General features: G+C 45.7%; 56 protein-coding genes (2 of these 56 only partly in view). 23 read left to right on the top strand and 33 right to left on the bottom strand.

Annotated elements, in window-relative coordinates; genetic code table 11:
* The 3 genes in view from fusA to rpsL are tightly spaced (at most 26 nt apart) and all read right to left on the bottom strand, a layout consistent with a single transcriptional unit that may run on beyond the window.
* Positions 1-946, bottom strand: partial view of an elongation factor G gene (fusA, locus tag ACLI09_RS03750; RefSeq protein WP_411418248.1) — the beginning only. Its footprint begins 1,178 nt before the window's first position; the window shows 946 of its 2,124 coding nt (coding positions 1-946); it begins with the start codon at positions 944-946; its stop codon lies beyond the left edge, outside the window.
* 23 nt (positions 947-969) lie between these two features.
* On the bottom strand, positions 970-1,446 hold the full coding sequence (gene rpsG / locus ACLI09_RS03745; protein WP_116787120.1) for a 30S ribosomal protein S7: 477 nt from the start codon (positions 1,444-1,446) through the stop codon (positions 970-972).
* Between the two features lie 26 nt (positions 1,447-1,472).
* Positions 1,473-1,886 (bottom strand): 30S ribosomal protein S12, encoded by a 414-nt coding sequence (rpsL, locus tag ACLI09_RS03740; protein WP_411418396.1) that lies wholly within the window; start codon positions 1,884-1,886, stop codon positions 1,473-1,475.
* 188 nt (positions 1,887-2,074) lie between these two features.
* On the opposite strand from rpsL, the gene ACLI09_RS03735 reads away from it, so the two are divergent.
* The 6 genes from ACLI09_RS03735 to rlmB all read left to right on the top strand — a co-directional run bounded on the left by ACLI09_RS03735 (position 2,075) and on the right by rlmB (position 10,680).
* Positions 2,075-3,739, top strand: coding sequence for a hypothetical protein (locus ACLI09_RS03735; RefSeq protein WP_411418247.1), 1,665 nt, complete (start codon positions 2,075-2,077; stop codon positions 3,737-3,739).
* A 288-nt stretch (positions 3,740-4,027) separates the two neighbouring features.
* The gene (locus ACLI09_RS03730; protein ID WP_411418246.1) at positions 4,028-7,153 is read left to right on the top strand and encodes a SusC/RagA family TonB-linked outer membrane protein; all 3,126 of its coding nucleotides are present in this window, start codon (positions 4,028-4,030) and stop codon (positions 7,151-7,153) included.
* Positions 7,154-7,165: 12 nt separating this feature from the next.
* Positions 7,166-8,611, top strand: coding sequence for a SusD/RagB family nutrient-binding outer membrane lipoprotein (locus ACLI09_RS03725; protein WP_411418245.1), 1,446 nt, complete (start codon positions 7,166-7,168; stop codon positions 8,609-8,611).
* A 13-nt stretch (positions 8,612-8,624) separates the two neighbouring features.
* Entirely contained in the window at positions 8,625-9,359 is a 735-nt protein-coding gene (locus tag ACLI09_RS03720; protein ID WP_411418244.1) for an immunoglobulin-like domain-containing protein, read from the top strand.
* 15 nt (positions 9,360-9,374) lie between these two features.
* Positions 9,375-9,881: a lipid-binding protein gene (locus tag ACLI09_RS03715; protein WP_411418243.1), complete on the top strand. Its 507-nt coding sequence runs from the start codon at positions 9,375-9,377 to the stop codon at positions 9,879-9,881.
* Between the two features lie 61 nt (positions 9,882-9,942).
* Positions 9,943-10,680, top strand: a complete 738-nt coding sequence (gene rlmB / locus ACLI09_RS03710; RefSeq protein ID WP_411418242.1) for a 23S rRNA (guanosine(2251)-2'-O)-methyltransferase RlmB — start codon at positions 9,943-9,945, stop codon at positions 10,678-10,680.
* A 228-nt stretch (positions 10,681-10,908) separates the two neighbouring features.
* On the opposite strand, the gene ACLI09_RS03705 is transcribed toward rlmB, so the two are convergent.
* Complete coding sequence (locus tag ACLI09_RS03705; protein ID WP_411418241.1) at positions 10,909-11,700, bottom strand: rhomboid family intramembrane serine protease; 792 nt, start codon at positions 11,698-11,700, stop codon at positions 10,909-10,911.
* Between the two features lie 118 nt (positions 11,701-11,818).
* On the opposite strand from ACLI09_RS03705, the gene ACLI09_RS03700 reads away from it, so the two are divergent.
* Together ACLI09_RS03700 and ACLI09_RS03695 are read left to right on the top strand one after the other, a co-directional pair.
* Positions 11,819-13,096: a replication-associated recombination protein A gene (locus ACLI09_RS03700; protein ID WP_411418240.1), complete on the top strand. Its 1,278-nt coding sequence runs from the start codon at positions 11,819-11,821 to the stop codon at positions 13,094-13,096.
* 116 nt (positions 13,097-13,212) lie between these two features.
* Complete coding sequence (locus tag ACLI09_RS03695) at positions 13,213-14,511, top strand: leucine-rich repeat domain-containing protein (RefSeq protein ID WP_411418239.1); 1,299 nt, start codon at positions 13,213-13,215, stop codon at positions 14,509-14,511.
* A gap of 151 nt (positions 14,512-14,662) precedes the next feature.
* On the opposite strand, the gene ACLI09_RS03690 is transcribed toward ACLI09_RS03695, so the two are convergent.
* The 6 genes from ACLI09_RS03690 to ACLI09_RS03665 are packed head-to-tail and all read right to left on the bottom strand — an operon-like array spanning position 14,663 to position 18,966.
* Positions 14,663-15,442 carry a hypothetical protein gene (locus ACLI09_RS03690; RefSeq protein ID WP_411418238.1) on the bottom strand — a complete coding sequence of 260 codons (780 nt, stop codon included), beginning with the start codon at positions 15,440-15,442 and terminating at the stop codon, positions 14,663-14,665.
* 2 nt (positions 15,443-15,444) lie between these two features.
* Positions 15,445-16,134, bottom strand: a complete 690-nt coding sequence (locus ACLI09_RS03685; RefSeq protein WP_411418237.1) for a YjjG family noncanonical pyrimidine nucleotidase — start codon at positions 16,132-16,134, stop codon at positions 15,445-15,447.
* Positions 16,135-16,136: 2 nt separating this feature from the next.
* Entirely contained in the window at positions 16,137-16,625 is a 489-nt protein-coding gene (locus ACLI09_RS03680; protein WP_411418236.1) for a hypothetical protein, read from the bottom strand.
* Positions 16,618-17,883, bottom strand: coding sequence for an ABC transporter permease (locus ACLI09_RS03675; RefSeq protein WP_411418235.1), 1,266 nt, complete (start codon positions 17,881-17,883; stop codon positions 16,618-16,620). Before ACLI09_RS03675 ends, ACLI09_RS03680 begins: the two co-directional genes overlap by 8 nt.
* A 3-nt stretch (positions 17,884-17,886) precedes the next feature.
* The gene (locus ACLI09_RS03670; protein ID WP_411418234.1) at positions 17,887-18,513 is read right to left on the bottom strand and encodes an ABC transporter ATP-binding protein; all 627 of its coding nucleotides are present in this window, start codon (positions 18,511-18,513) and stop codon (positions 17,887-17,889) included.
* Positions 18,514-18,567: 54 nt separating this feature from the next.
* Positions 18,568-18,966 (bottom strand): hypothetical protein, encoded by a 399-nt coding sequence (locus ACLI09_RS03665; RefSeq protein ID WP_411418233.1) that lies wholly within the window; start codon positions 18,964-18,966, stop codon positions 18,568-18,570.
* 203 nt (positions 18,967-19,169) lie between these two features.
* Here ACLI09_RS03665 and ACLI09_RS03660 point away from each other — a divergent pair, with 203 nt between their 5' ends.
* From ACLI09_RS03660 to ACLI09_RS03650, 3 genes are all read left to right on the top strand, one after another.
* Positions 19,170-19,814 carry an NAD(P)-dependent oxidoreductase gene (locus ACLI09_RS03660; RefSeq protein ID WP_411418232.1) on the top strand — a complete coding sequence of 215 codons (645 nt, stop codon included), beginning with the start codon at positions 19,170-19,172 and terminating at the stop codon, positions 19,812-19,814.
* 232 nt (positions 19,815-20,046) lie between these two features.
* On the top strand, positions 20,047-21,084 hold the full coding sequence (locus ACLI09_RS03655) for an NAD(P)-dependent alcohol dehydrogenase (protein ID WP_411418231.1): 1,038 nt from the start codon (positions 20,047-20,049) through the stop codon (positions 21,082-21,084).
* A gap of 63 nt (positions 21,085-21,147) precedes the next feature.
* A complete protein-coding gene (locus ACLI09_RS03650; RefSeq protein WP_411418230.1) occupies positions 21,148-22,059 on the top strand; it encodes a helix-turn-helix domain-containing protein in 912 nt (303 codons plus the stop codon).
* Positions 22,060-22,121: 62 nt separating this feature from the next.
* On the opposite strand, the gene radC is transcribed toward ACLI09_RS03650, so the two are convergent.
* The 6 genes from radC to ACLI09_RS03620 all read right to left on the bottom strand — a co-directional run bounded on the left by radC (position 22,122) and on the right by ACLI09_RS03620 (position 27,326).
* Positions 22,122-22,820, bottom strand: a complete 699-nt coding sequence (gene radC, locus ACLI09_RS03645) for a RadC family protein (RefSeq protein ID WP_411418229.1) — start codon at positions 22,818-22,820, stop codon at positions 22,122-22,124.
* A 351-nt stretch (positions 22,821-23,171) separates the two neighbouring features.
* The gene (locus ACLI09_RS03640) at positions 23,172-23,804 is read right to left on the bottom strand and encodes a hypothetical protein (RefSeq protein ID WP_411418228.1); all 633 of its coding nucleotides are present in this window, start codon (positions 23,802-23,804) and stop codon (positions 23,172-23,174) included.
* 148 nt (positions 23,805-23,952) lie between these two features.
* A complete protein-coding gene (locus tag ACLI09_RS03635) occupies positions 23,953-24,162 on the bottom strand; it encodes a hypothetical protein (RefSeq protein WP_411418227.1) in 210 nt (69 codons plus the stop codon).
* A gap of 17 nt (positions 24,163-24,179) precedes the next feature.
* Entirely contained in the window at positions 24,180-24,893 is a 714-nt protein-coding gene (locus tag ACLI09_RS03630) for a siderophore-interacting protein (protein WP_411418226.1), read from the bottom strand.
* A gap of 75 nt (positions 24,894-24,968) precedes the next feature.
* Entirely contained in the window at positions 24,969-25,826 is an 858-nt protein-coding gene (locus tag ACLI09_RS03625; protein WP_411418225.1) for a helix-turn-helix domain-containing protein, read from the bottom strand.
* A gap of 141 nt (positions 25,827-25,967) precedes the next feature.
* A complete protein-coding gene (locus ACLI09_RS03620) occupies positions 25,968-27,326 on the bottom strand; it encodes a UDP-N-acetylmuramate--L-alanine ligase (protein WP_411418224.1) in 1,359 nt (452 codons plus the stop codon).
* A gap of 93 nt (positions 27,327-27,419) precedes the next feature.
* Between ACLI09_RS03620 and ACLI09_RS03615 the strand changes: the two genes are divergently transcribed.
* Both ACLI09_RS03615 and ACLI09_RS03610 read left to right on the top strand, forming a co-directional pair.
* Entirely contained in the window at positions 27,420-28,169 is a 750-nt protein-coding gene (locus tag ACLI09_RS03615; RefSeq protein ID WP_411418223.1) for a DNA polymerase beta superfamily protein, read from the top strand.
* Positions 28,169-29,227 (top strand): DNA polymerase beta superfamily protein, encoded by a 1,059-nt coding sequence (locus ACLI09_RS03610; RefSeq protein ID WP_411418222.1) that lies wholly within the window; start codon positions 28,169-28,171, stop codon positions 29,225-29,227. The genes ACLI09_RS03615 and ACLI09_RS03610 overlap by 1 nt, the downstream gene beginning before the upstream one ends.
* An 82-nt stretch (positions 29,228-29,309) precedes the next feature.
* On the opposite strand, the gene ACLI09_RS03605 is transcribed toward ACLI09_RS03610, so the two are convergent.
* Positions 29,310-29,924, bottom strand: coding sequence for a hypothetical protein (locus ACLI09_RS03605; RefSeq protein WP_411418221.1), 615 nt, complete (start codon positions 29,922-29,924; stop codon positions 29,310-29,312).
* 108 nt (positions 29,925-30,032) lie between these two features.
* Between ACLI09_RS03605 and lysM the strand changes: the two genes are divergently transcribed.
* Positions 30,033-30,491, top strand: coding sequence for a peptidoglycan-binding protein LysM (lysM, locus tag ACLI09_RS03600; protein ID WP_411418220.1), 459 nt, complete (start codon positions 30,033-30,035; stop codon positions 30,489-30,491).
* A gap of 96 nt (positions 30,492-30,587) precedes the next feature.
* Here the strand turns inward: lysM and obgE are convergent, their stop codons facing one another.
* The 10 genes from obgE to ACLI09_RS03550 all read right to left on the bottom strand — a co-directional run bounded on the left by obgE (position 30,588) and on the right by ACLI09_RS03550 (position 40,842).
* Positions 30,588-31,598 (bottom strand): GTPase ObgE, encoded by a 1,011-nt coding sequence (obgE, locus tag ACLI09_RS03595; RefSeq protein ID WP_411418219.1) that lies wholly within the window; start codon positions 31,596-31,598, stop codon positions 30,588-30,590.
* A 169-nt stretch (positions 31,599-31,767) separates the two neighbouring features.
* Positions 31,768-33,045: a PQQ-dependent sugar dehydrogenase gene (locus ACLI09_RS03590; protein WP_411418218.1), complete on the bottom strand. Its 1,278-nt coding sequence runs from the start codon at positions 33,043-33,045 to the stop codon at positions 31,768-31,770.
* A 175-nt stretch (positions 33,046-33,220) separates the two neighbouring features.
* Positions 33,221-34,849: a hypothetical protein gene (locus tag ACLI09_RS03585; RefSeq protein ID WP_411418217.1), complete on the bottom strand. Its 1,629-nt coding sequence runs from the start codon at positions 34,847-34,849 to the stop codon at positions 33,221-33,223.
* Positions 34,850-35,113: 264 nt separating this feature from the next.
* The gene (gene purT / locus ACLI09_RS03580) at positions 35,114-36,280 is read right to left on the bottom strand and encodes a formate-dependent phosphoribosylglycinamide formyltransferase (RefSeq protein WP_411418216.1); all 1,167 of its coding nucleotides are present in this window, start codon (positions 36,278-36,280) and stop codon (positions 35,114-35,116) included.
* A gap of 133 nt (positions 36,281-36,413) precedes the next feature.
* On the bottom strand, positions 36,414-36,896 hold the full coding sequence (locus ACLI09_RS03575) for a hypothetical protein (protein WP_411418215.1): 483 nt from the start codon (positions 36,894-36,896) through the stop codon (positions 36,414-36,416).
* Between the two features lie 238 nt (positions 36,897-37,134).
* On the bottom strand, positions 37,135-38,322 hold the full coding sequence (locus tag ACLI09_RS03570) for a pyridoxal phosphate-dependent aminotransferase (protein WP_411418214.1): 1,188 nt from the start codon (positions 38,320-38,322) through the stop codon (positions 37,135-37,137).
* A gap of 37 nt (positions 38,323-38,359) precedes the next feature.
* Positions 38,360-38,641 carry a hypothetical protein gene (locus tag ACLI09_RS03565; protein WP_411418213.1) on the bottom strand — a complete coding sequence of 94 codons (282 nt, stop codon included), beginning with the start codon at positions 38,639-38,641 and terminating at the stop codon, positions 38,360-38,362.
* A 178-nt stretch (positions 38,642-38,819) separates the two neighbouring features.
* A complete protein-coding gene (locus ACLI09_RS03560) occupies positions 38,820-39,200 on the bottom strand; it encodes a hypothetical protein (protein WP_411418212.1) in 381 nt (126 codons plus the stop codon).
* Positions 39,201-39,212: 12 nt separating this feature from the next.
* A complete protein-coding gene (locus ACLI09_RS03555) occupies positions 39,213-39,740 on the bottom strand; it encodes a hypothetical protein (protein ID WP_411418211.1) in 528 nt (175 codons plus the stop codon).
* Positions 39,741-39,747: 7 nt separating this feature from the next.
* Positions 39,748-40,842 (bottom strand): fatty acid desaturase family protein, encoded by a 1,095-nt coding sequence (locus ACLI09_RS03550; RefSeq protein ID WP_411418210.1) that lies wholly within the window; start codon positions 40,840-40,842, stop codon positions 39,748-39,750.
* 108 nt (positions 40,843-40,950) lie between these two features.
* On the opposite strand from ACLI09_RS03550, the gene rsmG reads away from it, so the two are divergent.
* Positions 40,951-41,580, top strand: a complete 630-nt coding sequence (rsmG, locus tag ACLI09_RS03545) for a 16S rRNA (guanine(527)-N(7))-methyltransferase RsmG (RefSeq protein WP_411418209.1) — start codon at positions 40,951-40,953, stop codon at positions 41,578-41,580.
* A 138-nt stretch (positions 41,581-41,718) separates the two neighbouring features.
* On the opposite strand, the gene ACLI09_RS03540 is transcribed toward rsmG, so the two are convergent.
* Both ACLI09_RS03540 and ACLI09_RS03535 read right to left on the bottom strand, forming a co-directional pair.
* Entirely contained in the window at positions 41,719-42,414 is a 696-nt protein-coding gene (locus tag ACLI09_RS03540; RefSeq protein WP_411418208.1) for an SDR family NAD(P)-dependent oxidoreductase, read from the bottom strand.
* Positions 42,414-42,716 (bottom strand): TIGR03643 family protein, encoded by a 303-nt coding sequence (locus ACLI09_RS03535; protein ID WP_411418207.1) that lies wholly within the window; start codon positions 42,714-42,716, stop codon positions 42,414-42,416. The genes ACLI09_RS03540 and ACLI09_RS03535 overlap by 1 nt, the downstream gene beginning before the upstream one ends.
* 234 nt (positions 42,717-42,950) lie before the next feature.
* On the opposite strand from ACLI09_RS03535, the gene hpt reads away from it, so the two are divergent.
* The 6 genes from hpt (at position 42,951) to ACLI09_RS03505 (ending at position 50,678) form a co-directional block, all read left to right on the top strand.
* Positions 42,951-43,478, top strand: a complete 528-nt coding sequence (gene hpt / locus ACLI09_RS03530) for a hypoxanthine phosphoribosyltransferase (RefSeq protein ID WP_411418395.1) — start codon at positions 42,951-42,953, stop codon at positions 43,476-43,478.
* Positions 43,479-43,507: 29 nt separating this feature from the next.
* Positions 43,508-44,083: an adenylate kinase gene (locus ACLI09_RS03525; protein WP_411418206.1), complete on the top strand. Its 576-nt coding sequence runs from the start codon at positions 43,508-43,510 to the stop codon at positions 44,081-44,083.
* An 11-nt stretch (positions 44,084-44,094) separates the two neighbouring features.
* Positions 44,095-45,372: a hemolysin family protein gene (locus tag ACLI09_RS03520; RefSeq protein ID WP_411418205.1), complete on the top strand. Its 1,278-nt coding sequence runs from the start codon at positions 44,095-44,097 to the stop codon at positions 45,370-45,372.
* Positions 45,373-45,643: 271 nt separating this feature from the next.
* Positions 45,644-47,500, top strand: a complete 1,857-nt coding sequence (locus tag ACLI09_RS03515) for a T9SS type A sorting domain-containing protein (protein ID WP_411418204.1) — start codon at positions 45,644-45,646, stop codon at positions 47,498-47,500.
* 76 nt (positions 47,501-47,576) lie between these two features.
* The gene (locus ACLI09_RS03510) at positions 47,577-48,500 is read left to right on the top strand and encodes an alpha/beta hydrolase (RefSeq protein ID WP_411418203.1); all 924 of its coding nucleotides are present in this window, start codon (positions 47,577-47,579) and stop codon (positions 48,498-48,500) included.
* A gap of 66 nt (positions 48,501-48,566) precedes the next feature.
* Complete coding sequence (locus ACLI09_RS03505; RefSeq protein ID WP_411418202.1) at positions 48,567-50,678, top strand: TonB-dependent receptor; 2,112 nt, start codon at positions 48,567-48,569, stop codon at positions 50,676-50,678.
* A 594-nt stretch (positions 50,679-51,272) separates the two neighbouring features.
* Here the strand turns inward: ACLI09_RS03505 and ACLI09_RS03500 are convergent.
* Both ACLI09_RS03500 and ACLI09_RS03495 read right to left on the bottom strand, forming a co-directional pair.
* Entirely contained in the window at positions 51,273-52,574 is a 1,302-nt protein-coding gene (locus tag ACLI09_RS03500) for an MFS transporter (RefSeq protein ID WP_411418201.1), read from the bottom strand.
* Positions 52,575-52,694: 120 nt separating this feature from the next.
* A complete protein-coding gene (locus ACLI09_RS03495) occupies positions 52,695-53,585 on the bottom strand; it encodes a winged helix-turn-helix domain-containing protein (RefSeq protein WP_411418200.1) in 891 nt (296 codons plus the stop codon).
* 218 nt (positions 53,586-53,803) lie between these two features.
* Here ACLI09_RS03495 and ACLI09_RS03490 point away from each other — a divergent pair, with 218 nt between their 5' ends.
* On the top strand, positions 53,804-54,355 hold the full coding sequence (locus tag ACLI09_RS03490; protein ID WP_411418199.1) for a YceI family protein: 552 nt from the start codon (positions 53,804-53,806) through the stop codon (positions 54,353-54,355).
* A gap of 150 nt (positions 54,356-54,505) precedes the next feature.
* Here ACLI09_RS03490 and ACLI09_RS03485 read toward each other — a convergent pair whose 3' ends face one another.
* Positions 54,506-55,969, bottom strand: coding sequence for a glycoside hydrolase family 130 protein (locus tag ACLI09_RS03485; protein WP_411418198.1), 1,464 nt, complete (start codon positions 55,967-55,969; stop codon positions 54,506-54,508).
* 255 nt (positions 55,970-56,224) lie between these two features.
* On the opposite strand from ACLI09_RS03485, the gene purK reads away from it, so the two are divergent.
* On the top strand, positions 56,225-57,379 hold the full coding sequence (purK, locus tag ACLI09_RS03480; protein ID WP_411418197.1) for a 5-(carboxyamino)imidazole ribonucleotide synthase: 1,155 nt from the start codon (positions 56,225-56,227) through the stop codon (positions 57,377-57,379).
* Positions 57,380-57,469: 90 nt separating this feature from the next.
* Here the strand turns inward: purK and ACLI09_RS03475 are convergent, their stop codons facing one another.
* Positions 57,470-57,671, bottom strand: partial view of a hypothetical protein gene (locus ACLI09_RS03475; protein ID WP_411418196.1) — the 3' portion only. The gene runs 569 nt beyond the window's last position; only the last 202 of its 771 coding nucleotides appear in the window; its start codon lies beyond the right edge, outside the window — the gene reads right to left on this strand; it ends in the stop codon at positions 57,470-57,472.

Genomic DNA, 57,671 nt, shown 5'->3' with positions numbered 1-57,671 from the left:
CTGGCTTGCGAAGTATCTCCTCATCAGTATCAGGGTTAGTACCCGTGATACCTTCTTTATCCATTGGAGAAGGAAGATATTTACAAACCGCGTCAAGCATAAACTGAACACCTTTGTTTTTGAAAGAAGAACCACATATCATCGGGATGATAGACATATCGATTGTTGCTTTCCTTAGCGCGTTGTTGATTTCGTCTTCTGTGATAGAATTTTCATCTTCAAAGAATTTCTCCATCAACGTTTCGTCATACTCAGCAACAGCCTCTATAAGGGCAGCCCGGTACTCACGTACTTCATCTACCATATCCGCAGGTATGTCGATAATATCAAAAGTAGCACCCTGGGTAGCATCATGCCACACGATAGCCTGGTTTTTAACAAGGTCTACAACACCTTTAAAATCTTCCTCTTCACCTATAGGCAGTGTAATAGCTACAGCGTTAGACTTTAGCATATCCCTTACCTGCTGGCACACGTTAAGGAAGTTAGAACCCTGGCGGTCCATTTTGTTAACAAAGCCCATACGCGGCACTTTGTAATTATCGGCCAGCCTCCAGTTAGTTTCAGATTGTGGCTCTACACCATCAACCGCGCTGAAAAGAAACACAAGGCCATCCAGTACCCTAAGTGAACGGTTTACCTCTACAGTAAAGTCAACGTGGCCCGGGGTATCGATAATGTTAAAGTGGTAAGGAAGCGTTTCAGGAATTGGCTTACCCTGGTTTGTAGGGAAATTCCAGCTACATGTAGTAGCAGCAGAAGTAATGGTTATACCCCTTTCCTGCTCCTGGGCCATCCAGTCCATAGTGGCAGCACCATCGTGCACCTCACCTATTTTGTGAGATTTACCGGTGTAAAACAAAATACGCTCTGTAGTTGTTGTTTTACCGGCATCAATGTGTGCAGCAATACCTATGTTTCTTGTGTATTTTAAATCTCTTGCCATTTTATTTTTTCTTTATGCTTTAATTAAAATTTAAAGTGAGAGAACGCTTTGTTAGCCTCAGCCATTTTGTGCGTATCCATCCTCTTTTTAACAGCAGCACCCTCTTCTTTGGCAGCAGCCAAAATTTCGTTAGCCAGCCTTTGAGCCATAGATTTTTCGTTTCTCCTCCTTGCATAAAGTATCATCCATTTCATAGCCATGGATATTTTCCTGTCCGGACGAATTTGCATTGGTATCTGGAAGGTTGCACCACCTACCCTGCGGCTGCGTACTTCTACGTGCGGCATTACATTGGTAAGGGCATCTTTCCATGTTTCAAGAGCAGACTTTTCTGCATCTTGTTTTTTGTTCTCTACAATTTCAATAGCATCATAAAATACTTTAAAAGCTGTAGATTTTTTACCGTCCCACATTAGGTTGTTCACAAAACGTGTTACCAGTTGGTCATTAAATTGGGGATCCGGTAAAAGTGGTCTTTTTTTGGCCTGTCTTTTTCTCATGTCTTTCTTTTAAAAGCTTTTAATAATTACTTTTTCTTACCTTTTGTAGGTGCCGCTGCCGGTTGTCCTGGTTTAGGGCGCTTAGCACCGTACTTAGACCTGCGCTGAGTCCTGCCTGCAACACCTGCCGTATCTAACGCACCACGAACAATGTGGTACCTTACACCCGGTAAGTCTTTTACCCTTCCGCCTCTAACTAATACTATCGAGTGCTCTTGAAGATTGTGCCCCTCTCCCGGTATGTAGGCATTCACCTCATTACCGTTAGTTAAACGTACCCTTGCAACTTTACGCATTGCAGAGTTAGGTTTTTTAGGAGTAGTAGTATACACACGTGTGCAAACACCCCTCCTTTGAGGACAAGAATCCAAAGCAGCCGATTTACTCTTCTTAGTTATCTGGGCTCTCCCTGTTCTTACTAATTGTTGAATTGTTGGCATAATTAATACTAAAAATTTCTTTTGTTTAAATATCCCGCTTTTTACGGGGTTGCAAATGTAAAAATTATAATTTACAAAACAAACCATAATACATTAATTTTCAATCACCTTAAACACAAACAGGTAACCGCATATTATTTACAGCATATTTACGTTATTTTTACAGCGGTACAAAGCCACGCCGTTTCTTGAAAAAACTACTACTTATATATACACTGGTATTATGCACCGTTTCGGCAGGCGCCCAAAACCTGTACCTGAAAGCGGAAGGAAGCACAAAAGCCGAAACATCGGTGCTCGATTCGCTGGCCTACGCCAAAGTACACCCCAATGCAAAGGCTGTGCAGGACGAAGCCCAAAGCCTTTCTGCCCGGCTGTACCGTTCAGGCTATCTGGAAAACCGCATTACCGGCAACCTTAAGGCAAATGATTCTACCTTTATATTCAGTTATGCGCTGGGAAGTAAAACCACATCACTCCTTATATACACAACATCGCTTAGCGCGGCAGAAAAAATGCTGCTCACCATCACTACCGATACGCTCACTTTGCCGTTTAACGATGTAGAAGCCTTTATGAACCGTAATCTCGCCCTGCTGGAGCAAAGCGGCTATGCCATAACCACATTGCAGCTTATAGATTATAAAAAAGAAGGCAGCAGGCTAACGGCACAACTGAAACTCTCCGTCGAAAAAAAACGTACACTGGATGATATAGTATTAGAGGGCTACCCGAAATTTCCTGAAGGGATACGCCGCAACATAGCCCGGCAGTATAAGGGCAAGGCATTTAATAAGGAAAACCTGCAGCGCATTCACAACGATTTCACTAACCTGCAGTTTGTAACCCTGCCCCGCTACCCCGAAATACTCTTTAAACAAGACACCACCAAGGTATATGTGTACCTGGAAAAAACCCACCCCAATACCTTCGACGGTTTTATAGGCTTTAGCAACGACGACCAGAGCAAGCTACGCTTTAACGGCTATCTGGACCTGCTGCTGAATAACGTGCTTAACAGTGGTGAAAAATTTAACCTGTACTGGAAAAACAACGGCGAACAGCAAAGCACCTTTAACCTGGCGCTCGAATTGCCCTACCTGTTTAAAAGCCCCATAGGCGCCAAGGCCGGGCTTAAGATATTTAAGCAGGACAGTACCTTCCAGAACACGGTGACCGACCTTAACCTGGGGTATTACTTTAGCTACAACTCGCGCCTGTTTGCAGGCTATCAGAGAACACAAAGTACCGACATACAAAATACCGATAACAGCACCCTGAGCGACTACAACAGCAAATTCTGGACGGCAAGCTACGAGCTGGACATTTTTAACCCGGTCGATTTACTCTTCAGGAGAAAGACCGTACTTAACGCAAAAGCCGGTACCGGCAGCCGCGACAGCAAGGTCGGAAACACGGGCCAGTATTTTGCACAGTTAAATATTTCGCATAACCTGTACCTCAGCCCGAAGAACAGCGTAAATATTAAAAACCAGAGCTTTTACCTTAACAGCAGCAACTACATTACTAACGAGCTGCAGCGCTTTGGCGGCATCAACTCCATACGGGGGTTTAATGAAAACACATTGCAGGGCAACCTTTACAGCCTTATTATGGCCGAATACCGCTACATGGCCGCGCCTAACCTCTACATACACTCTATTACCGACTATGGTTATGCCCAGGACGAGGTTACCAATACTAAAAACCGCATGCTGGGGCTGGGCTTTGGGTTCGGCCTGTTAAGCGGCAATGGGCTGTTTAACCTTATCTACGCAAACGGCACCGCAAATAACCAGACTATTAAGCTTTCCAACTCAATTGTTCACATAAGTTTTAAAACTTCTTTTTAAATACACTGACCCTTAACCGATTAGCAAACAACGCCTGACCACTTCCTACACGATAGCGTTAGCATAACCTAATTCCTTAAAAATCAGTATGCAAGCATAGTTTATTTTTTAATTTTAACATTTATGTTATATTTTTAACAAGTAAAAAGACCATTTTATCTAAAAATTATCACAAAAAATTAGTTTCAGTTAAATTAAAGTTAGATATTTGGGATTGACTAACTCAATTTTAATTCACTAATGAAAAGTAGACTAACGTTTTTGTTGACGCTCCTCGGCGTGTTAACGATGCAAATTTCATTTGCACAGGAAAGGACAGTTTCCGGTACTGTTTCAGACGAAACCGGATTCCCCATCCCGGGGGTGAGTGTATTGGTAAAAGGCACTACTACAAGTACAACTACAGATTTTGACGGGAAATTCTCCATCAGCGCCACACCACAGCAAACACTCGTGTTTAGCTACATAGGTATGGGCGCAAAAGAAGTATCTGCGGCACAAACCACGGTAACGGTAAGCCTTGCCAGTACGGCTACAGAACTTGAGGGCGTGGTGGTAACGTCGCTGGGTATTAAGCGGGAAAAACGTGCGCTGGGTTATGCAACCACCACGGTAAGCAACCAGCAACTTACGCAGGTTGTAAACACTAACCCGCTGGAGTCGTTATCGGGCAAAATTGCAGGTGTGGATATTTCTGCGCCCGCCACACCGGGAGCCTCCCCTAAGGTTGTAGTGCGCGGGTTTAGTTCGATTACCCAATCTAACGGGCCACTGTATGTGGTAGACGGTACACCTTTAAACAATTCGTTTACAGGCTCTACAAGTTCTACACGGTCGTATGACGGGGGGTCGGGTATTAACGACATAGACCCTAACAACATTGAAAGCATGACGTTTCTTAAGGGAGCCGCAGCATCTGCCCTTTATGGGTCAAGAGCCTCAAACGGTGTTGTTATTATTACTACTAAAAGAGGTAAACAGGGGCAAAAAATCAATATCGACTTTACCTCTACGATGGAGTTTAACCAGGTAGCGCGTATTGCACACACCCAAAACGAGTTTGGCCAGGGCTGGAACGGGCAGGGTTACTCATCGCTCTCAAGCGGCCTCGGGCCGAGTAATGAAAACGGGTCGTGGGGTCCGGCTTTTAACGGCGAAGTAAGGCCGTGGGGCACCATATACAACAACAGCCAGCAGATAAAACCTTATGTTGCGCTTGAAGACAACGTAAGAGACTTTTATGACACAGGCTACCTGCGCACAAACAGTATTAACCTGAATGGCGGCACCGATATGGCCGATTTTTCGTTAAGCTTTAGCGACCTTAACAGTGATGGTGTTGTACCTACCGACGCAGACAAATACCTAAAAAGGACACTTTCATTTAACGGTGGGATACACGGCAAGAAATTTGGCGTACGAACATCAATTACCTACACTAATAAAGACCAGAATGTTGTAAATACCGGTCAGGGCGATGACGCAGGGCAGGGCAGCACGCTACAGCAGGATTTGATGCAGATACCCCGGGATATAAGTATAGTAGACCTTTCGGATTATAAAAACAACCCGTTTAACACACCGAGCTACTACTTTACCCCTTATGCTACAAACCCATATTTTGCTATTAATGAAAACTCTACAAACGTTAAGGGCAATAACCTGCTGGGTAATGTAAACTTAAATTATAAAATTACCGATGAATTAACAGCGGCATGGCAACTGGGCGGTAATTACCGTAACGAAAGTATAAAAAGCTATGGTGCCATTGTTAACTACCTCAGTGGTTCACCGCAGGACCTTGCCGCCGCAAACCCTGTTGTGGGCGGGGTTACAGAAAGCCGGGTAGAGCGCAGCGAGTTTGACACGTTTTTTAACCTTAACTACCTTAAAGACCTCAGCGAGAAATGGAAACTTGATGCTACTGTGGGTTTAGAGTATAATAAAAGGGAAAGCAATTCTTTTGCGGCATCGATTACAGCGCTGGACGTAGCTAATTTTTATGAAATAACTAATAGTGCAAACCGGCCTACTGTCACGCAGTCTAATACATTCAGAAGGACCATGGGTTACTTCGGCCAGGCAGAAATTTCATATGAAAACAAATATTTCCTTACGATAAGCGGCCGGAACGATACCTCATCAACCCTTGCGGTAGGCAATAACTCCTATTTTTATCCGGCAGCATCGGTTAGTGCGGTAGTTATCGATTCTAATACCAGCTTCTTAAAATTAAGAGCGGGCTACTCTCAGGTAGCATCAGATACTGACCCATATGCTACCCAGTCTGCGCTTATACCGGGCGCTGCAGGGGCAAACTTTGGCCAGGTGTTGTCGCCCCTTGGTGGTGTAAACTATTATGAACTGGGCACATTAGGCAATGCCGGCCTTAAGCCCGAAATGACTAATGAGGCAGAGGTGGGTGTTGAAGCTAACTTTTTTTCCGGCAGGATAACCGTAGATGCTTCTGTTTACAACAGTAAAACTAAAGACCTTATAACCGGCGTTCCGTTAGACCCGTCTACAGGATACCAGATACGGTATGATAATATAGGTACTGTTGAAAACAAAGGTATAGAACTTGCACTGGGCCTTACCCCAATAAAAACGCCTGATTTTAGCTGGACGCTTAACTATACGTTTACTAAAAACAAGAATGAGCTGACCGAGCTTAACAGCGAAACCCGCATAACAATAAACAGCGCTTATGGCATTACCTATGCCGCAGAAGAAGGCAGGCCACTGGGAGCGTTTTTTGCAAGGGTGCCACAAAAAAATGATGCAGGGCAGTATATTGTGAACCCAGATACCGGCTATTATGTACCTACAGATGATGTAGAATACATAGGCAACAGCCAAAGGGATTTTGTAATGGGCCTGCAAAACACATTTAAATACAAAAATTTTGCCCTTGCATTTGCATTTGACTGGAAACAGGGCGGCGAAATGTACTCATATACAAAAAGGCTTAACCACTTTGTGGGTAATGGTATAGAAACAACTTATAATGACCGTGCACCGTTTATAATACCTAATTCGGTAATAGAAAACAGCGACGGAACCTATTCTGAAAACACTACACCAATAAGTTTTGAAAATATTACTAACTACTGGGGCAACACCTCTAACAACCCGGGTATAGAGCAGGGGCATATAATAGATAAAACATTTGTAAGGCTTCGGGATATGAGTTTTTACTACACCTTCCCTACCGCACTTACAGACCGCATGGGCATTACTAGGCTACAACTGGGCTTATATGGTAAAAACCTGTTTTTATGGACACCGGGCGATAACCCTTACGTAGACCCGGAAACCGGCACCTACGGCAACGACCTTTTCAGCGAGTTTGGCGAATTTGGTTCTAACCCTTCCCAAAGGGCTTACGGTGCAACCCTTAAATTATCATTCTAAAAAAATTGTAACATGAAAAAACTAATATTAACATTTAGCGCGGCAGCCTTACTACTTTCTTGTAGTGATGCCGACTTTGATATTAACCGCGACCCCGATGCCCTTACTCCTGAGAGTGTAACCTTAAAAGCCGAGCTTCCCGCAGGTATTGTAGGCCTTGCTGCAGGAGAAAACGCATTTTATGGACTTATAGGCGGCTTCTGGGCACAGTACTTTACCCAAGGAAACTCGAGTAATCAATATAAAAATATAGATGAATATTCTATAGGTACCGCAGATTATAATGGCGGCTGGACTGCCGTATACGACGGCCTTGGCGATATAAGGAACGTTAAGAGGATTGCCGAAGAACAACAAAACTGGAATTATTATCTTATCGCTACTATACTTGAAGTTCAGGCTTCTCAAATAATGGTAGATTTTTATGATGACATTCCATATACCGAAGCAAATAAAGCTCCAGAAATTCTTCAGCCACATTTTGAAACCGGCGAACAAGCCTATGACATTATGGTTTCAGACCTTAAAGAAGCGCTGGCTATAGACCTGTCTACATCATTAGCAGACGGCCCTGCAACAGATGATTTTGTTTTTGGCGGCGATATGGACAAGTGGAGGGCGTTTGGCAACAGCCTTTTACTTAAACTTTACCTGCGCCAAACCGAAGCACGGCCGGATGTAGCCCAGGCAGGTATTACCGAGCTTCTAGCTTCAGGCGCTGTATTTCTTGCTGAGGATGCAGCGGTTACGCAGTTTGAAGATGCACCGGACAGGAGTAACCCACTGTATGAAACAGACAGGAGGCAGCTTAATACCACAATTAATATAAGGGCAAGCCGCACACTTTTTTCTTACCTTGATGAGAACAGCGACCCCAGGATGACTGACTTTTATAATGCAGGCAATCCGCAGAACCAGGGCGATTTTAACAGCACCGTTGCACAAACATCTATTTCGGTGGTTAAGCTTAACGCGATAGACCCTGTGTATTTTATGAGCGAGGAAGAGAGCCTTTTCTTACAGGCCGAAGCACTTGAACGGTATGCCGGTGGCGCCGGTGCTAAAGCAGCTTATGATGCCGCTGTTACAGCTATGTTTGATAAATATGGTTATGACGCTTCGGAATTTATCGCGGCCGGTGGCGCTTATGAATATTCTGATACAGGAACATTTGATGAAAAACTGGAAGCCATAATTACCCAGAAATGGACAAGCTTCTTCCCCGGCAATGGCTATGAAGGCTTTTTTGAGCAAAACAGGACAGGATACCCTGAAATATCTGATGTACCGCAAACCGATGAGGCCTATGTTCCCGGAGAATTTGCTTACGGTATAAATGGTGTTACCGGCGGTGAGTTCCCTAAAAGGCTGGTTTATCCTACCATAGTTGTAACCAGAAATTCAAATGCCCCATCGTTAGTACCTATTACTACACCGGTTTGGTGGGATGTTAACTAATAAAAATTGAATCATGAAAAAAATAATAATACTGGCATTTTTTGCCTCCCTGCTCTGGTCTTGCGATGACGACAGCACAGCCGGCGTTAGTAAAGTAACTAACTACCCGGTACTTACATTACTGGGCGACGATTTTTTAATTATACCGGTAGGTACCGCTTATACTGACCCCGGAATTACAGCTACCGAAGATGGCGTAGATATTGAATATATTACAACCGTTAACGGTGCGCTGCTTGGCACCACAGGTACAACAATAAATACCGCGGTAGCCGATGATTATACCATTACTTATACCGCTACAAACCAGGATGGTTTTGATGCTTCGGTATCAAGAAGGGTCATAGTGGTGCAAACCGGTGACCTGGTTACCGATATTTCAGGGCTATATACCGCTACTGTGGTACGAAATGGTGTTTCAGGTGCCCAGTATACAGATATGGAATATGTACTGATAGCTCCCTCAGGGCCTAACCAGTACAGGCTGTCTGACGGTATAGGCGGATATTATGACATTGGCAGGGCTTATGGCGCGGGCTATCGTGCCCCTGCTACCATTAACGCTGTTAATATTCCCGCTGATGAGTTTACTATCCCTGACTTTGAAGTAGGCACATTTGGCGGAGGTGTTGAAATGACATCATTTATAGTAAATGAAAATGACGGATCTATAGACTTTTCTGCTGACTGGGACTCCGGTACCACAGTCTATACCTTTGAGGTACATTTAGAGCAGGTACAATTATAACTATACACATATATTATGAAAAACATAAAACAGAACATAAAGTTACTTTTTGCGGGGATTTTTACCCTGGCATTACTTACCGCGTGTGATGAAACCGGAGATACCGACCCGGGTGGCACCGCTACCGAAAAATTTGCCGGAGACTGGCACATAATCGCGCTGGAAAATGACGGTGCAACTCCGGCTTTTGGCGGAGGCTACAACCTTTATTCTACCTATAACGCGTCATCAAACGATGAAAATTTCTGGATTGATGACCACGACTCATGGATGGAAATAAAATCTAAAGTGCAGGGCAACAGCAGCAACCTTACATTTGCAGGCCAGCCCGAGGCAGAAGAATTGTATACGGGTGGAACAGTAACTGTTTCAAATGGTAAAATACTTAAAAAGGCAGCTACCTCTTTTGGCGGCCATGAAGTAGACAGTATTTACTTTGAGGCAGAATTTGACTGGGATCCGGGTGTGGTGTATAAGTTTGCAGGACATAAAAGAACGGGCTTCCTTGAAGACGAACTTTAATATTTGGTTAGTTAAATGAAGAACCATCCCTTCGGGGGTGGTTTTTTTATACCTTTGCCCCATGGAAAAAGATCATCAGATATTTGGCATACGCGCCATTATAGAGGCAATAAACGCCGGTAAGGAAATAGATAAGGTTTTTATACAAAAGGATGCCCAGGGCGACCTCATGAAAGATCTTATGAAGACCATGAAGCAAAAAAGCATCAATTTTAGCTATGTGCCGGTAGAGAAGCTAAACCGCCTTACGCCAAATAACCACCAGGGCGCGGTGGCCAGCATAGCCCCCATAAAATTCCACGACCTTGAAACGCTTGTGGAGCAGGTGCTGGAAAGCGGCCGCACGCCACTCTTCCTGATACTGGACCAACTGAGCGACGCGCGCAACTTTGGCGCCATCATCCGTACCGCGGAGTGTACGGGTGTAGACGGCATTATTGTTCAAAAGCAGGGTTCGGCGCCCGTAAACGGCGATACTGTAAAAACCTCAGCGGGTGCGGTGTTCAATGTGCCTATTTGTAAAGTAGAGCATATTAAAGATGCTATTTTCCACCTTCAGGGCTCGGGCATTAAAACCATAGCCGCTACCGAAAAGACCGAGGAAACGATTTATGATATTTCTTTTAAGGAGCCTTTGGCCATCATTATGGGTAGCGAAGACCGCGGCATTAATCCGTCCGTCCTTAAAATTGTTGACGAAAAAGCAAAACTGCCTATGTTTGGCACCATCGGCTCACTTAATGTATCAGTAGCCTGTGGGGCTTTCTTGTATGAAGCAGTGAGGCAAAGGGGCGAGTAGGCAGTGTTCAGTGGCAGTAAGCAGTATGTTCACTCGGTTATTTAGTCACCTCATCCCTCAAAAGGGGAATAGCTTCACTCGATTGTTTCGAGCGTATCTTTTCCATTTCGACTAAAGCGCAGCAGACACGAGGCTATAGCCGAACTGGCGAAGCAATGGAGAAATCTCAATGAAGAAACTCAACATAAAAAAAAACAGTCACACTTCAACAAGCATGACTGGTTTTTTTTATGCACCACCCCCTCCCCTCTCCGGCACATATACATAAGTATAATTCACAGGTTGGTTCATAGCCGGCGGTGGCGAAATTATTTCATAATCTACTACCTCTATATCTTCAGGCTTGGGTGGGTTTATAAAATTGCCCTTGGCGTCAAAGCGCTTCATGAACGGGTCTTTACTGGCATCAAAATCAGGCCGCTGCCAGTCGTATACAATAGGCTTTTGGTATTCTTCGGCTTCATATACCCGACTGAACAGCATCCCTGCAAGGAAACCGCCCAGGTGGCCTTCCCAGCTTATCTCATTATCCACCCCCGGAAAAACATACCACACCATGCCACCATACAATACGGTTACGAGCATAGATAATGCCACGAGGCGGTAGTAGCCGGTTTGTATCCCCTTAAAAAAGATAAAACTCACCAGCGCATATATGAGTCCGCTTGCGCCAATGTGGTAACTGCCGTCACGCCCTATGAGCCACGTAAACGCCCCGGAGAGTAATATGCCGTATGTAATGACCTGTAATGCGTGCTTGCGGTAAAAAAAACGCATGCCTGCCACGAGTACAAATAGTGGTATGCTGTTATTATAGAGGTGCTCCAGGTTACCGTGCAAAAACGGGCTCAGTATAATGCCGCGCAGCCCGGTTAACGTGCGGGGCAGTATGCCATAATCGTTAAGGTAGATATGAAAACGCACCTCTACCCAGTATACTATCCACAGCAGCAGCACAAAGGCGAGCGGCCAAAGTATGACAGAGGGCGAGAATTTAAACCTGTCGTAGTCGTTCTTCATGCGATAGGCACATCAAAAAAGCCACCAAATTTTTTTACTGTTAAAATGTCAGCAACTGCTTTGCGGTTTTAGCATTTACCAAACATTTATCTTTAAGATAAATCCGTAATTTTACGCTATGGAAGCACCTTTGGCAGAACGCATACGCCCGCAGCATTTATCAGAATACATCAGCCAGCAGCACCTTGTAGGGCCTAACGGCTCGCTTACGCACCAGATAGCGCGGGGCATTATTCCCTCACTTATTCTTTGGGGGCCGCCCGGCACGGGCAAAACCACCCTGGCACAGATTATGGCGCAGGAAAGCCAGCGCCCGTTTTACGTGCTGAGCGCTATTAATGCAGGTGTAAAAGACGTACGCGAAGTGATAGATAAAGCCAAAAAAGGCGGTGGTATCTTTACCGCTAAAAACCCCATACTGTTTATAGACGAGATTCACCGCTTTAGCAAATCACAGCAGGATTCGCTGCTGGCGGCGGTAGAAAAAGGCTGGGTTACACTTATAGGTGCCACTACCGAGAACCCCAGTTTTGAGGTTATTCCCGCGCTACTTTCCCGCTGCCAGGTATATGTATTGAACCCATTTACAAAGCAAGACCTTGAAGCCCTGCTGCACCGCGCTATGGAAGCCGACAGCTATATGAAGGCTAAAAACATAGCCCTGAAGGAAACAGAGGCATTGCTCCGGCTAAGTGGTGGCGATGGCCGAAAACTGCTGAATATTTTTGAGTTGGTTGTGAATGCCAGTGAAGGAGACGATATTGAAATAACCAACGACCGTGTGATGCAGCTCGCGCAAAAGAACACCGTTTTGTATGACAAAACGGGCGAGCAGCACTATGACATAATTTCCGCTTTTATAAAAAGCATGCGCGGCTCTGACCCTAACGGGGCGGTATACTGGCTTGCCCGGATGATTGAAGGCGGCGAAGACCTTAAATTTATAGCCCGACGTATGCTGATTTTAGCCAGTGAAGACATAGGAAATGCCAACCCTACCGCGCTTATTATGGCGAATAATACGTTTCAGGCGGTGAGTACTATAGGCTACCCGGAATCGCGCATACTACTGAGCCAGTGCGCCATTTACCTGGCTACGTCGCCTAAGAGCAATGCCAGCTACATGGCCATAGGCAAAGCCCAGAGCGTTGTAAAGCAAACCGGCGACCTGCCCGTGCCGCTACACCTGCGTAATGCCCCTACCAAGCTCATGAAGGAGCTGGGGTATGGCGACGATTATAAATATGCCCACGATTTTGACAACAATTTTGCCGAGCAGGAGTTCCTGCCGGACGATATAAGGAACACCCCATTTTACGAACCCGGCAACAACAGCCGGGAAAACAGTACAAGAGAGTTTTTAAGGAACCGGTGGCGAGGGAAGTATGGGTATTAGAAGTAAAGGGTGGGTCCATAACATAGCTCTTTAACCAGAAAAATACCTGTAAATAGGTATTTTTTACTATGGTGCAACTGTATATATTTGGCTTAAAACCAATAAAATACACAGTTATGCACACAAAATTATTTTTACTATTTACTACATTGTTTTCGCTTTCCCTAAATGCCCAAAACGTAAACATTCCCGATGCTAATTTTAAAAATTACCTGGTAACAAACCCTGAAATAAATACTAATGGCGATGGTGAGATACAAGTTAGCGAGGCTGCGGGATTTAGTGGAAGTATTTCCTGTGATAGTCTAGAAATAAATGATTTAACAGGTATTGAAGCATTTACTTCGATAACAGCCCTAAATTGTGACACGAACAACCTAACGTCTTTAAATATAAGTACTAATACAGCACTCATAGTATTATCATGCCAGGTAAATGATTTAACCTCATTAGACATAAGCAACAATATTTCTTTAGCCAGCTTACTGTGTGGCGCTAACAATCTTACGTCTTTAAATGTTAGTAATAATGCTAGCCTGACTTTTTTAGATTGTGGTGGAAATAATATAAGTACTTTGGATTTAACGGGCGCAACACAGTTATCTACCTTAAATTGTGTTCTAAACGGCTTAACAACCCTAAACATTAGTAATAACCTTGTTTTGCAAGAACTTATCTGTGCATCAAATTCTCTTACCAATATTGATGTTTCAAATAACACGCTACTTAGAGTACTTTGGTGCGCAAACAATCTTCTATCCTCAATTGACGTAAGCAATAACTCCAATCTCGAAACATTTCAAGCAGGTCAAAATATGTTTACTTCCTTAGATGTAAGTAATAATACGGCACTATGTGCCCTTGAATGTCATGAAAATCAATTGACCGCCATTGATGTTAGTCATAACCCTGATTTATGTTATCTTACCTGTTTTAATAACCAGATAACTTCAATTGACGTAAGTGGAAATAGTACTTCGCTTTATTCATTAAATTGTGAAAATAATAATTTGAACTATCTTAACGTAAAGAATGGCAACAATACAGCTATCTCATACTTTTGGTCTGCTGGCAACCCTAACCTCTTTTGCATTGAAGTAGACAACCCGGAATACAGTTTAGCTAACTGGTCTAATAAAGACCCTTGGGCAAGTTTCAGCGAAAGCTGCACAGCCGGCAATGAAGAAATTGGCGTAATAAACGATATAATGTTTTACCCGAACCCTGCTAATGATATACTGAACATCCCCGCCATGGAAAACGGAACAATAACACTGGCCGATATGAGTGGCAGGAATTTTACTGTGAAAGTAAACAACCACACGGCTGACATCACTAACCTGGCTGCTGGCTGCTATATTATGCAAATAGCAATAAACGGCAATACCAATAATAATATAATTATAGTTGAATGAGTCCTTAAAGCGACGAAGCTGCTAAGCCCCTTAGCAGCTTAGCTTTTAGGAAGTATAAAGTAGAAATGGCCGCAGTTTAACCGCAGCCATTTCTTATTTAAAGCTTTGAGCCACTAAGCGGCTTAGAAGCTAAGCAGTTCAGCACCTTCCCCTAAAACTTAATATCAAGCTTTTCGCTTACCAGTGTATCGTTTAGGTAATATTCAAAATACCAGTCGTTGCCTTTTTTAAATACCACACCGTTTTTAGTATCGCTTACGGCGGTATAGCTATCGGGTTGTGATGTTTTATACATTTTAAGCACCACTTTTGGCGTGGTATCTACCAGTTGGTAGCCGTTTGCTATGGGCTGCGCAAAAAGCTGGCTGCCGGGCACAGTAGCTGCAACGGCCGGCAAGAGCGTAGCGGGGGCAACAGCCGCGGGCGCTACAGGAGTAACGGGCACGGTAGGAGGTGTAACAGCCTGCCCCTGCTGAAAATAAGCGTTTGATGCCGCATCGCCCACATAAGCATATCCGGCGTCATAAAACGATTTGGCTGCCTCGCGAAGCGACTGGTAATAGGCTTTTTGAAAGTCTTTTTCCCTACTAATGCCTTCCTCTGAGGTATACAATACGGTACCGTAACAGTCTTTAATTTCTATATTAATTTTAGTACGCAGCATACCCGACTTAGAATCGAGGCTGCCATATAGGGCACGGCAACGGTTATTAGCCAGCTCGGGCGGCAATTGTTCGTTTGACATAAAAACGGTAAAGCCCGCTTTCTCAAACATCATTCTGGTAAGGGTGTTAAGGTTGTACTTATTAGTTTCTTTAAGAAATTCAAATGTATCGGGTACAATAATGTACTTGTAGTTATTAATTTTTTCTATTTGCGCAAACGATACACTGATTGTAAAAAATGCCAAAAGGCACACTATTTTTTTCATGGCTATAAAAAGTTCTTAAGTTCAAGCAGGTGGTTTACCTGCGGTATAGACGGGTGTGCCTCGGCACGGTGTTCATTAAAAAAAATGGCATCAATGCCGCAGTTAATAGCGCCCTGCACATCGGCTTCTATACAGTCTCCTATCATTATACTGTCGCATTTAAGGGCATTGGCTTTGGCAAGGGCATATTCAAAAATGGCGGGGTGCGGTTTCTTGCAGCCTGCATTTTCGCTGTTTGTTACGGTTTCAAAATATGCGTCAAGCCCGCTGTTTTTAAGCTTTCCCTCCTGCACGGTGTGAAAACCGTTGGTTATAATATGCAGGCTGTAACTGCCTTTCAGGTAATCCAGAATTTCAATGGTGCCGTCATAAAGGTGGTTGTGCATGGGCAATGTTGCCACATATTCTTCCGAAAGCGTGTGGATGAGCATATCGTCCGCATCATAACCAATGGCGGTAAATACATCCTTAAGCCTGCCGTAGCGCAGTTGCTGCTGCGTGATTGTGCCATCGCGGTAGCGCTTCCAGTAGTTTACATTAATCGGTATGTGTGTGGCTACAAATTGCTGCACATCAACCTGCACTTTGTTCTTATGCAGTATATGCTCAAAAGCCAGTGCTGAGTTTTTCTCAAAATCCCACAAGGTGTGGTCGAGGTCAAAAAACACGGCTTTTTTATTGGGTATCTTCATGCTTATTTTTTTACAACTACGGCATTTTCTATGTGGTAAATCCAGTCTTCCACATCAGTGTCGTTATACCGGAATGTGCCCTGGAGGGTAACATACTGGTCGGTCTTAAACTTCTGGCCGTTGTTCTTCAACTTAATACCCACAATGCTTTCCGGGCCTGCCTTACCGCAAAAAAAGCACGACGCAAATACGTTTTTGCTCAGTGCGTAGCTCTTTTCGTCTATCGGAATTACAAAACCGCTCATTACAATTGGCCTGCCCTGCTTTGCCTTTAGCGTAGGGTTTATAACCGGAAACATAACGCCCTCCGGGTAGTCTTTGGTAGGTTTCTTTTTATAATCTATTTGTGCCAAAACCTTCCAGGTCAGCGTATCGGCGTAAGCTGCCGAGGTTGAAGCAAGGGGCTTTGTTACATTATTTTTGGGTGTGCCCAGCGATGCCAGGGTAAGCCCGAGTGCGCCCAATGCAGCTATATAAAATGATTTACGCATTTGCCAGTGTTTTACTAATATTTAAACTATAGGCCTTTACTGCCGGGATTACGGCTGCCAATGTACCTACAAAGATAGTAAGTGCAAACAAATATCCCTCTTTAGGCCACACAAACTCATAAGGGTTAAACGACATTTTAAAGGCCGATTCGCTTGAACCCGAGAGTAAGGCCAACCCAATGCGCCCAACAACCGTGCCGAAAACAAAGCCCGTAACACACAGCAGGAGGCTCTCTATAAGCACCAGCATGAGCAGTTGCACACGGCTTGCACCATTAACGCGCAGGAGTGCAAATTCGTATTTACGTTCTTTCAAGGTGTTATACAACGCAATGAAAATACTGATGCCTGAAATAAACATAATGCCCAATGCTAAATATTGCAGGGCCTGCAACCCAATACCAAACAGCGAGAACAGCCTGTTTATTTCTATTGCGGGGCTTGCGGCCTGCATGTCGCCGTTCATGGCAACAAGATTGGGCCACATTATAATGGCACGCGGGCCTTTAAAAGTTATAAGCGCGGCGGTTATCTCCCGGCCATTACCACCGGTTGTATCTTCTTCATGGGCTTCATGCCAGTGGGCGTCTTTCCTTTCTTCATCCTTATGCTCCTCCCCTATTTCGGGCTCAGCCTCATGGCCGTGGCCTTCGTGCATTTCCCACACCGAGGGAATGCTACACAATATGAGGTTATCAACCACTTTGCCGGATGGCGCGGCAATACCGGTAACCACATAGGCATGGCTTTCGTGAACTTCTCCTTCCGCCGCATCGCCATGGGAACCAAAGAATGTATCGCCTACTTTAAAGTTCATCTTTTGGGCAACCTCGCTGCCTACCACCACGTCAAAATCTTTTTTGAAGATAGCGCCCTTTTCAATCTTTGCATTATAATGCGAAAGGAACACCGGCTCGGTGCCCACAATCCGATAGCCTTTATAGTTATCGCCAAAGGCTAAAGGTACCGCTTCCTTTACCATGGGCGAATGCATAAGCATTTTAGCCTCATCATAGTTAATATTGCCCGTAGGGGCATCTACCTGGTAAATGGCACTTAGTATAAGCTGTAACGGGCTGCCCTTTGCACCAAGCACCATATCGGTACCTGCTATATTATCGCTGAATTTCTTTTCAAACTGCTCCTGCAACAGTATCAGCATGGTAATAATTGCCACGCTGGCCATAAGTAATATAATACTCAGGGCGGTGTTTAAGGGTTTGTACCAAATATTTTTCCAGGCTATCTTGGCTATCATGTCTTAGAGGGATATCTGGTTAGGGAAACGGTCTTTTAGCCGCTGGTCGTGGGTAACGATAATGAGCGCAGTGCCAAATTGCGCTGCCAGCGCCGAAAGCATATCTGCTACAATAACCGCATTCTCATCGTCGAGGCTGCTGGTGGGCTCGTCGGCTAACAGGAGTTTGGGGCTGTTAATGAGCGCCCGGGCTATAGACACACGCTGCTGCTGGCCAATACTGAGTTGGGATGGTAATTTGTCAAGTTGGGTTTCAAGGCCAAGCTGTGTAAGGATTTCGCGTGCTTTGGCAGTTGCCCGTTTTCCGGTTGCCAGCCACGATGCCAATACTACATTATCAAGAACGGTAAGCGCCGCCACAAAATAGGATTGCTGCAATACGATGCCTATGTGCTGCCCACGGAAACGGTCGCGTTTCCTGTCAGCCAATTGGCTAATATCGGCAGTATCAATAAGGATTTTGCCGGAAGCGGGGCGCAGCAAACCGCCCAAAAGGTGCAGCAAGGTTGTTTTCCCTTTGCCCGAACCGCCGGTTATCAGCAGGGTTTCGCCCGCGGCGGCGGCTATGTCCGGAAAGGAAAAATCAGTGCTTTTGCCGTAAGAAAAACGTATATTTTGGGTTAAAACCATGCATCATTTTATAATCATGCAAGATACTTAATTTATACAAATAATTTAAGTGAGTCAGGCCGATTCTGACGCATCCCTGTGGCTTTTCATGTCAAACACAAAAAGGTTTTCGGGCACTGCGTTAGCTTCACTGCCGGTTTCAGAGTAATCGCTAAGGTAAAGCTCATCATTATTGATGGCCATAAGGCAGCGGTTATAAATACTCTCGCGGCTTACAAGGTCCATCCGGTTAAGGTCAAGCCTTATCTCCACAATGGTTTTATGCCTGCCACGGCTATGGTATTCCGGATAGGTTTGATAATTTTCCGTAAGGTTAAAGTCTACCAGTTCCAGTTTGCGGGCTCCCATAAGACTACGTATACGGTCATGCAGGTTTCTGTGCGGCCTAAACTGTGATGCATCGGGCACCGGCAAGCAGTCCCTGCAATAAAAAGTCATAGTGTAATTGCTCATAGCCTCTTTTTAATGTAAAGTTAGGCAAACTATAACATCCTGTAAAACAGATTAACATTGCTGTAGCATAAACTTTCCTTAAAAACGCTACATTTGCACCATCAGGATCTCTTTATAAAATATCAATACGAAGCAGTGTAAGCTGTAGCCCGCAATTTATATGCGGCAAACCAACTATTGCCTTAATTTTATAAATGATTATCATGAAACCACATATGAAAATTGCCGTTATAGGCGGCACCGGAAAATCAGGCCGTTACCTGGTAAAAGCATTACTGCAACAGGAATATGCCATTAAAATGCTGGTGCGTAAAACAAGCCGTTTAGAGCCCTACATGGATGCTGCCCAATGCATTACCGGCGATGTTACAAACTATGAAAATGTGTATCAAACCCTTAGCGGGTGCGACGCGGTTATAAGCACTTTGGGATTGGGGCTTCCGCCGAGTGCGCCTAATATCTTTAACGCGGGTGCACAAAACATACTCCGGGCTATGGAGGCGCTGGGGATTCATCGCTATATAGTTACCACCGGGTTAAATGTAGATACGCCTTTTGATAAAAAAGGCCCTAAAACACAAACGGCTACTAACTGGATGCATGATAACTTTCCTGTTTCTACTGCCGATAAGCAAAAGGAATATGAAACTTTAGCCGCAAGTAAGGCCGAATGGACGATGGTGCGCCTACCGATTATAACCCTAACTAATGACCAAGGCGAAATCAACACAAGCCTTGAAGATTGTCTGGGCAATGCAATAAACGCGGCAAGCCTGGCGGCATTTCTTGTAGCACAGCTTGATGATGGTACCTTTATACATCAGGCACCGTTTATAGCAAATAAATAACGACTCAGGCTCCGTTGTAAGGGGCCTGTTTTAGTTTTATTTAACTGGTTTTCAGTTACTATAACTTTATAATGTATTTCTTGGTAAACGTTGTACTTATTTTGCTAACCTTTGCAAAACATAAGGCCTCAATTCAGATACAACCACCCTCAATTTGGATACAGCAACAGGAACTAATTTTAACCACCTTTGTATTACTGAAAATGTACAAATAACCACAAACAGTATAACCATGACAAAAAGTAGAGGATATGCGGCGCAAAGCCCTGAGACCGATTTAGCCCCGTGGGATTTTGAGCGCCGCGAAATAGGCCCCCACGATGTGCTTATTGATATTTTATATTGCGGCGTGTGCCATAGCGACCTGCACCAGATTAAAAACGACTGGTTTCCCGGGATATTCCCCATGGTACCGGGCCACGAAATTGTGGGCCGCATAGCAGCAGTGGGCGGCCATGTAACAAAATTTAAGGTGGGCGACCTTGCCGGTGTAGGCTGTATGGTAGAGAGTTGCGGGCAATGCGAAGACTGCACCCACAACCTGGAGCAGTTTTGCAGCGATGGCGTGCAAACCTATAACGGCATGGGCCACGATGGCATCCCCACACTGGGCGGCTATAGTAACAATATAGTTGTTACAGAGCATTTTGCGCTGCACATTTCAGATAAGATAAGCCTGGCTGCCGTAGCGCCGTTACTGTGTGCCGGTATTACAACCTACTCGCCTTTACGGTATTGGAAGGTTGGCCCCGGCCATAAAGTTGCCGTTCTTGGCCTTGGGGGGCTGGGCCACATGGCAGTAAAATTTGCGGTAGCCTTTGGCGCCGATGTTACGGTACTAAGTACGTCGCCATCAAAAGAGGCCGATGCCAAAGCACTTGGCGCACACCACTTTGTGGTTACAAAAGACCCTGAACAGGTTGCGGCAGTAACCAAGACATTTGACTTTATTGTTGACACAGTATCTGGCGCGCACGACATCAATATGTACCTGAACATGCTTAAAAGCCGCGGCACACACATTGCCCTGGGCGCTCCGTCAGAACCGTATGTAATACCTGCCTTCTCACTGCTTGTGGGTGGTAAAGCCGTAGCAGGAAGCGGTATAGGCGGTATTGCCGAAACCCAGGAAATGCTGGACTTCTGCGCCGAGCACAACATAGTTTCAGATATTGAAATCATTGATATTAAAGACATCCACGCAGCATACGAACGGATGGAAAAAGGCGACGTACGCTATCGTTTTGTAATAGATATGGCTACGCTGTAACACTTTATAAAAACAAAAGAAAAGCTATCTTTACGGTAGCTTTTCTGCTTTAAAAACCTGATTATGAAGAAACCTGCAAAACCTATAGTACCCATAGCCAGCATTACCGAACTGCACCGCATACTGGGCATCCGCGAGCCGGAGCACCCGCAGGTAAGTATAGTGTATTTTAGTGAGATTGTAAATTCAAAAGCCGATTTTACCCAGGGCTTTGTGCTTGATTTTTATATGGTTGCGGCCAAGCGCGACTTTAATGGCAAGGTGCGCTACGGCCAGCATTACTACGATTTCGACGAAGGCGTAATGAGCTTTGTTGCGCCCGGCCAGTTGTGCTATGAAGACGAACCGACTGACCGCCCCGCCAATGGTTTTATGCTGCTGTTTCACCAGGATTTTATCCAGGGGTATGCCTTGGGGAAAAACATTAAGCACCACGAATATTTTAGCTATGAAGCCAATGAAGCGCTATATGTTTCAAAAAAGGAAGAAGTACTTATTGAGCAGATATTGAGCAATATAGCAAGCGAATACCACGGTAATATAGACCGTTTCACGCAGGACGTTATCGTGTCGCACATAGAGCTACTGCTTAACTATTGCAACCGCTTTTACAACCGGCAGTTCATTACACGCAAGCAGGCCAATAACGACCTGATTGCCAAGCTGGAACAGTTGCTTAATAACCATTTGAATGCCCATGACGCAAGCCTGCCAAAAGTTAAAGATTTGGCCGACCAGCTTAACGTTTCACCCGGATATTTAAGCGATATGTTGCGTGCCCACACCGGCCAGAATGCACAGCAGCACATACATAACAAACTGATAGACAAAGCTAAAGAAATTTTAACTACCACCGAACTTACTGTAAGTGAGGTGGCCTACCGCCTGGGGTTTGAGTACCCGCAGTCGTTCAGCAAGTTATTTAAGGCCAAAGCCAATGTTAGTCCGCTGGAATACAGGCGGTTGTTTAATTAGCTGTCAACCTTCAGCAATCAGCACCTATATGGCTGAAAGCTGACAGCTTAGCGCTGAAAGCTTTAAAGGATTCCCTCATCCACAAAACTCATATAGCTATGTTCGGTAACTATCACATGGTCAAGCACTTTAATATCTAATGAGATCCCTGCGGCCTTTAGCTGCCGGGTTATTTGCTTATCGGCATCGCTGGCCTTCAGCACGCCGCTGGGATGGTTATGTACCAATATTATTCCCACGGCATTATGCTCCAGGGCAGTCTTAAAAACCAGGCGAACGTCTACCACGGTACCGGTTAACCCGCCCTTGCTCAGCTGGGTTTTATAAATTACTTTGTTACTGTTATTCAGGTAGATAATCCAAAATTCCTCGTGCGGCAATTCACCGATAACAGGCTGCATGATTTCAAAAACAGCCTTGCTGCTGGTTATCTTATCCAGCACTTTTACATCCTCTTCTCGGCGGCGGCGGCCCAGCTCCATAGCGGCGGCGATGGTTACGGCCTTGGCATCGCCTATGCCTTTAAAAGCCATAAGTTGCTTATAACCAAGCTTCCCCAGCGCGTTAAGGTTATTATCTACACTTTTTAATATGCGCTTGCTCAGTTCTACCGCGCTCTCGTTCCGGCTGCCACTGCCTATAAGTATGGCAATCAGTTCGGCATCGCTTAAGGCGGCTTTTCCCTTTAGCATCAGCTTTTCGCGCGGCTGATCGTCTTCGGCCCAAAATTTTATGGAGATATTTTGCTGTAGGTCGTCCATGTTTTTACGGTGGTTTGAATTACTAATTTAGGCAATTTTTCTTCCCAACCTCCTACCTCATCAAAATATAGTATTGATAACTTTTTTAAAGACTCAAAATCGGCCTTATCTTCCACATTTTGCTTTACAAATTGCACTCTTTTTGCAAAAAGTGCGTTTTTATGCCAAAAATTAAACTCTTCATTTTAAATACCATAGCATTATATATTCCACAAACAGCTTTACATTGCCTAACATTGTTAATAATTGTAATTACTGAACAAACGGCTTCAGTACACTGCTTTGTAAAATTACCTATGGGAGTATTTTCAAACTAAAGCAATTTATAAAAAAAAGCCCGGAGGCGTTTCTTTAATTGTGGTAAACCAGGCGGTATTCTATTTTGAGTCCTTCTGAATTCAAATAGCGGTACCTCCTTAACACAAGTCCTATACCCGGACTGAAAAATGTTTGATACCCTATACCGGCAGCTCCCCCATTTGCAACAGGGGTAAAATAACTTTGATAATTATATGCAGAGTACGATTGCCCTTCCACTTCTATATCCTGCTGCTGAAACAACTGGGTAGCCATATAGCCTATGGTATCGTTGTTAGCCATTGTATAAGGATAATTATCTGTAAAATCAGTATCGTTTCCCGGGCTTACAATCCTTCCCCGCGAATTTATAAGATGCCCGTTCTCATCTACACGCTGATAAGTATGATTTGTATCTGAAAGATTACCGCCTGTACCATAGGTCTTTGTTTCAAAATCAAAATACGTTTCACCATAAAATTCCTGTGTGCCAACGATTTTAACCGTATCGATAACTGAATTAAAGATAAACGTTCCTTCTGAATTTTGGCTGTAATGTTTGTAAGCCCAGGTATCGCCTATCTCAAAATTAAAAAAAGCCTCTTCTGCCGGGGCAGAATTATCATCATCATTAGAACAGGAAAACAGTGTGGCAGTAATAGCCGCCAGTGCAAAAATTTTTCTCATGGATATATAAATTGGTTCAGTATCTAAACCCATAGGGTTAAAAAATAGTATGCCACGGTGTTAAAATAAATTATTGTGGCGGAAGCTACTTTTTTCAGCACCTTTCCAATATATTTCTATGAGCCAATCTAAATCTTCTCCCCGGAGCCTAAAACAGTTCCTCGCAGTCAAAACCGGTAACCAGCAGTAGTGTTGTTACGGCATCGGCTACATCGGCGGTGGTATCTATGCGCAGTATGTTGTCGCTGTCGTCAAGGTCAAAATTCCAGCGGGCACCGGGCAGCAGTTCGTCAAGGTCGACCGTTAGTTTTGTTATGTCTTTTTCGGTAGCCACCGAAGTTTTAAACACGTAAATCATAGTCTTTTTTTAAGATATTACAACCCTTTTTTACCACTGATCCAATAGCCCTGCAAATGCACTTTACCCTGTGCCACACCTTTTAACGCCTTGCGCAGCGCCTGTGCCGAAACCACATTGCCGGTAAGTATAAAGGTGGCCAAACGCCAACTCATGTCCTGCAATTGGGGTAACAACTTTATTATTTCAGGATTTTTGAATGCGCCGTTTTTTGGGAATACGGTATAATTTTCCAGGCCCAGAAGCGCGGGAACTTCGCCGTTTTCGGGGTCAAGTTCAAGGTAAAAACGGAAGTCCTGACGGTTCTTTTTAAACGATTGCTGAAAAGAACAGGCCAGCGCCAGCGAAGTTTCGTCGCCAAAAATTACATAATTATCAGTGCCAATGTCATAATACTTATGGCCGCGCGGGGCGCTTATGTTTACGGTGTCGCCAGGTTGCAGCGCGTCCATAAAACGGGCGCCGGGCGCGTTGCCGTGCAGGTGCACCACGAGCTCGAGTATGCCGTTAACATCATCTACAAACGACGGGGTGTAGCGGCGCACTTCGGTATCGGTAACGCGGAAATCAATACAGTAGCCCTCGCGGAAATCAAGACCAGAAAAGTCGCCGCTAAACGTAATTTTTTTAACCGAGGAAGACAACAGCCGGGTGGCGGTTACTACCATAGAGGGAAGTTTTGGAGAGAGGCGTTCAACCACGTCAAACAGCCATTTTGGAGCACTGGGCATAGTGTTAGTTTTTATGCCGCAAAGTACGTGCAAAAGCCAGTGGCAAACCATGCCGCAAACGGGGCAAGTATTGTACTAATCGTGGTTTTTGTTCCTGAAGGCCAATGCCGTCATCCCTACAGCTTCGGCAAACAGCCTTGAAAAGTAAGGGTAATCGTCGTAACCCAGCTCATTAGCTATTTCCTTAACCGACTTTGCAGAATGGTACAAAAGGCGTTTTGCCTCCAGCACCATACGCTCGCGTATGTGGTGCGATACCGGGAAACCGGTCGCGTTTTTTACACATTCGTTAAGGTAGGCGGTAGAAATATTTAGGCCGGCAGCGTAGGCCGACGGACGCTTATGGCTGAGGAAATCACGCTCCAGTGCTGCCTTAAAATCGCGCGTAACGCTGTTGTAGCGTAGCAAACTACCGGATGGCCCGGCCTGCGCCGAATATTGAGATATGATAAGTCCTACGAGCGTATTGCAGCAGTCCTTAAGCAGGGTTTGGTACAGTTTATCGTCCCGGCGTTCGCAGAGTTTTATGCACAGCGACGCGGTTTCGGTAAGGAGGTAGAAGGTTTCGGCAGTGAGTGTTAACGGCCCGGAGGGGGTTATAGATTGCAGCAGGGGTATATATTCAGGATTGAGGTTTTCGCTGTTTACCATCATAGCAAAAAACGATACGTTACTCAGGTTCATTACCCGGTGTACCTGCAACGGATGTATGTAAGCGATGGTGTGCGGTTGCAACACGTGCTCCTGAAAATCGACCTCAACCCGCGTGGTGCCCTGCTCCTGCAAAAAGAATACATGGTAGGCATCGCGGTGCACCTGGTTAATATCCACCTTACCGTCAAGATCGGCCGCGGTAGCCTTACCTATGGCAATGCCCAGCCCGTGCTTATCGGGCATGGTATGCACGGGTATAGATGCAGATTTTTTAGGCATTGATGGATTTTTATGGTTTACAAGCCCCCGGGCGCTGCCAGGGGCAATTATGTGCGCACGCCGCCGTGGGTCGGGTAGCTCGGCGCGAGTGAAGCTCAGTTACAAAATATAAACCCTGAACTACAAACCCTAAACAACAAACTAAATCAACGTTTTAACCTCATCAAAATTTAATCCTCCATAGTTACCGCTGCTCATAAGCAACAGCGCGGCGCCCCGGGTATCATATTTTAGTTCGTACAGGTATTGCTTAAATGCGGCCGGATTAGTATATATAATAAGGTCTTCCCTGTTAAACGCTTCGGCAATCTGTTCGTAGCTCACCTCTTCCAGCTGTTTTATTTTTACCGCATCGGGGCTGTAAAACACCACTGCTACATCAGCCGCATCGAGCGCGCCACGGTATTCTTTTAAAAATTCGGCGTTCAGGCTGCTATAAGTATGCAGTTCCAGGCAGGCAATAAGCGTTTTGTCCGGATACTGCTCCTTCACGGCGCGGGTGGTAGCGGCTACCTTGCTGGGTGAATGCGCAAAATCTTTATAGGCTACATTTTTGCCGTTTTCGGCTATTTTTTCAAGGCGCTTGCTGGCCCCTTTAAAGGTGGCAATGGCTTCGTAAAAGTCGGCTTCGTCAACCCCCATGTTCTGGCAAATCCATTTGGCGCCGGCCAGGTTGTTAAGGTTGTGTGCGCCAAATACGGCAATAGGCATAGGGCCTTCGGGCGTATCGAGCAGGGTAACACCATCTTCTACGGTATACTCCGGCGTGTGGTAGGCAATTTTGCGAATCGGGTTGGCAGCGGCTTCGGCTATCTTTTTCACCTCTGGGTCGTTCTCGTTGTATACGAGTATACCGCCGTTGGTTATCATCTGAATGAATATCTCAAACTGCTCCACATAGTTCTCAAACGTAGGGAACACGTTAATATGGTCCCAGGCTATGCCGCTTATCAGGGCAATATTAGGCTGGTACAGGTGAAATTTCGGCCTCCTGTCCATAGGCGAAGAAAGGTATTCGTCGCCTTCCAAAACGATAAAATCGTTGTCTTCGGTAAGGTGTACCATGGTGTCAAAACCCTCCAGCTGCGCGCCCACCATATAATCTACATCACGGTTGTGGTAATGCATTACGTGCAGTATCATGCTGGTAATGGTGGTTTTGCCGTGGCTTCCGCCTATTACTACGCGGGTTTTATCTTTGCTTTGTTCATATAAAAACTCAGGGTAGCTGTATATTTTCAGGCCAAGTTCCTGCGCCTTTAGCAGCTCCGGGTTATCGGCTTTGGCGTGCATGCCCAGTATGATGGCTTCTATATCGGCGGTAATGCGCTCGGGGAACCAACCCAATTCTTTAGGCAGCAGGCCTTTCTTTTCAAGGCGGGTGCGGCTGGGCTCAAATATGGCATCGTCGGAGCCGGTTACGTTATATCCTTTACTGTGCAGGGCCAGGGCCAGGTTGTGCATGGCGGCGCCCCCTATGGCGATAAAATGTGTACGCATTTATGTGGAAGTTTCTTAAAGTCTTTGTTTGTGTAAAAGTAGGGAATAGATTTTAAAAATGTAAATTTGGGAAGGAATAACAAAGATATTTGTATGCAACAAACCATACTCAATAAACTTGCTGAAATAGAAAAGCATCACAACATAACCATACTGCACGCGGTAGAATCGGGCAGCCGTGCATGGGGTTTTGCCAGCCCCGACAGTGATTATGACATCCGCTTTATTTATAAGAAGCCTGCCGACGAATACCTTAACCTTTGGGAAAAACCCGATGTAATAGAATTTGTGACCAGCGAAGATCTCGACGGCTCCGGCTGGGATATCAACAAAGCCCTGCAACTGCTTGCCAAATCAAACGGCGCGCTGCTGGAATGGCTGTTCCCGCCCGTTACTTATAAAACTGATGATGCTTTTTTGGCGCAAATGCAGGCTTTTGCCCAGGATTGTTTTTCACCTCTTGCCACACTGCACCATTACCTGGGCACCACCAAAAACTTTATGGAAGTGTGCGAAGCAGAACATGTAAAGCTAAAAAGCTACTTCTACGCGCTACGCTCTGCCCTCGCCGGCAAATGGATTATAGATAGCAACACTATTCCACCGGTGGCTTTCACCGATTTGCTGGTTATTGCCCCTGATGAAGTACGGCAGAAGGCTAAAGAGTTAATGGAAATTAAAGCCATAAACGATGAAAAATACTTGCATCCGCGTGAGGAAATCATAACAGATTATTTAAAAGCTACAGTTATTTATAATCAGGAATATGCCGCCGGATTGGCAGCAGGGAAGAAGATTAATGCAGAACTTGAAGCCTTTTTCAGGGTCGAAATACAACGATAATGACCATAGCCGATTTAAAAGACCGCAACCTGATTTTGTTTGAAACCATAGCGGGTAGCAAGTCGTTCGGGCTTGATACGCCTACTTCAGACACCGATATTAAAGGCGTTTTTTACCTGCCAAAAGAAATGTTCTTTGGTATGGAATACATCCCGCAGGTGAATAACGAAACCAATGATATAGTGTATTATGAGCTTGGCCGCTATATAGAACTCCTCACAAAAAACAACCCGAATATACTGGAGCTGCTTGCAACACCTGAAGATTGCGTATTACACCGCCATCCGGTTATGGAGCAACTGCAACTTAGCAACTTCCTGTCAAAACTTTGTAAAGATACCTTTGCCGGATATGCCGCCACCCAGATTAAAAAGGCGACCGGACTCAAAAAGAAAATTATAAACCCGGTAGATAAGGAGCGCAAGAGTTTGCTTGATTTTTGCTATGTACTTTCGGGGAACACCAGTATCCCGCTTGCCGATTGGCTCAGTGAAAACAACCTTAGCCAGGAGCAATGCGGCTTGGTGAGCATCCCACATTTTAAAGATATGTTTGCCGTGTTTATCGATACCGGAAATGTTTTAGTCTATAAAGGGGTAGCGAAAGGTACAGAATCTAACCAGGTAGTGCTCTCGTCTGTACCAAAAGGAGAAACAGCAGCCGCGCACCTGTATTGTAACAAAGAAGCCTATTCGTCCTACTGCAAAGATTATAAGGAATACTGGGACTGGATAAAAAAACGCAACGAAGACCGCTATAACACCAACAGCCTGCACGGTAAAAACTATGATTCTAAAAACATGATGCATACCATCCGGCTGTTACAATCAGCAAAGCAAATACTTACCGAAGGTGCTTTGAACATAAGGGTGAATAACCGTGAGGAACTATTAAATATTAAATCAGGGAATATGGAATATGATGATCTGATGGTTTTGGCAAATTCACTTTTAGATGATATTGAAAAAGCAAAAGATACTTCTGCCCTGCCAGAGCGACCCAATATTTTAAAAGCAGAACGACTGCTTGTTGCAATGCGGACTGAACTTTATAAATGAGATTCCTCGGTTCCGTTCCTCCACTCGGAATGGAAGACAATGTGTAGAAAAACCACAAAAAGCCGCCCACACAGGAGGTCTATTATCTCTTATCTTTCATCTCATAGTCCCGCTTTTTTCTCTCATCAAGCTTAGCTTCCAGCGGTTCAAATATCTCTTTACGAAATCTTCTTATCTTGAGCGCATTTGGGATGTACCATAAGTCCTGGTTAATAACCTTATAGTCTACACCGTAAAATGCAAACGTGGTCGACGTGCTGTCGTCAGGGCGGGTCCAGGCCTGCACCACTTCTTTAGAGTCGCGGAAATAAAAATTAGTAAAGCGCCAGTAATCCCTGTGATCACTCGTGTCGCGCACCGAAATATTATCGGCAACCCCGGGCGGTTTGTGTAATTTACCCTCTTTTTCAAGTTCGCGTATTGCTGCGATTACCTCGCCTTCTGACGCACTCAGATGATACACTTCGGCATGGGGAAAGCTCCCGGCACCAAAGCCAAATTTTAAAAAATCATAGATTTGGAAACCTACCCACGCTACAATCAAAACAAGGATTGAGCTGATGATAAGGCGTTTTTTAGTAAGGGGCATAGGGTTTAAGTTGGTGGTTGATACTCCAAAGATAACAATAAAAATGCCTCGACAAAAAACATGCTCCTCGTCTATCATCTCAAACTCATTTTCATAATCCCTTAACACGCTACTGTAAGTATAGCCTAAACCTTTGCCAAAAACACCACTCCCCTTTTTACAACTATACCAAAACGCCTAAATTAGTGTATAACCTAATTTAAAATACACTAAAAAATGGCAACACTAACATTTAACAAAGATGCGGGTACGCAGCTTTTCGGAAAGATAAACGCCGCTGCGCCGGACAGCGAAAACCTGAAGGCAAGCGAACTGCTTAAATTTGTAAAAGGGCTGGGGCTTACGTATAAAAACATTAAGCTGTCTACAAGCGGGCAAAACGTAACCCTTGAGGGCGAGGTAGAGCACCAGGCCGACGCCGAAAAAATAGCCCTGGCAGTAGGCAATGTAGGCGGGGTACAATCGGTTAACAACCAGATGCGGGTAACGGCCAGCGAACCTGAATCGCAGTTTTATACCGTAGTGAGCGGCGACTCACTGAGTAAAATTGCAGGTAAGTATTATGGTGATGTACAAAAATATAACGTGATTTTTGAAGCAAACAAACCCATGCTGTCTGACCCTGATAAGATTTATCCCGGACAGTTGCTGAGGATTCCCGCAGCGAAAGCATAGGGAAAAGTACATAAAAAAACAGTCACACTACGGCAAGCGTAGTGTGACTGTTTTTTTATGTAACACCCTCACAGGCGGCCTATTATCTAAGCGTATTTACTCAGCCGTAACATTCAGCATCTCCCACAGCTTGTCTTTAAGTTCTGTAAGGCCCTGTTGCGCGACTGAAGATATCATCAGGTACGGCATACCTTTAAAGGTAACGTCGAGATTGGCTTTCATTTCGGCGGTGAGTTCGCTGTCCAGCATATCGCATTTAGAAATTACGATAACGCGCTCCTTATCAAGAATCTCAGGGTTGTAGCGGCGCAGTTCGTCCAGTAATATCTCATACTCCTTTTTAATATCAGCAGCATCTGCCGGGATAAGGAAAATAAGTATTGAGTTACGCTCTATATGGCGCAAAAAGTAATGGCCCAAGCCCTTGCCCTCTGCAGCGCCCTCTATAATCCCCGGTATATCGGCAATTACAAAACTCTGGAAATCCCTGTAGGCCACAATGCCCAGGTTAGGCTTCAGCGTGGTAAACGGGTAATCGGCAATTTTTGGTTTGGCGCTGGTAAGCACACTAAGCAGCGTACTCTTGCCCGCATTGGGGAAGCCTACCAAACCTACGTCGGCAAGTACTTTTAGTTCCAGCAGTACGTCAATTTCCTGTGTAGGCATACCCGGCTGGCTATAACGCGGCGTTTGGTTCGTAGAGCTGCGGAAGTGCCAGTTGCCCAGCCCGCCCTTGCCGCCTTTGGCCAAAATACGCTGTTCGCCGTCTTCGGTTATTTCAAAAAGTACGTCGCCGGTTTCCTGGTCTTTCACCACGGTACCCAGCGGCACTTCAATATACTTATCCTCACCATCGGCACCAGTGCTGCGGGCGCTACCGCCATCGCCGCCGTGCCCCGCCTTAATATGGCGTGCAAACTTCAGGTGGAACAACGTCCACAAACTTTTATTACCCACCAGGTACACGTGGCCGCCACGGCCGCCATCGCCCCCATCGGGGCCGCCTTTTTCAATAAACTTTTCCCTGTGCAGGTGCGTAGATCCCTTGCCGCCCTTGCCGGACGACACATATATCTTTACATAATCTACAAAATTGCCCTCTGTCATCGTATTCGTTTAAAGTGTATAAGTCAAAAGTTTGAAAGCTGCAAAAGTACGTTATTTTTATGAAACGGAAACGCCGGAGGTAAATTCCGGCGTTTCGGCATTTTTTATAAAAAAATCCTGCGGCAAGCGCCGCAGGACTCCTTAGTAACTATTTAGTAAGATGAAAAAACTATTTGTTGGCCGTTACCTTCCACAGCGTGTTTCCGGCATCATCGTTAACCAGCAGGCTGCCGTCGTTCAGTACGGTAACATCTACCGGGCGGGCATAAGCCTCGGCTTTGCCTTCATCGGCTATAAAACCGGTAAGGAAATCTTCGGGCATGCCGCTGGGCTTTCCGTCTTTAAACGGCACGAAAAGTACTTTATAACCGCTTAGCACACTGCGGTTCCATGAGCCGTGCTGGCCCACAAACGCGCCGTTTTTATACTTCGCCGGAAAGGCATCTTTAGTGTAAAACGCCAGCCCCAGTGATGCCGTGTGAGCACCTACCGGTACATCGGGTATAATGGCTTTGGCTACCAGTTCCGGTTTCTGGCCTTTCATGCGCGGGTCTTCTATCTGCCCGTAATACGAATAAGGCCATCCGTAAAAACCACCGTCTTTAACGCTGGTTATATAATCGGGCACCAGGTTATCCCCCAGTTCGTCGCGCTCGTTTACGGCGGTCCACAGCTCTTTGTTTACCGGGTTCCAGTCCATACCCACAGGGTTACGCAGCCCGGTGGCATATATGCGCTCGCCACTTCCGTCAGGGTTTACCTCCAGTATGGCCGCGCGGCGCACCTCGTTTTCCATACCGTGTTCGCCCACATTGCTGGACGACCCTACCGATATGTATATTTTACTGCCGTCGGCATTTGCAATAAGGTTACGCGTCCAGTGGTTGTTGTAGCCACCGGCGGGCAATTCTACTATCTTTTTGCCTTTGCCCTGTATTTTAATATCGCCTTCTTTATAAGGATACATATACAGGCCGTCGGTACAGGCGGCATAAAATTTATCTTTTAGTATCAGTACGCCATAAGGCTGGTTTAGCCCTTCGGCAAATACAGCGCGGGTTTTATAAGCCCCGCTTTTATCGCTGTCACGGAAAAGGGTAATGCGGTTAGCGCTGCCACGGGTGCCGCTCTCTACCACAAACAAATCGCCGTTAGGTGCTACGTAAGTATTGCGTGGGTTTTCTAAATCCGAAGCAAATTTTGTAACCGTAAATCCCGCCGGGGCTTTAGGCGCAGCGCCTTCGGGCCAGTCTACCATTTTGCTGTCTTTAGAAACGCTTTTGGTAGCATAGGGCGCGGGCAGTTCAAGCGGGCCTATTGCCGTGGTAACCGTAGTGCCGCCCTGCGCTTTGGCTTCCTGCTTTTCTTCTTTAGTAACCTGTTTTTCCTTGCAGGCGCCCAGGGTTAAAAGCCCGGTAAGTGCAAGTACTGTGGTAATATGTTTCATTTAAATAAATGTTTTTGAAAATTCGGCAGGTTAAATTTAATAGGATTTAGCCGTGTGTTGTACAATATTGGGTATATTTTAACAGGACTACCACTGTAACACGATAGCCCTGATTAACGCACTCCCCTTTCCCGGCACCGCAACTAATAAATTGGCAGCACGTGCCGCCACCCCATTACTTACCCCCCAGTTGTAGATTATCAAACTTGTTAACGTCAATAACTTCTTCGGTATCGGCATCATAGGATATAGAGATGCTGTCGCCCACAGTGGTTACAGGCAATTCGTTGCTAAGCTGCGACGAACCTATAAATATCTTGGGCGAACCCTGCACGGTAAAATAATAAAAGCTGTTGCCGTTTTTAATGTCGCTCTGTATGCGCGATACCACGCTTTTCAACTCTTTACGGTCGGTACGCGATTCGGTAGTAATGCGGTTGCCCGCCATGTTAAACACGTTTTTATATGACATCAGCGTTTCGCGCATGGTATTGCCCACGCCTACTATGGTGTAGTCGCCTATGGCTACCATGGCATACATTTTTACCAGGCCGCCGCCGTCTTTAAGCGTCATTACATACGTGGGTATATTGTTAATGCTGTAAGGTATGGGCAGCGAAGCCTTATACCCCTTTTCCTGTACCTTGCCTTCGGCGCTGCGCTGGGCGGCATATTCGGTAGCGCCGCTCTGGTTGTACATGGTGGCCTCTTTAGTACGGGTATCTACCAGCATAAAGCCCACAGCGCTTTCATCCTTCCCCACAGATGATAAGCCGGTATACCAGTAAGAGCGGTTATCGTGGCCGTATACCAGTGTTAGCTCCTCGGTTATCATCAGTTTATCCTCGTTGCTAAAATTCCAGTAGCCGTGCACATATTCACCCCATGATTGCAGCTGGTCTTCCACAAATTTTATAGGCTGTATGCGGTCTATCCAGGCCGGCACCTTATCCAGGCCAAAATCCTGTATGGCGCCCGTTTGGGCATCTACAACCACCACACCGGTGGCATCGTTTCCGCTAAAGCCTATTTTCTTTTTAAACGTTGTGGCTACCCAGTAGGGCTTACCGGCATCATCTACCTCAAAAATATAATCGGTAATGCCTGTGGTTTCATACCCGTTGAAATAGATGTGGCGGGCTATTTCACTGCCAAAGAATGCAGAAGGCTGGTATTTTATCTTCAGTTCCTTTCCGCCCAGTTTTTGCACCAGCCTTACATCGCGCTCGTTAGTGGCCGAGACCATTACGTAGCCTTCGGTACCCTCGCTGTTATTGAGCCATTTAAAAAAGCCCGAATGCAGCAGCGGCGCTACCCAGTACAGCTTGCCGTCTACCTTTTGGATAAAAAACTCGCCCAACTCGCATTTGCTGCCCAACGCCGGGTCGCTGCCCAGTATTTTTTCGCCCAGCAGGGTTGCAAGGGGTTCGTCTACCACGCGCACTTCGTCTAACGATATGGGCGCGATGTGGTTCGTCATCTTAGTGCCGTTCTTTACGGGGCCAATAAGCTCCCGGTAGGCCTGGCTGCGGAAAATGGGAAGGGTGGTAAGTACCGGGCCTATTATAAGGTAAGCAACCACGGCAGCAATACCCCATAAAAGGTAGCGGTGCGCCGGTACGGCATTAAAGCGCATTTTTTCGCCCTGCCCCGTTACCCTGAACAACAGCAGCGCGGTAAGCAGTAGCAACCCCATAAGCATTAGCGGCAGTTTTATATAACCAAAGTTTATTACAGGCAGCCCGTTATAAATAAACAGGAATCCTAAAACAATAATAAACAGTGTAATGGTAATTTTTTTCATCTGATATTTGGTTTTGCATATTAGTATGGATGTGCCGCATATTGTTACAAGCGCTACCGCATAAACATCATCGAAAAAATTACCTTCATTTGTTTACTTCATCCGCTTAAGAAGGCCACACCGGTAAGGCAAAGGCACAGGATTTTAAGAGGTACACCAAATCGCGCGTTTTGCCCGGGCCGGGCCTTTAGGACATGGAGCCTTAAAAAAACGCCTGTTCTGTTTCATCGATTTGGCATGCCGTTATATTTGAGCGGGATAGGCTTACCCTTCACTTACCGTAACCAGCGCGGCGGCGGCTTTGGCCTTTTCCACCACTTCCTCAACCGGTGTGCCAAGGGCATCGCTTACCAAGGCCACGCCCATGCGGCGGTAGGGCCTTGTAGTAGGTTTGCCAAACAGGCGGAAGTCGGTTTTAGGCAGTGCGGCTATTTGCTCAATACCACTAAATACCGGTACACCCGTGCCCGAGGCTAATATTACGGCGCTTGCACCGGTTTTTTCTAATGTTATTTCGGCAATGGGCAGGCTTAGTACCGCACGCAGGTGCAGTTCAAACTCGCTGAAGTTTTGCGTTCCCGCAAGGGTTACCATACCGGTGTCGTGCGGCCTTGGCGAAAGTTCGCTAAAGTACACGCCCTCATCCGCCAGGAAAAACTCTACGCCAAACAACCCCGCGCCACCCAGGGCTTCGGTAACCTTGCGTGCCATGTCCTGCGCTTCGACAAGGGCCACATCGCTCACATGCGCGGGCTGCCAGCTCTCCTGGTAGTCGCCGCGCTCCTGCCTGTGCCCTATAGGAGGGCAAAACAATGTAGGGTTGTTGTTTTGGGTAACGGTAAGCAGGGTAATTTCGCTGTTAAAGTTTACAAACGCTTCTACAATTACCTCTACCACGTCGCCGCGGCTGCCTTCTACGGCATAGTTCCAGGCTTTTTCAATGTCGCTGCCGGTTTTTATGGTGCTTTGGCCTTTACCTGAAGACGACATAAGCGGCTTTACCACACAGGGCATGCCCACTTCGGCCACAGCCTGCTGCAGTTCGTCGGCTGATGTTGCGTAACGGTAGTTAGCCGTACGCAGCCCCAGTTCTTTAGCCGCAAGGTCGCGGATGGCCTTACGGTTCATGGTAAAGTTGGCCGCCTTAGCGCTTGGCACCACGGTAATGCCCTGCTTTTCATAATCATAAAAACGCTCGGTACGTATGGCTTCTATTTCGGGGACAATAAAATCGGGGGTATGTTTTGCAATAACGGCATCGAGGGCGGCGCCGTCGAGCATATTGATTACCTCAAAGCCATGGGCTACCTGCATGGCAGGCGCATTCTCGTAGCTGTCTACGGCTATAACGGTTTGCCCCAGGCGCTGCGCGGCAATTACAAATTCTTTACCCAGTTCTCCCGACCCTAATAGTACTATCTTTTTTTGCATAATTGAGCCCCCTAACCCCCAAAGGGGGAATTGCTGCCGGGGTAAGGCAGTGTTATGTTGTTTATATAGCAAAGGTACAAAGTTTTATGAGTTTGTTAGAGGCGAGGCCTTAGGACCTAAGCCACTAAGCGCCTTAGATCTTTATCTTCAGTTTGTTTTTAGTCAGCTGTACAATAAGCAGGCTTATGGTAACGGTTGCCACTAAAGAGGCGAGCGCCAGCAGGCTGGCTATGGCAATAATACTGTAGGGAATGGCAGCCAGCAGGGGCTTGTGCCCGGTAAACATACGCAGGCCTATGCCGCCGATGTAAATAACCGTTAGCCCGATGAGCAGGCGGATGTTTACGCGCAAAGTAAACCGGAAACTTGCGCCCAGGGTATCATGCTTTTCAAGATAAAAAGCGATACGCAAACCGCTGTACCATAATGATCCGCCCAACAGCCCGGCTACCGCTACCCAAGCGGCTGGATGCCAGAATACCTTAAAACTGCTTACCTTAAGCAACAGGCTAAACGGAAAATAATCGCGCAGGCCCAAGAATAGCCATAAGCACAGCAGCCCGGCGGGCAGGCCGAGGGCAAGGGCATATACCGCGCCTGTTTTATTGGTTTCCATAGGGGTAAAAGTAAGAAAAAAAGTGTATTGTATTGCAGCAAAACCACCCCGGCTTTCAGCCACCCCTCAGGAGGGGAATTAGCTTCACTCTTATGAATATGAAGCCGCACACGTACTACGATTCCCTCCTGAGGGGTGCCCGCAGGGCGGGGTGGTTTCCATTACTCCCCAAATATAATAAATACAAAAAAATCCCCCGCCGCGGCGAGGGATTCACTATATAAAACTGTAAAAAAGCTTATTCAGTAACGGCGGCTTTAATACGCCTCATGGCCTCTACAAGCTGGTCGTCGCTGGTGGCATACGAAAAGCGGATGCAGTTAGGGTTGCCAAAGGCATCTCCGGTAACGGTAGCTACAGTAGCGTGCTCAAGCAGGAACATACTAAAGTCGTCGGCATTTTTAATTTCCATCCCCTTTAGCGTTTTGCCAAAGTAGTACGAAACGTCCGGGAACAGGTAAAAAGCACCTTCAGGCACGTTTATCTTAAAGCCCGGGATATCTTTTACAAGACCTACCACAAGGTCGCGGCGGCGGTGAAACGCGTCTACCATGCCTTTAAGCACGCTTGGGTCGGCCTGTAGCGCGGTTATGGTAGCACGCTGGGCAATACTGTTTGCACCACTGGTTACCTGGCCCTGCATTTTAGTACAGGCCTTGGCAATAAACTCCGGCCCGCCTATATAGCCTATCCTCCAGCCGGTCATGGCAAACGCCTTAGCCACACCGTTTACGGTAATGGTACGGTCGTACATGCCCGGTATGGTGGCGATGCTGCAAAAATTGCCCGTAAAGTTAATATGCTCGTATATTTCGTCGGAAATGATATAAATGTCAGGGTGTTTTTCAAGCACCTTAGCAAGCGCCTCAAGCTCGGCACGGCTGTATACAGATCCGCTTGGGTTACATGGCGAGCTGAACATTATTACCTTGGTTTTTGGGGTAATGGCGGCTTCCAATTGCTCCGGCGTGATTTTAAAATCGCTCTCTACTGAAGTAGGCACCTCAACCGGAATGGCCTCAGCCATCTTGGCCATTTCGGCATAGCTTACCCAGTAGGGCGCGGGCAAAAGGCACTCATCGCCGGGGTTAAGCAGCACCTGGCACAGGTTGTACAGCGACTGCTTGGCACCGGTAGATACCACAATTTGCGATGGCTTATATCCCAGGCCGTTATCACGCTTAAACTTAAGCGCTACGGCATCTTTAAGTTCGGCATAACCATCTACCGGTGGGTAGGCACTGTAGTTGTCGTTTATGGCCTGTATGGCAGCTTCCTTAATAAAATCGGGTGTATTAAAATCGGGTTCACCAAGGCTAAGGCTTATAATGTCTAACCCCTGGGCTTTTAGTTCCCTTGCTTTTGCGGCCATCGCCAGTGTTTGCGATGTAGATAAGTTGTTGATCCTGTCTGAAAGCGCGTTCATCTTATGTAAATTGTGTGTTATATTGTGTTTCTGTAAATCAGTGTTTAATACCTTTTATCCAGGTATTTATATCATAGCCAAAATTAATAAACAATACCAGTTCTGCAACCTGCATTGCTATAAGCGCCAGTACTATAGCTGACGCGCTTCCTTTTTTAGCAAAATGCATGTACATACTTACGGCCAGCATCTGTAGTATCCCTGCTATTACATTCATTGCCATAATGGCCATATCTCCACCGGAAACCCCTGCATAGCTGTAAAATATAAAGGCAAAGATAACTATTGAAAGCAAACAATTAAGTATAATGTACTTCATTGCAGTGGTTTTATATCATTTTCTGAGGTATTGCTATACTTCATCACAACAACCGTTGTGCATGTTATAAAAAAACCTATCAATACGCCGTAAATTAAAGTTGTAAACAGCGGCGTAAAAGGCTGGGACATTGACCAGCTTGATGGCAAATAATCCCTGTGCAGGCTGGTAACAATAATTACAAACCGCTCAAAAAGCCAGCCGGTATTGATAAGGAATGCAACAAGGAAAATGGCCCGGCCTTTTTTTTTATTTTCTTGAATAGCAGTACAAACGGGAGTATACAGGACAGCAATATAAGCAGCCAAAATGCAAGCGCATAGGGGCCGGTAGCGCGGTTACTCATAGCCATTTCATCGGCAGTAACTGCAATTATAATCCAGCTTAAAATACTTAATCCCCCGCTGCTGATAATAAGCCAGCGGATAACTTCTTTAGAAATGGGATAGGCTTCTTTCGCGAAAAAATAAGAATACAATTTTACGGCAAGCAGACTGATAAACAGGTTGTGGATAACCGTTACCTCATAGAGTTTTATCATTTCTGCTACTGTTTCCATAGGTTGGCATTGCTAAAAATTGTCTTTTTTTTTGCGGTACTTCGTTACAAGAATACTTATGCCTGTTATAAAAATGGGCAGTAAAATGCCGTACCTAAACAAGCCTATTAAAGGCATAAGGGTCAGCCCCATCATCCAGCCGTTACCGCTCATGTTCATAAACGCCAGCCATTCTATATGCCTTCCCAAATTTACGAACAGCGCAATGAGCAATATTGCCCAGCCATTATGTTTTACTTTATTAAGTAATAGCGTAAGTGGCAGGACACAGGAAAAAAATACCAGCAACCAGAATCCTGCAGCATAAGGCCCTGTCGCCCGTTCCGAGAAAGGTTTTTCATCTACAATAATCGCGGCAATCCAGCTTAGTATACTTATAACTGCATATCCAATAATCAGCCAGCGGATAATTTGTTTAGAAACCGGGTAGGCATCTTTGGCAAAAAACCTCGAAAATAATTTTACAAACAGCAGGCTGATAAACAGGTTATCTATAACTGCTACCCAGCAGAACGTTATTATTTCATCTATAATATCCATTCAGCACCTACGCCATTTCCGGCTTCATCCCAAGTTCTTTGAGATGCTTAAAGTGCGCAGCAATAGCACCACGCATGGTGCGGAACTCATGGTACGGCAGGTTGTGCTCCTTAGCCGTTTGCTTTACAATTTCGGCTATCTTTTTATAATGCACATGGCTTATGTTGGGGAAAATGTGGTGCTCTATCTGGTAGTTTAGACCACCTGTAAACCAGTTTACAAATCGGTTTTTAGGGGCAAAATTGGCTGTGGTATACAGTTGGTGTATGGCCCAGGTATTTTCCATTTCGCCCATCTCGTTAGGCAGCGGGTTGTCGGTCTCCTCTACAATATGCGCCAGCTGAAATACAATGCTTAGTATTAGCCCCGCTACATAATGCATTACAAAAAAGCCTATGAGCACCTTCCACCACGCGATACCTATGATAATGGGCAATGCTATCCAGATGGCTACGTATATTATTTTAGTAATTACTAAAATGGTCCATTGCTTTACCGGGCTCTGGAATTTTCCATACGCCAGGCCGCGTTTTATGTAGCGGCGCATCTGCTTTATGTCGGTAGTAAGGGCCCAGTTAAATGTAAGCAACCCGTACAGGAATACCGAATAGTAGTGCTGAAACTTGTGTATCTTCATCCACTGCGCCGACTTAGAAAAGCGGATAATGCGCCCGGCCTCGAGGTCTTCGTCATGCCCGTGTATGTTAGTATAGGTATGGTGCAGCACATTGTGCTGTATCTGCCAGTTGTTTACATTGCCGGCCAGCAGGTACATGCTGCCGCCCATTATCTTATTAAGCCAGCTTTTGCCACTATACGACCCGTGGTTTGCATCGTGCATTACATTCATGCCTATGCCGGCCATGCCAACCCCCATGGTAATAGTAAGCAGCAGCTGCGCCCACCAGGGCATATCGAGTGTAAGGAGTATAAAATAAGGCGCCAGGTAAAGCGAAAACATTACGGCCGTTTTAAGGTGCAGTTTCCAGTTGCCTGTTTTTTTAAGGTTATTGTCTTTAAAATAATCGTTTACACGCTTTGTTAGCGTACGGAAAAACTTCACGGAATCGTGCTTTGAGAAAATGGGCTGGGTTACGTTCATGCTGATAACAAAATAGATTTCAAAGGTACTTATTAAAGCGCAGGCAAACCTAAATATTGAGCCAAAATTTCAGTACAGAAATGCTTACTTTTGTCAAAAATATAAAATATGAAGGAAATTGTCAACTATTTCCCAAACCTTACCGACACGCAGACTGAGCAGTTTAGCCGACTTGAAGGGCTGTATAAAGAATGGAATGCCAGGATAAACGTAATTTCCCGCAAGGATATCGACGAGCTGTATACGCGCCATGTGCTGCACTCGCTGGGTATTGCAAAAGTAATGCCGTTTAATCCCGGTGCCAGTGTGCTCGATGTGGGTACGGGCGGCGGTTTCCCCGGCATACCGCTGGCAATATTGTTCCCCGAAACTAACTTTTACCTGGTAGATGTTATCGCTAAAAAAATAAAAGTAGTAAAGGAGGTGGCACAGGCGCTGGGCCTTACCAACGTGCGCGCTGCCCAGAAACGTGCCGAAACCATTGATGAAGAATTTGATTTTATAGTAAGCCGTGCCGTAACCAATATGCCCGACTTTGTAAAATGGGTGCGCGGCAAGGTAAAAAAAGCCCAAAACCATGAATTGCCAAACGGCATCCTATACCTTAAGGGCGGTGACCTTAGCGAGGAACTTTCAGTATTCCAAAAGGTTACGCTTTTTAATTTATCGGATTATTTTGAAGATGAGTTTTTTGAAACCAAAAAGGTGGTGCACCTTGCGATGAAGTATAAGGTGTAGTTTTTGTTGATGCATTGATTTGTTTATTGATGTGGAACGCGGATGACGCGGATTTTGCACTGATTTTTACAGGAGCAAAGCTATTCCCCTCTTGAGGGGTGCCCGCAGGTCGGGGTGGTTGTATTTATAATCATATATCTACAATACCCGTACCGCCCCCATGCCGCCATCTACGGCAAGTACCTGGCCGGTAACCCAGCCGGCCTCTTCACCCAGTAAAAAGCGTATGGCTCCTGCAAGGTCCTGTGTGGTACCTATATGCTTCAGCGGGTTGCGGTTTTTACCGGCTTCGGCTTTCTCTGCCGAACCCAGCAGTTTTTCGGCCAGGGGTGTATCAGTAAGCGACGGCGCTATACAGTTTACCCTTATTTTAGGGGCAAGCTCTGCCGCCAGCGACCGCGTTAAACCCTCAACCGCACCCTTTGCCATGGCTATCGACGCGTGAAACTGCATGCCTGTTGCCACCGCCACGGTGCTAAAAAACAGTATGGCCGGTGCATCGGCCAGTTTAAGGTTGGGTAAATACGCCTGTGAAAATGCCGCTGCCCCTAATGCATTGATAGAAAAATCGGCAACAAAGTCGGCTTCGCCAATGCGGTGAAACGGTTTCAGGTTTATAGTGCCGGGAAAGTAGGCAATACCGTTTACGGCCTCTTCAACTTTCGGGAAACTGTTAAAGGCGTAACTGTCTACTGTATAGAATTCGTCATACCCCATCACGTTTTCGCTACGCGATATGCCTATTACCTTGTGGCCCTGTGCTTTTAGAGCCTTCATGGCCTGCACCGCCATAGCCGATGCCGCCCCCGCAAAAATATAGGTACGCTGTGCCATTACCGTTTGCTTATTTTGTTAGATGATATGGTACGCTGCCTGTTGCATTTAAAACGGGTAATATCTGTACTGCGTTTTTTAGCATGCTTGGTGTGGCAGTGTTCTACACGGGTGCGCCACAGGGTGTAGCTGCTGAATTTAAGTGTTTTTTTCATCAGCGCCTTAACGGCATCTTCGGTAAGGCCAAACTGGTAGTGTATGGCTTCAAAAGGGGTACGGTCTTCCCAGGCCATTTCTATAATACGGTCGGTATCAGCCTCAGTAAGGGTGGCTTTGGGTGCAATAACAGGTTCAGGTGCCATTGTGTAATGTTTTCGGGTTATACCATCAAAGTTAGGGCAAAACAGGATGTATTGTTAAGGGCACAGATAATTTAGGAGTTGTTTAATGGAGGCATGCACAATACATGTTGCAGCCCGCCCTTACAGGAAGGCAGGGTCCGTTCTTAAAAAAGTTACAAAATAAACCACTATTTATAAGCCGCTGTCTTACAATTAGTATATTTGCAGGGTATATCAATTTACATTTCCCTTAAAGTGATACAGCTTCACGACAAACATTTTGTGCCGTTTATCCCCGCTGCCGATATTGATGCCGCCCTGGCACGCATGGCAAAACAGGTACAGCAGGATATGGCCGGCGAAACACCCGTGTTTATCGGCGTGCTTAACGGTGCCTTTATGGTGGTATCTGATTTTGTAAAGCACTACACCGCAAACTGTGAGGTAAGCTTTGTAAAGGTGGCCAGCTATGAGGGCACGGGCAGCACAGGCCAGGTTAAACAGCTTATAGGCCTTGGGCAGAGCTTAGCGGGCCGCAGCGTAGTGGTAATAGAAGACATAGTAGATACAGGCCACACCATTGAAACCCTAAAAGAAATGTTTGAAGGCCAAAATGTAAAGCAGCTTAAAATAGCCACGCTTTTCTTTAAGCCCGAAGCCTATACTAAAAACATTACACTTGATTATATAGGCTTTGAGATTCCCAATAAATTTATTGTGGGCTACGGGCTCGACTATGACGGGCTGGGGCGCAACCTGCCCGAAATTTACCAATTACAGTAACATAACTAATTTTACATACTAACACAACGATGATTAATATTGTACTTTTCGGGAAACCGGGGGCAGGCAAAGGCACCCAGGCCGAGTTTTTAAAGACAAAATACAATTTAAAGCACATTTCTACAGGCGACCTCTTCAGGTACCACAAAAGCAATAATACCGAGCTGGGCCAGCTTGCACAGTCGTATTCAGACAAAGGCTACCTGGTGCCCGATGATGTTACCATTAAAATGCTGCAGGATGAAGTGGAAAGAAACCCCGATACAAACGGGTTCCTGTTTGACGGCTTTCCGCGCACAATAGCGCAGGCTGAAGCGCTGGACGCGTTTCTTGAGTCTAAAAGCTGGAGTGTAACCGCCACTGTAGCCCTTGAAGCAAATGATGAAATACTTGTAGCGCGCCTGCTGGAGCGTGGCAAAACCAGTGGCCGTGCCGACGACCAGGACGAAGCCCTGATACGCAAGCGCTACCAGGAATATAATGAAAAGACCGCACCCCTGGCTGACTACTATAAGCAGCAGCAAAAATTTTATGAGGTAGACGGCATAGGGTCTGTAGAGGAAGTAACCGAGAGGTTAAGCCTTGTTATAGACAAGTTTAACTAAATAACCACCCATTGGAAATAGCCATAATATTTTTCCTGATTATCCTTAACGGCGTGTTCTCGATGAGCGAGATAGCACTGATATCCGCACGGAAGAACCGCCTTGAAACCGCCGCCAAAAAAGGCAACACCAGTGCGCAAACGGCGCTGGACCTGGCTAACGCGCCAAACAAATTTTTAAGTACGGTACAGATAGGCATTACGCTCATCGGCATACTAACCGGTATTTATTCCGGCGATAAAATTACCGATGACGTACGCGCTTTTGTAGAAAGCATAGCCGTGCTTAAGCCCTACGCGCCTAACATTGCCGTGGGCATTGTGGTAGTGGTGCTTACATTCTTCTCGCTGGTGCTGGGCGAGTTATTGCCAAAACGCATAGGCCTTACCTACCCCGAAAGCATTGCAAAGCTGGTAGCCGTACCCATGAAGTACATCAGCATCATCACCGCGCCGTTTATCTGGCTGCTTACCACCAGCACCGATGCGCTGATGAAAATTTTTAAAATACGCCCTACGGCAGACGGCAAGGTAACCGAAGAAGAAATTAAGGCCATTATTAAAGAAGGTACCGAAGGCGGCGAAGTGCAGGAAATAGAACATGATATTATGGAGCGCGTGTTCCACATTGGCGACCGTAAGGTAAACTCGCTCATGACGCACCGAAAATCAGTAAGCTACCTGAGCACAGAGTTTAATAAAGACAAGATACGCGAGGTAATGCTCGAAGAGCTGCACTCGGTATACCCGGTATGCGAGGGCAACAACCTTGACGATGTAATGGGCGTAGTACAGCTTAAGGACATTTTTGCCCAGTATGAAAAAGCCGACTTTAGCCTTAAGGATATTATTAAAGATTCGGTGTACCTGATAGAGCATACTTCGGCCTATAAGGCGCTGGAGATTTTCAAGAAAACAAAGGTGCATTATGCGCTGGTTACCGATGAGTATGGCGTGTTCCAGGGCATCATCACGCTAAACGACATACTGGAGGCACTGGTGGGCGACGCATCTGACTTTTATGAAGACGAGTTCCAGCTTACGGCGCTTGACGACGGCACCTGGATGGTAGACGGGCACTACCCGCTGCACGATTTCCTTACGTATTTTGACCTTGACGACCTGATTCCGGAATACGAGGTTACCACCGTAAGCGGCCTGATCATGACCGAGCTGAGCTACATCCCTAAGGAGGGCGAAAAGCTGGCCTGGAACCTCTATGAACTTGAAGTGCTTAAAATGGAGGGCGTGAAGATTGATAAGGTAAAGGTGAAGAGTATAAAAGAGTAATCAGTAATCAGTGGTCAGTAGCAGTTTGCAGTTTGCAGTTTTTCATCCTGAACACACGAGGTTCCGTTTCGAATGCAGTGGTAAAAACGCGAAGCAATTGAGAAATCATTACATTTAAAAATAACTAAAAATCGCCGGAACATTTTCCGGCGATTTTGTTTTAAAAACAATCACAAAGTTAAAAAGCCGTAAATAAAAAAACAGCGCTGTAGTGGAGGCTATCAAATTGTTTTTCATTATTTTTAGGCTGCAACTAACTTAATAAATTACTATGAAAAAACTATTACCATGCACTTTATTGCTCTTAGCCCTTAGTGCAACCGCCCAGGAGTATGAATGGCAGTGGGCAAAACGTGGTGGTGGCACTCAAAACGCGGCAGGCGAAAACAGTGGTTTCGACTTTAACAGCGAGCATATTGTAGATATTGTTGTGGATGCCGATAATAATTATTACTACATGGCTTTTATGACCCAAAATAGTACTGAGTATGACGGCACACCGGTAACCGTTTATAATTCAGAAAGTTCTTCTTCCGGCAATACTGATATAGTACTGTTATCAACCGACTGCGAAGGTACTCTGCGCTGGACGCAAACCATAGGCGGAGGAGCACAGGACTATGCTTATAAAATAGCCCTGGATAACAACGGCGGATTGTATATAGGCGCAAACGTGCTAAATATTTCCGGTCCAGATCAGCCCTACCTGCCACCCCATTTTAGCCCCACCGATGCCATGCCCGTGTTAGGGCCTATTACCGGGGAGCCACAGGAAGGCTATAAAACCGCAGCTTTGTTAAAATACAATACAAGCGACGGCAGCCTCGCATGGCGTGTAATGCCCCAGGGAGATGTAACAATTGATTTGAGATATGCAGAAATGCATGAGGTTATAGTAGATTCAGACGGAACGCTGCACACCCTTATTGGTTTTAAGGAAGGTACACACCTTAATGGGCAGCTTACGGTGCCTGCTGTAGCAAACAGCTTAAAGTATTATATTGTTAAGTACAATAGTGATGGCGACGTACTAAACGTATTGCCGCTTTCAATGGGGGGCAGCCTATATCTTGAGCATACTGACTTTAGTTATGATGAAGTGTTACAGCGCTATTATTTGGCCGGATACAGGTCTAACGGCGATATATACGACCTTCTTCCCTTTTCTAACAACGGCATACCCTTTACGGAGCAGGCATTTATTTTAGCAATAAGCAACACCGGAGATGAGGTGTGGCGCAGGGAAGTTTCGTCTCTTTCTGATATTCAGGATAACCGGATTATTTCGCTTGAAGTTGATGATGATTCAAATTTATATATTACAGGCAAGTTTTTTACAGACGGGCAGGGTATAAGTATGGGAACGTATCAATTTCCGTTAAATGTGGTGGGGAATATAAATTATACAGCAAAATTAAATGCTGATGGCCAAGTACAATGGCTTACCGTTCCTACGGCATATTCAGAGCTCTCCAATCCTAATTTTTGGTCGGGCAGCCACTTTTCTTATGATATTGTTATTAATGGCAATGAGCTTGCCGTAGCCACGCAGGTAACTGACGAAATTTGGGGTTCGGTTACAATTGAAAGGCCGTTTGGGCATTTGTCTGAACCTGCCTTATTGCATATAAATAAAAATACAGGAACAGTTTTGGCTGTGCATGATATTATGACCTCACCGGGAACGAGGGATGGCTTAACTGCCGTTGCCCTTGATAACGACGGCAACTACATTACCGGCGGCTTTTTCTATAACGACCTTTTTACCCTGCCCGATGATAATGTGCCCACTCTTACTAAGGTGTCCGGGGTGCAAAGCTATACCGATTTTTTTATTGCAAAGCTGGCTTCAGGCTCCTGTGGTTCGGGTACATCCGGGGTTGAAGGCCATAGTTTAAATAATATAAAAATTTATCCTAACCCATCAAAAGGGTTAATCAATATAGCTTCGGGTGAAACACTTAAATACTATGCGTTGGTTAATCTTTTAGGACAGGTATTGCTTTCCGGCGCATTGCAACCATCACAAAATACCATTTCGATAGAAAGCCTGAGCGCGGGTACCTATATTTTGAACATAAGTACTGTAAGCGGCAACGTTATGAACCGTAAGATTATTAAAGAATAAGACTCAAATCTTCACCGTAATCCCCATTCGCATCCTGAAAATGCTAAATTTGTAGCTATACAAATTATCATTACCTATGCTACATTTAACCTCATTTAAAAAACCGGCGTCATGCCTCCTGCTTTTATTTACCATGCACACCGCTTTTGCCCAGCAAAACGAGGCCCTGCCGCTCTATAAAACGGTGCCTAACAGCAAGCCCACCCCTGCTACCTATAAAGAAACCGTTGATGCGCGTTCGGGCATACGTAATGTAAGCCAGCCTACCCTACTGCCCTTCTTCCCCGAAAAAGGCAAGGCAAACGGCACGGCCATAGTAATATGCCCCGGAGGCGGCTATGCCATGCTGGCCTTTGGGCATGAGGGTGTAGATGTCGCAAAAAAGTTTGCCGAAAACGGCATTACCGCCTTTGTACTAAAATACCGACTGCCCAGCGACCAAATAATGAAAGACCGTTCTATAGCCCCGTTGCAGGATGCCCAGCGTGCGCTGCAAATGGTGCGCGAAAATGCCGCCAAATGGAATATAGACCCCACTAAGGTGGGCATTATGGGCTTTTCTGCCGGAGGGCACCTGGCATCTACCGCTACTACGCATTTTGATAAGCCTGTAATAGACGTTAAACCCGGCGAGAGCGTGCGGCCTGATTTTTCTATGCTTATTTACCCGGTTATCAGTATGGGGCAATATACGCACCAAAGTTCTAAAGAGTTCCTTATAGGCAAAGACGCCCCGGCAGAGAAAGTAAAACTGTATAGTAACGAGTTTCAGGTAACGGCAAATACGCCCCCGGTTTTCTTAGTACACGCGCAGGACGATGGGCTGGTGCCGGCACAAAACAGCATGCTGTTTTATGATGCCCTGATTAACAATAAGGTTAAGGGTGCATTATATATGTACCAGGCAGGCGGGCATGGCTTTGGCATGAACAACAGGACCACAACTGATGCCTGGTTTGAGAACGGACTCGACTGGCTTAAGCTGAACAAGTTTTTGTAGGCTGATTTTACTGTATACGCCTGCAAGGTTTAAAAACCAAGCAGGCGTAAAACCCAAACCAAAAGCATGCTAAAAAAAATTATTTCCCCATTATTTGCATTTTACACCGTCATTGCATTCGCCCAGCAGCCGCCACAAAAAGCAACCGACAGCATTATCATTGAACCGGCTATTACCGCAACCCGCTTAAGCGAAATTTCCATCAGCAGCCTGCACATAAATGACAGCCTGCTAAAAGCCCCCGCTGCAATAAGCATCCTTACACCCGGGCAGATACAGCGCAACGACAACACTAATATCGCCACCATACTCAACACACTGCCCGGCGTGCAGATGCAGAGCGGCGCTATCAATACCAACCGTATTTCCATTCGCGGCATTGGCGCAAGGACTACATATGGCACCAATAAGATACGTGCTTTTTACGGCAGCATCCCCCTTACCACCGGCGACAGCGAAACCACCATTGAGGATATCGATATGGAAGTCATCGGTAAAATGGAAGTGATAAAAGGCCCGCTCAGCAGCCTCTACGGTGCGGGGCTTGGCGGCGCGATATTAATTGACCCACAATATGCCACCGACCCGGGCAGCAAGGCAAAGGTAAGTGCCACGGCGGGTTCGTTTGGGATGCTTAAAAACACGGTCAACTATGGCTATAACACTAAAAGCGGAAGCCTTAACGTAAACTACCACAAGCTGCAAAACGACGGCTGGCGGGCTAACAGCAGCTATTACCGTGAGGGCGTTACCCTGGCAGGCGACGCTTTCCGTAAAGAAAACAGCAGGCTTACCTACTTTGGCAACTATACCTACATGAAGGCTTATATACCCAGCTCGGTTAACAGGGAAACGTTTTTAAACAACCCTAAGGCAGCGGCACCTACCTGGGCGGCGAGCAAGGGCTACGAGCAATACCACACTTATATGGGCGGCCTGGCCTACGACTGGCAGCTTGCCCCGTGGCTAAAAAACAGTACCTCGGTTTTTGTAAATACAAAAAAGAACTATGAGCCGCGCCCGTTTGACATCCTGAGCCAAAACAGCACCGGCTACGGCGGGCGCACCCAGTTTAACGGGAATACCAAAATAGGCAGCATCAACACCCAGTTTATTGCCGGGGCCGAATATTTTAAAGATGGCTACGACGGCGGTACGTTTGAAAACAACTACCAGGAAAATAACGGCAACGGCACCCTTCAGGGCAATCGCCTCACGGCCAATGAGCAAAAGCGCGATTTTGTCAATGCCTTTGCGCAATTGCGTTTAGAACTTACCCAAAAATTAGAATTCCAGGGTGGGGTAAATTATAATAAGACGAATTTTGAGTTGGATAACACGTTTCCGGCAGATGCTGCTTCGTCAGAGAAATACAGTTATGATGGTATCTGGGCACCCCAGGCATCGCTGTTATTTAAGCCGGCCGAAACCGCAACGGTATACGCGTCCATAAGCAAAGGCTTTTCGCTGCCCGCCATCGAAGAAACCCTTACCGCAGATGGCACCATAAACCCCAACATAAAACCCGAGAACGGCTATAATATAGAGGTGGGTGCCAAAGCCTACGCCTTTAATAAAAAATTATATACCGATGTGGCACTGTACCGCATGCAAATTACCGACCTCCTGGTGGCACAGCGCGTGGGCGACGACCAGTATGTGGGTGTTAACGCGGGTAAAACGCTGCACATGGGCATAGAGGCCTCCGCAAGGTACGTGTGGGATATTAGCCCTAAGTGGGTACTTGTGCCCTACGCGGCAGCATCGGTTGGGCAATATGAGTTTAAGGAATTTATTAATAACGATGTAGATTATAGTGGCAACGACCTTACGGGTGTGCCTGCTACAAAGGTTAACGGCGGGCTTACACTCAGTATGCCGCTGCACCTGTATTGCAGCGCCGACTATTACTACACGGGCACCACCCCTATTAACGATGCCAATACGGTATATAATTCCAGCTATAATTTGCTCAATGCAAAAGCCGGCTGGAAGTACAATACCAAATTTGGCCTAAGCCTTACCATTGCGGCTGGCATTAACAATATAACAAACACGCGGTACGCCGGTATGGTACTGGTTAACGCCACAGGGGTAAACGGGGCGGCGCCGCGCTATTATTACCCGGGGCTTCCGGTAAATTACTATGGTAATGCGGGGGTAAGTTATTTGTTTTAAAACCATCACAATTATCCCCCGGTAACCGTGAGACAACAAAACATCTGATAATGAGAATTTGTGCCTAAAAAGCCATACTACGCCAAAAATAACGTTTTAATGACATAACGGTAAAGAAAACACCAACTATAACGTTGTAGGAACAACATCATATCTTTGAATTTTAACACAAAGTACAGTGTTTATCGCTTATTTTAAAGGAAATATTTTTGTGTTATAACAGTTTAAATAAAATATCCGCAAAAGTGGTTATGGTAGTAATAACAATTACAATAATGACTATTTTAGTAAAAGATTTAAATACCATTTTAAAGTTCGCTGAAAATAAGATTCAGGTCGCTGACAAAGTGAGGAACGGAGGGGAACGGGACTCAAACAACTGAAGCAGTGAAGTAAAATCTGAAGATAAGCTGAAAGAATGATAAAATGCAGACAAGCAACTTTCTTCTTTTTTAAAAGGCCACCTGTAAAGGGTGGCCTTTTTAATTGTATACAGTACTACCCTTTTCCCGATTAAAACAACCATATCTATCACCGTGTATTTTGAAAGCAAAAGGCAGCAATCAACAGGCTATTGTATGCGGTAAAATGATATTACCCTTTCTTAACATCGTCCGTACCGTGGTCGTCGTCAAAACCAAATTTACGCAACTGCGGCGCGGCAAAAAAGGTAACCGCAATTACCCCCAGCGTGAGGCAGCCACCAGCCACAACCGCGCGCACCGTACCCAGCCAGTGGGCCATAACGCCGCTTTCAAAATCGCCCAGCTCGTTACTGCTGCTTACAAAAATGGTATTTACCGATGCTACCCTGCCCCGCATGTGGTCCGGCGTTACAAGCTGTAGTATGGTACCCCGCACGACTACACTCACCGCATCAAACATACCGCTGAACAGCAGTGCCGCGAAACTCAGCATAAAATTTGTTGACAAACCAAATGTAATGATACAGAGGGCAAAACCGGTAACGGCTGCAAACAGTTTTTTGCCCGGATGTGTTTTAAGCGGCATAAACGCCAGTATGCCCAGCGTAATGAGTGCACCCACGCCCGGCGCCGAGCGCAGCAGGCCGAAGCCTACTTCGTCTACGTGCAGTATTTCTTTTTGGTATACCGGCAGCAGCGCTATGGCGCCACCAAAGAGTACCGAAAACATATCGAGCAGCTGCGCGCCTAACAAGGCAGGTGTTTTCAGCACAAAACGCAGCCCCTGGGAAAGGCTTTGTAATATGGGCTCCCGCGTTTCTTTTTTTATAACGGGCTTTGTCTTAATATATAAAATGGCAAACAGCAGCAGTATCATTATTACCACCACGGCAAGCATACCGGTAACCACGCCATCAAGCGCTATCATTATACCGGCGGCAAGCGGGCCCAGCACCGCGCCCAGTTGCAATGCCATACTGCCCCAGCTGGTACCGTTTGCATAGTTTTTACGTTCCACAATAAGCCCGAACAGCGAAAATACCGACGGCCCCATAAACGAGCGGATTACCCCGCCCACAAATACAAAAAAGTAAATGAGGTACAGCGTGGCATGCATGCCCAGCTTTTCAAAAGAAAAAGGCGTGGTGAGCGTAAAGAGCGCCACACCCAGTGCAATATAAGAGATAACGCAGGTAAGCACCATTTTGCGCTTTTCGGCAAGGTCTACATAATGGCCGGCAATGAGCGAGCAGCCCACTGCGGGTATTACCTCGGCAAGGCCCACAAAGCCCAGCGCCAGTTTATCGTTTGTAATGTTATATACCCAGTAAAATATTGTGGTAACCTGCATGCTCAGGGCAAAGAACAGCCCAAAGCGCAGGCATAGGTAGGCACGAAATTCTTTATTCTTTAAAACGGGATTCTTGGCGTAAAAGCCGGTTAGTTGTTCACCGGCCGGTTCATTCTCCATGTAAATGTAATTTTGGTGCAAAGATAAGGAAATGAGCCTCAGGTGGTCAGTGGACAGTGGTTAGTTTTTGCAATAAAATCAGTGTTCAGTTGCAGTAGGCACCAAATTTACAAATGCTGTTTACGCGCTGATTTCAAGCTTATAACCTTTGCCGCGTATCACCGCAATTTTAATATTCGGGTCAACCTCCAGTTTTTTCCTGAGTTTTGAGATGAATACATCCAGGCTACGGCCCACAATAACACCTTCATCTTCCCATATCTCCTTTTGCAGGCGGCTTCGTTCTACAGCCTGGTTAGGAGCCTGTGCAAAAATGAGCAGTACGCGCGTTTCGGTTGCGGTTAGGTCTGTTGAGTGTCCGTCGATGTCCAGTTTGCGGTTTTTAGCATCAAACACTACCGAGCCCAGGGTATAGATACCGGCAGGCCCGGCGGCAGGCACCGCTTTTTTAGGTTTGCGGTACCTAAAAACAATAAAACCTGCAAATGCTAACAAGGGCAGGCTGCCCAGCAGATATCCGGCCTCTGTATAAGTTATGCCGGCTTGTTTAAATGTAATATTAATCATATAACAAGCCCTGGGCTGCTCCCTGCCCAGGCACGCTACTATATCGTCTTTTTCATTTTTTGATATGGCGTAGCCATAAGCCACACTCGAGTCGGCACAGTTTAAAACATTAACTATATAATCATTTTCAAACGGGCTTTTGTCTAATAATCTACGGGTAGTTTTTACAAGGGAATCCGGCATGAAGGTAAAATCATCCTCAAAACGTATCTGGTATTTATTTTCGGCAATTTTTACGACCGGCAGCACCCTCGATGTACTGTCACCTGATTGTAAAAGCAGTTCGTGCCCCACCCTGCGGAGCAGGACCTCTCTCCGGCCACTGTCAAAATCGTTGCCGCCCATACTGTTAAATGCCAAGCAGCCTACAGAAATGAGAGTAAGTACTGCAATAATAATCAGGTACTTAATTTTTCCGGAAAAGAGCTTTTGGTTATTAAACATAGTATTTACGCTTTATTTACAAAGTTTACATTTTTATTTACAATCCCGGTATCTCCCGCCGGAAAATATCAAAGTAGCTTCGCTCATTTATAAATAGTATTAATCAATTTAATTTTTGTAGTATGAACAACAAGACATCAATTACGTATTTAATTTTAATCATTGTTAGCTGCATTTGTTGCGGTAAACCCTCGAAAGACGAAAGTAAAAACAACGCTTTGGCAGTCTTCTCAACGGATAAGGCCGCCAATGAAAAATACAGTATAGATACTAAAGGAAGTGTTATAACATGGAAAGGCGGTAACGTGGCCGGCTCTAACACCCACACAGGGTACATCTCTATATCAAAGGGAGCATTGACGGCTGAAAATGGCCAACTTGTGGGTGGCACGGCTGAAGTAGACATGAATACAATGAGCGATGAGAGCCACGACAGCGACAGCGGACTTATAAGCCACTTAAAAAATCCTGATTTTTTTGATGTTGAACGGTTTCCCTCTGCAAAAATAGTACTTACTAAAGTTGTACCGGCAAACAATGGAAACAGCAATGTTACAGGAAACCTAACCATTAAAGGCATAACACACCCGGTTACTTTTCCGGCTAAAATAGAAGTTAAAGTCGGCATCCTTACAATGAACGGCAAGCTGGTTATCGACAGGACACTATGGGATATAAATTATAAATCAGGAAAGTTACTTTATATCATTGCTGATGAAGCTATTTCAGATTCCATTGAATTTTATATAAAAATTGTAGCAAAGAAATAAACGCCTGAAGCTTCATTGTGTTTGATTGCATCGCTACTGCTACGAACCTTGTATTGGAGATAATACAAACAAGCCCGCACGCTTTAAACGTTACGGGCTTGTTTTATACAATATACGTCCATTGAAGCTGCTGCCTACTGCCACTGAACACTACCCCCCAGTCTTCAACCTGTCAAGCAGCGTTTGCAGTTTTACCGTGGCAAAGCCCGAGCTGTGGTCTGATAGTCCGTAAGGGATAATAAGGTCTTCGCCGTGGATGATAGAGCCGCAGCTGTACACCACATTAGGCACATAGCCCTCGCGCTCGTCGGGGTTTGGGATAATAAGCGGGTCTTTAAGGCGGCCTATTTCTATCGATGGGTCGTTTATATCAAGCAGTGAAGCCCCTATGCTGTAGCGGCGCATGCTGCCCACACTGTGGGTAATTATCAGCCAGCCGGCATCGGTTTCTATAGGGCTGCCGCAGTTGCCTATCTGCACAAACTCCCAAGGGAATTCCGGCGCCTGTATCTTAATAGGGTCATCCCATTCGTTAATGTTGTCGCTGTACATCAGGTAGTTGTTCCACCCGTCTATACGGCTCAGCATGGCAAACTTTCCGTTTATTTTACGCGGAAAGAGCGCCAGGTTCTTATTCTTTGCCCCGGCCCCGTTTAGCGGGCTGGTTTTAAATTCATAAAAGTCGTTAGTACGCAGCAGCTTGGGCATAATGTGCACACCATCATAAGCGGTATAGGTGGCGTAGTAGCTCTGTTTGCCGTTTTCATCGGTAAATTTTACAAAACGCGCATCTTCAATACCCTTGCTTTCAAAATCAGATATCGGGAAGATAACCCTGTCGCTAATATCGGTATCCTTACTAAAGGTAATGCGGCGGTAGCTGTCGCTCAGGGCCAGTATCAGGTTCAACTGGCGGTGGGTTTCGGGGTCGTCAATGGTTTCACGGGCCTCGTATACTATCTTTTTAAGCTGGTCATAATCAAAGCGGTCACCCAGCCCTTTGGTTACCATTTCGGTAAAGCGCTCGTCAATATCGGCTTCTTCGGCCTTTTTTAGGAACAGCCTTTTGTGGTACACCAGGTTGTGTATCTTCTCCGCTTCGTCTATATAATTACCTGCGGGTATTACGGTAATGTTGCAGGCGCGGTCTATCATTGCCCGGCGGAAAACCACCGAACTCACGTGCCCCTCGCCTACGGCCCTGAAGCTGATGATAACGCGCAGCTGGCCTTCCTCAAGGTTGCTCTGGTCAGGGTCTGGCACTATGCTTGGGTTAAAAAACGCGGCCGACTCTATAGAATACTCGTGTGTAAAGTACGACCCTATAAGCAGCCTGCAGTTTTCGTCGAGCTTTTCATAATCGTAGCCACTGGCAATAACATATTTTTTTACACGGTCGCTGTTGCGCAGCAATTTACGGGTAATGTTGCGGTGTCGCTTGCTAAAATCCTGCAATAAGGGAGATATCAGTGCAAAGGTTTCATCTTTATCCAGTGCCAGTATTTTCTTTACAAGCTCTATGGCGCGCTCCTCGCCATTAAAAAAGAAACGTGCTATTACACGTTTTGTGTCAGGTAATACTTTTACGGGTTTTCTCTCTACAGTTAATCTCATACCGGCCATATTTAAAATTGCGATTATTTCTTAAACTTAATCATGCCCTAAAATACGAATATAAACCCATACCCAAATGCTAAATTTAAGTGAAAAATACTACAACATTTTTTAATGTAATGTTTTAAAGGATGCCGGGGCGCTTAATAACCTTTAAATTTTACCGCGGTCAAAAAACCTCAGCACCTAAGAATCTAAGATCCTCAGCCCCTCAAAAAAAAATAAGTATCTTTGATGCCGAACAACACGGCTAAAATGAACTACTTTTCTTCCGGATTTAAACTCGGCATACTGGGCGGCGGCCAGCTGGGCAAGATGCTGCTTACCGAAACACGCAAATTTGATATACAAACCTATGTGCTCGACCCCAGTGATGATGCACCCTGTAAAGTGGGGAGCAACGTTTTTGTACAGGGCAGCCTTATGGATTTTGATACGGTATATAACTTTGGCAAACAGGTAGACGTGCTTACCTTTGAGATAGAGCTGGTTAACATACCCGCGCTCGAAAAACTGGAGGCAGAAGGCATAAAGGTATACCCCTCGCCCACTACCCTTAAGCTGATACAGAACAAAGGCACGCAAAAAGATTTTTATGCCGCCAACGATATCCCCACCGCGCCGTATAAGCGATTTGAAAGCCTTGCCGACTTAAAACTCGCCGTAAAAAGCGAAGCCCTTGCCTACCCTTTTGTGTGGAAAAGTACCGAAGGCGGTTATGATGGTAACGGCGTAAAAGTGATACGCAATGCGGAAAGCTTTACCGGCCTGCCCGATGTGCAGTGCATAGCCGAGAGCATGATTCCCTTTAAAAATGAGCTTGCCGTAATTGTAACGCGCACCCCGTCGGGAGAAATAAAAACCTACCCGGTTGTAGAAATGGAGTTTCACCCGGAGGCCAACCAGGTGGAGTATGTTATCTGCCCCGCGCGTATTGATATAGCTGTAGCCGAAAAGGCCCGCGCCATAGCGCTAAAGGTAAGCGAAGCCTTTAACCATGTGGGCCTGCTTGCCGTGGAGATGTTCCAGACGGAAGATGATGAAATATTAGTTAACGAAGTAGCCCCAAGGCCGCACAACAGCGGGCACTACAGCATAGAGGCCAGCTACACCAGCCAGTTTGAGCAGCACCTGCGTGCCATACTCAACCTGCCCCTGGGCAATACCGACAGCAAGGTAGCCGGCATTATGGTAAACCTTGTGGGTGCCGAAGGTTACAGCGGCAACGTTGTATATGAAAATATCGACAAGATTTTAGCTCTTGACGGCGTTACCCCGCATATTTACGGCAAAAAGCAAACCCGCCCGTTCCGCAAGATGGGGCATGTAACCATAGTGCATGAAGACATAGCCGAAGCAAGAAGGGTTGCCGGGGTGGTTAAGGAAACTATTAGGGTGATTTCCGGTTGATTACTGGATTAACTGATATACAAATAGTTAGTAATGCAGACATAATGAAGTGCTTGATTTTTGTCTAAAATATTTGGCCGTTATTTATTTCTAATAATCCCTGATATCTACAATATAAAATTTGTTCTTCCAAATTTTGGCATTTGCCAGAAAATCTTTATCAGAAATAATGGCTTTTAGAATTTTCTCCTGCCTGGTGGTGTGATCTTTTCTTGTTCTCACTGTAATTTCTTCCGGTATATTGTCATTCATATCATAATCCCAAAACTTTTCTATAAAGATTTTATCTTTT

Source organism: Flavobacterium sp. RHBU_24 (genome assembly GCF_046613695.1).
Classification (GTDB): domain Bacteria; phylum Bacteroidota; class Bacteroidia; order Flavobacteriales; family Flavobacteriaceae; genus Flavobacterium.
The sequence above is the reverse complement of the archived record's forward strand: the minus strand, read 5'-3'. Positions and strand labels throughout refer to the sequence as shown.

What these genes read in the sequence shown, in the direction of transcription:
- ACLI09_RS03650 (WP_411418230.1), top strand. Translation starts at nt 21,148, where the DNA reads ATGAAGAAACCTGCAAAACCTATAGTACCCATAGCCAGCATTACCGAA.
- obgE (WP_411418219.1), bottom strand. Translation starts at nt 31,598, where the DNA reads ATGACAGAGGGCAATTTTGTAGATTATGTAAAGATATATGTGTCGTCC.
- ACLI09_RS03565 (WP_411418213.1), bottom strand. Translation starts at nt 38,641, where the DNA reads ATGAAGTACATTATACTTAATTGTTTGCTTTCAATAGTTATCTTTGCC.
- ACLI09_RS03495 (WP_411418200.1), bottom strand. Translation starts at nt 53,585, where the DNA reads ATGTTTAATAACCAAAAGCTCTTTTCCGGAAAAATTAAGTACCTGATT.
- ACLI09_RS03485 (WP_411418198.1), bottom strand. Translation starts at nt 55,969, where the DNA reads ATGAGATTAACTGTAGAGAGAAAACCCGTAAAAGTATTACCTGACACA.
- ACLI09_RS03575 (WP_411418215.1), bottom strand. Translation starts at nt 36,896, where the DNA reads ATGGAAACCAATAAAACAGGCGCGGTATATGCCCTTGCCCTCGGCCTG.
- ACLI09_RS03535 (WP_411418207.1), bottom strand. Translation starts at nt 42,716, where the DNA reads ATGGCACCTGAACCTGTTATTGCACCCAAAGCCACCCTTACTGAGGCT.
- ACLI09_RS03525 (WP_411418206.1), top strand. Translation starts at nt 43,508, where the DNA reads ATGATTAATATTGTACTTTTCGGGAAACCGGGGGCAGGCAAAGGCACC.
- ACLI09_RS03705 (WP_411418241.1), bottom strand. Translation starts at nt 11,700, where the DNA reads ATGAAGAACGACTACGACAGGTTTAAATTCTCGCCCTCTGTCATACTT.
- ACLI09_RS03715 (WP_411418243.1), top strand. Translation starts at nt 9,375, where the DNA reads ATGAAAAACATAAAACAGAACATAAAGTTACTTTTTGCGGGGATTTTT.
- ACLI09_RS03635 (WP_411418227.1), bottom strand. Translation starts at nt 24,162, where the DNA reads ATGATTTACGTGTTTAAAACTTCGGTGGCTACCGAAAAAGACATAACA.
- ACLI09_RS03670 (WP_411418234.1), bottom strand. Translation starts at nt 18,513, where the DNA reads ATGGTTTTAACCCAAAATATACGTTTTTCTTACGGCAAAAGCACTGAT.
- ACLI09_RS03680 (WP_411418236.1), bottom strand. Translation starts at nt 16,625, where the DNA reads ATGCGTAAATCATTTTATATAGCTGCATTGGGCGCACTCGGGCTTACC.
- ACLI09_RS03665 (WP_411418233.1), bottom strand. Translation starts at nt 18,966, where the DNA reads ATGAGCAATTACACTATGACTTTTTATTGCAGGGACTGCTTGCCGGTG.
- rlmB (WP_411418242.1), top strand. Translation starts at nt 9,943, where the DNA reads ATGGAAAAAGATCATCAGATATTTGGCATACGCGCCATTATAGAGGCA.
- ACLI09_RS03540 (WP_411418208.1), bottom strand. Translation starts at nt 42,414, where the DNA reads ATGGCACAGCGTACCTATATTTTTGCGGGGGCGGCATCGGCTATGGCG.
- ACLI09_RS03640 (WP_411418228.1), bottom strand. Translation starts at nt 23,804, where the DNA reads ATGAGAAAAATTTTTGCACTGGCGGCTATTACTGCCACACTGTTTTCC.
- ACLI09_RS03570 (WP_411418214.1), bottom strand. Translation starts at nt 38,322, where the DNA reads ATGAACGCGCTTTCAGACAGGATCAACAACTTATCTACATCGCAAACA.
- ACLI09_RS03625 (WP_411418225.1), bottom strand. Translation starts at nt 25,826, where the DNA reads ATGCCTAAAAAATCTGCATCTATACCCGTGCATACCATGCCCGATAAG.
- ACLI09_RS03615 (WP_411418223.1), top strand. Translation starts at nt 27,420, where the DNA reads ATGCAACAAACCATACTCAATAAACTTGCTGAAATAGAAAAGCATCAC.
- ACLI09_RS03550 (WP_411418210.1), bottom strand. Translation starts at nt 40,842, where the DNA reads ATGAACGTAACCCAGCCCATTTTCTCAAAGCACGATTCCGTGAAGTTT.
- ACLI09_RS03620 (WP_411418224.1), bottom strand. Translation starts at nt 27,326, where the DNA reads ATGCGTACACATTTTATCGCCATAGGGGGCGCCGCCATGCACAACCTG.
- ACLI09_RS03655 (WP_411418231.1), top strand. Translation starts at nt 20,047, where the DNA reads ATGACAAAAAGTAGAGGATATGCGGCGCAAAGCCCTGAGACCGATTTA.
- ACLI09_RS03610 (WP_411418222.1), top strand. Translation starts at nt 28,169, where the DNA reads ATGACCATAGCCGATTTAAAAGACCGCAACCTGATTTTGTTTGAAACC.
- ACLI09_RS03730 (WP_411418246.1), top strand. Translation starts at nt 4,028, where the DNA reads ATGCAAATTTCATTTGCACAGGAAAGGACAGTTTCCGGTACTGTTTCA.
- ACLI09_RS03590 (WP_411418218.1), bottom strand. Translation starts at nt 33,045, where the DNA reads ATGAAACATATTACCACAGTACTTGCACTTACCGGGCTTTTAACCCTG.
- ACLI09_RS03500 (WP_411418201.1), bottom strand. Translation starts at nt 52,574, where the DNA reads ATGGAGAATGAACCGGCCGGTGAACAACTAACCGGCTTTTACGCCAAG.
- ACLI09_RS03685 (WP_411418237.1), bottom strand. Translation starts at nt 16,134, where the DNA reads ATGAAGATACCCAATAAAAAAGCCGTGTTTTTTGACCTCGACCACACC.
- ACLI09_RS03660 (WP_411418232.1), top strand. Translation starts at nt 19,170, where the DNA reads ATGAAACCACATATGAAAATTGCCGTTATAGGCGGCACCGGAAAATCA.
- ACLI09_RS03555 (WP_411418211.1), bottom strand. Translation starts at nt 39,740, where the DNA reads ATGGATATTATAGATGAAATAATAACGTTCTGCTGGGTAGCAGTTATA.
- purK (WP_411418197.1), top strand. Translation starts at nt 56,225, where the DNA reads ATGAACTACTTTTCTTCCGGATTTAAACTCGGCATACTGGGCGGCGGC.
- ACLI09_RS03505 (WP_411418202.1), top strand. Translation starts at nt 48,567, where the DNA reads ATGCTAAAAAAAATTATTTCCCCATTATTTGCATTTTACACCGTCATT.
- ACLI09_RS03675 (WP_411418235.1), bottom strand. Translation starts at nt 17,883, where the DNA reads ATGATAGCCAAGATAGCCTGGAAAAATATTTGGTACAAACCCTTAAAC.
- lysM (WP_411418220.1), top strand. Translation starts at nt 30,033, where the DNA reads ATGGCAACACTAACATTTAACAAAGATGCGGGTACGCAGCTTTTCGGA.
- ACLI09_RS03695 (WP_411418239.1), top strand. Translation starts at nt 13,213, where the DNA reads ATGCACACAAAATTATTTTTACTATTTACTACATTGTTTTCGCTTTCC.
- ACLI09_RS03510 (WP_411418203.1), top strand. Translation starts at nt 47,577, where the DNA reads ATGCTACATTTAACCTCATTTAAAAAACCGGCGTCATGCCTCCTGCTT.
- rpsL (WP_411418396.1), bottom strand. Translation starts at nt 1,886, where the DNA reads ATGCCAACAATTCAACAATTAGTAAGAACAGGGAGAGCCCAGATAACT.
- ACLI09_RS03560 (WP_411418212.1), bottom strand. Translation starts at nt 39,200, where the DNA reads ATGGAAACAGTAGCAGAAATGATAAAACTCTATGAGGTAACGGTTATC.
- ACLI09_RS03700 (WP_411418240.1), top strand. Translation starts at nt 11,819, where the DNA reads ATGGAAGCACCTTTGGCAGAACGCATACGCCCGCAGCATTTATCAGAA.
- purT (WP_411418216.1), bottom strand. Translation starts at nt 36,280, where the DNA reads ATGCAAAAAAAGATAGTACTATTAGGGTCGGGAGAACTGGGTAAAGAA.
- ACLI09_RS03515 (WP_411418204.1), top strand. Translation starts at nt 45,644, where the DNA reads ATGAAAAAACTATTACCATGCACTTTATTGCTCTTAGCCCTTAGTGCA.
- radC (WP_411418229.1), bottom strand. Translation starts at nt 22,820, where the DNA reads ATGGACGACCTACAGCAAAATATCTCCATAAAATTTTGGGCCGAAGAC.
- ACLI09_RS03690 (WP_411418238.1), bottom strand. Translation starts at nt 15,442, where the DNA reads ATGAAAAAAATAGTGTGCCTTTTGGCATTTTTTACAATCAGTGTATCG.
- ACLI09_RS03630 (WP_411418226.1), bottom strand. Translation starts at nt 24,893, where the DNA reads ATGCCCAGTGCTCCAAAATGGCTGTTTGACGTGGTTGAACGCCTCTCT.
- ACLI09_RS03585 (WP_411418217.1), bottom strand. Translation starts at nt 34,849, where the DNA reads ATGAAAAAAATTACCATTACACTGTTTATTATTGTTTTAGGATTCCTG.
- ACLI09_RS03720 (WP_411418244.1), top strand. Translation starts at nt 8,625, where the DNA reads ATGAAAAAAATAATAATACTGGCATTTTTTGCCTCCCTGCTCTGGTCT.
- rpsG (WP_116787120.1), bottom strand. Translation starts at nt 1,446, where the DNA reads ATGAGAAAAAGACAGGCCAAAAAAAGACCACTTTTACCGGATCCCCAA.
- ACLI09_RS03725 (WP_411418245.1), top strand. Translation starts at nt 7,166, where the DNA reads ATGAAAAAACTAATATTAACATTTAGCGCGGCAGCCTTACTACTTTCT.
- rsmG (WP_411418209.1), top strand. Translation starts at nt 40,951, where the DNA reads ATGAAGGAAATTGTCAACTATTTCCCAAACCTTACCGACACGCAGACT.